Source organism: Brevibacterium sp. NPDC056726, from assembly GCF_042790515.1.
Taxonomy (GTDB): domain Bacteria; phylum Actinomycetota; class Actinomycetes; order Actinomycetales; family Brevibacteriaceae; genus Brevibacterium; species Brevibacterium sanguinis.
Window position 1 is genome coordinate 113312 of sequence record NZ_JBHTYZ010000005.1, and the last position, 57671, is coordinate 170982.

46 protein-coding genes and 2 tRNA genes (1 of these 48 cut by a window edge) are annotated in these 57671 nt (G+C 67.1%); 21 read left to right on the plus strand and 27 right to left on the minus strand.

The features are described from left to right. Positions 1-8: 8 nt before the first annotated feature. Positions 9-710, minus strand: coding sequence for a rhomboid family intramembrane serine protease (locus ACFQ91_RS11785; RefSeq protein ID WP_344259019.1), 702 nt, complete (start codon positions 708-710; stop codon positions 9-11). Positions 711-745: 35 nt separating this feature from the next. Next, the gene (locus tag ACFQ91_RS11790) at positions 746-1288 is read right to left on the minus strand and encodes a peptidylprolyl isomerase (protein ID WP_269780030.1); all 543 of its coding nucleotides are present in this window, start codon (positions 1286-1288) and stop codon (positions 746-748) included. A gap of 176 nt (positions 1289-1464) precedes the next feature. On the opposite strand from ACFQ91_RS11790, the gene ACFQ91_RS11795 reads away from it, so the two are divergent. Continuing rightward, positions 1465-2184: a hypothetical protein gene (locus tag ACFQ91_RS11795; RefSeq protein ID WP_232623786.1), complete on the plus strand. Its 720-nt coding sequence runs from the start codon at positions 1465-1467 to the stop codon at positions 2182-2184. Between the two features lie 78 nt (positions 2185-2262). Here ACFQ91_RS11795 and ACFQ91_RS11800 read toward each other — a convergent pair whose 3' ends face one another. From ACFQ91_RS11800 to argS, 3 genes are all read right to left on the minus strand, one after another. After that, positions 2263-3687 (minus strand): FAD-linked oxidase C-terminal domain-containing protein, encoded by a 1425-nt coding sequence (locus ACFQ91_RS11800; RefSeq protein ID WP_344249985.1) that lies wholly within the window; start codon positions 3685-3687, stop codon positions 2263-2265. A 140-nt stretch (positions 3688-3827) separates the two neighbouring features. Continuing rightward, complete coding sequence (locus ACFQ91_RS11805) at positions 3828-5090, minus strand: CynX/NimT family MFS transporter (protein ID WP_376870110.1); 1263 nt, start codon at positions 5088-5090, stop codon at positions 3828-3830. Between the two features lie 29 nt (positions 5091-5119). Then, positions 5120-6856, minus strand: coding sequence for an arginine--tRNA ligase (gene argS / locus ACFQ91_RS11810; protein ID WP_344249981.1), 1737 nt, complete (start codon positions 6854-6856; stop codon positions 5120-5122). A 78-nt stretch (positions 6857-6934) separates the two neighbouring features. Here argS and ACFQ91_RS11815 point away from each other — a divergent pair, with 78 nt between their 5' ends. Then, complete coding sequence (locus ACFQ91_RS11815; RefSeq protein WP_344249979.1) at positions 6935-10243, plus strand: S41 family peptidase; 3309 nt, start codon at positions 6935-6937, stop codon at positions 10241-10243. Between the two features lie 96 nt (positions 10244-10339). Here ACFQ91_RS11815 and ACFQ91_RS11820 read toward each other — a convergent pair whose 3' ends face one another. From ACFQ91_RS11820 to ACFQ91_RS11830, 3 genes are read right to left on the minus strand one after another with little or no spacing between them, the layout of a single operon-like run. Then, entirely contained in the window at positions 10340-10999 is a 660-nt protein-coding gene (locus ACFQ91_RS11820; protein ID WP_344249977.1) for a hypothetical protein, read from the minus strand. Continuing rightward, a complete protein-coding gene (locus ACFQ91_RS11825; protein WP_344249975.1) occupies positions 10996-11787 on the minus strand; it encodes a pyrimidine reductase family protein in 792 nt (263 codons plus the stop codon). Before ACFQ91_RS11825 ends, ACFQ91_RS11820 begins: the two co-directional genes overlap by 4 nt. Positions 11788-11826: 39 nt before the next feature. Continuing rightward, positions 11827-12858: a Dyp-type peroxidase gene (locus tag ACFQ91_RS11830; protein ID WP_344249973.1), complete on the minus strand. Its 1032-nt coding sequence runs from the start codon at positions 12856-12858 to the stop codon at positions 11827-11829. 252 nt (positions 12859-13110) lie between these two features. Here ACFQ91_RS11830 and ACFQ91_RS11835 point away from each other — a divergent pair, with 252 nt between their 5' ends. Then, the gene (locus ACFQ91_RS11835; RefSeq protein WP_344249971.1) at positions 13111-13488 is read left to right on the plus strand and encodes a DUF488 family protein; all 378 of its coding nucleotides are present in this window, start codon (positions 13111-13113) and stop codon (positions 13486-13488) included. 90 nt (positions 13489-13578) lie between these two features. Here ACFQ91_RS11835 and ACFQ91_RS11840 read toward each other — a convergent pair whose 3' ends face one another. Together ACFQ91_RS11840 and ACFQ91_RS11845 are read right to left on the minus strand one after the other, a co-directional pair. Further along, positions 13579-14307, minus strand: coding sequence for a 3-keto-5-aminohexanoate cleavage protein (locus ACFQ91_RS11840; RefSeq protein ID WP_344249969.1), 729 nt, complete (start codon positions 14305-14307; stop codon positions 13579-13581). A 90-nt stretch (positions 14308-14397) separates the two neighbouring features. Further along, on the minus strand, positions 14398-14607 hold the full coding sequence (locus tag ACFQ91_RS11845; RefSeq protein WP_344249967.1) for a DUF5808 domain-containing protein: 210 nt from the start codon (positions 14605-14607) through the stop codon (positions 14398-14400). A gap of 200 nt (positions 14608-14807) precedes the next feature. On the opposite strand from ACFQ91_RS11845, the gene ACFQ91_RS11850 reads away from it, so the two are divergent. The 3 genes from ACFQ91_RS11850 (at position 14808) to ACFQ91_RS11860 (ending at position 20353) form a co-directional block, all read left to right on the plus strand. Beyond that, positions 14808-15446, plus strand: coding sequence for a TetR/AcrR family transcriptional regulator (locus tag ACFQ91_RS11850; protein ID WP_344249965.1), 639 nt, complete (start codon positions 14808-14810; stop codon positions 15444-15446). A 282-nt stretch (positions 15447-15728) separates the two neighbouring features. After that, positions 15729-17375, plus strand: coding sequence for an MFS transporter (locus ACFQ91_RS11855; RefSeq protein ID WP_344249963.1), 1647 nt, complete (start codon positions 15729-15731; stop codon positions 17373-17375). 398 nt (positions 17376-17773) lie between these two features. Next, positions 17774-20353, plus strand: coding sequence for an HNH endonuclease (locus tag ACFQ91_RS11860; RefSeq protein ID WP_344249961.1), 2580 nt, complete (start codon positions 17774-17776; stop codon positions 20351-20353). A gap of 80 nt (positions 20354-20433) precedes the next feature. On the opposite strand, the gene ACFQ91_RS11865 is transcribed toward ACFQ91_RS11860, so the two are convergent. Beyond that, positions 20434-20835, minus strand: a complete 402-nt coding sequence (locus tag ACFQ91_RS11865; protein ID WP_211978507.1) for a VOC family protein — start codon at positions 20833-20835, stop codon at positions 20434-20436. Between the two features lie 195 nt (positions 20836-21030). On the opposite strand from ACFQ91_RS11865, the gene ACFQ91_RS11870 reads away from it, so the two are divergent. The 3 genes from ACFQ91_RS11870 to ACFQ91_RS11880 all read left to right on the plus strand — a co-directional run bounded on the left by ACFQ91_RS11870 (position 21031) and on the right by ACFQ91_RS11880 (position 25702). After that, positions 21031-22404, plus strand: coding sequence for an NAD-dependent succinate-semialdehyde dehydrogenase (locus tag ACFQ91_RS11870; RefSeq protein ID WP_211978508.1), 1374 nt, complete (start codon positions 21031-21033; stop codon positions 22402-22404). Positions 22405-22678: 274 nt separating this feature from the next. Further along, positions 22679-22939: a hypothetical protein gene (locus ACFQ91_RS11875; protein ID WP_198500101.1), complete on the plus strand. Its 261-nt coding sequence runs from the start codon at positions 22679-22681 to the stop codon at positions 22937-22939. A 180-nt stretch (positions 22940-23119) separates the two neighbouring features. After that, positions 23120-25702 carry an excinuclease ABC subunit UvrA gene (locus ACFQ91_RS11880; protein WP_211978509.1) on the plus strand — a complete coding sequence of 861 codons (2583 nt, stop codon included), beginning with the start codon at positions 23120-23122 and terminating at the stop codon, positions 25700-25702. Here ACFQ91_RS11880 and ACFQ91_RS11885 read toward each other — a convergent pair. Next, positions 25672-26127 (minus strand): MarR family winged helix-turn-helix transcriptional regulator, encoded by a 456-nt coding sequence (locus ACFQ91_RS11885; protein WP_137824615.1) that lies wholly within the window; start codon positions 26125-26127, stop codon positions 25672-25674. The two genes, ACFQ91_RS11880 and ACFQ91_RS11885, sit on opposite strands and share 31 nt — an antisense overlap. Before the next feature lie 152 nt (positions 26128-26279). On the opposite strand from ACFQ91_RS11885, the gene ACFQ91_RS11890 reads away from it, so the two are divergent. Further along, a complete protein-coding gene (locus tag ACFQ91_RS11890) occupies positions 26280-27503 on the plus strand; it encodes an MFS transporter (RefSeq protein WP_211978510.1) in 1224 nt (407 codons plus the stop codon). 7 nt (positions 27504-27510) lie between these two features. On the opposite strand, the gene ACFQ91_RS11895 is transcribed toward ACFQ91_RS11890, so the two are convergent. The 3 genes from ACFQ91_RS11895 to ACFQ91_RS11905 all read right to left on the minus strand — a co-directional run bounded on the left by ACFQ91_RS11895 (position 27511) and on the right by ACFQ91_RS11905 (position 31306). Continuing rightward, a complete protein-coding gene (locus tag ACFQ91_RS11895; protein WP_211978511.1) occupies positions 27511-28176 on the minus strand; it encodes a metal-dependent transcriptional regulator in 666 nt (221 codons plus the stop codon). Between the two features lie 25 nt (positions 28177-28201). Then, positions 28202-29479, minus strand: coding sequence for a sodium:proton exchanger (locus ACFQ91_RS11900; protein ID WP_249120964.1), 1278 nt, complete (start codon positions 29477-29479; stop codon positions 28202-28204). A gap of 387 nt (positions 29480-29866) precedes the next feature. Beyond that, positions 29867-31306 (minus strand): DHA2 family efflux MFS transporter permease subunit, encoded by a 1440-nt coding sequence (locus tag ACFQ91_RS11905; RefSeq protein ID WP_249121096.1) that lies wholly within the window; start codon positions 31304-31306, stop codon positions 29867-29869. A gap of 264 nt (positions 31307-31570) precedes the next feature. Here ACFQ91_RS11905 and ACFQ91_RS11910 point away from each other — a divergent pair, with 264 nt between their 5' ends. Beyond that, positions 31571-32641, plus strand: a complete 1071-nt coding sequence (locus ACFQ91_RS11910) for an Atu2307/SP_0267 family LLM class monooxygenase (protein ID WP_211978514.1) — start codon at positions 31571-31573, stop codon at positions 32639-32641. Positions 32642-32660: 19 nt separating this feature from the next. On the opposite strand, the gene ACFQ91_RS11915 is transcribed toward ACFQ91_RS11910, so the two are convergent. After that, entirely contained in the window at positions 32661-33164 is a 504-nt protein-coding gene (locus ACFQ91_RS11915) for a MarR family winged helix-turn-helix transcriptional regulator (RefSeq protein ID WP_211978515.1), read from the minus strand. 92 nt (positions 33165-33256) lie between these two features. On the opposite strand from ACFQ91_RS11915, the gene ACFQ91_RS11920 reads away from it, so the two are divergent. Further along, on the plus strand, positions 33257-34042 hold the full coding sequence (locus ACFQ91_RS11920; protein ID WP_211978516.1) for an SDR family NAD(P)-dependent oxidoreductase: 786 nt from the start codon (positions 33257-33259) through the stop codon (positions 34040-34042). A gap of 244 nt (positions 34043-34286) precedes the next feature. On the opposite strand, the gene ACFQ91_RS11925 is transcribed toward ACFQ91_RS11920, so the two are convergent. From ACFQ91_RS11925 to dnaA, 10 genes are all read right to left on the minus strand, one after another. After that, the gene (locus tag ACFQ91_RS11925; protein WP_211978517.1) at positions 34287-34685 is read right to left on the minus strand and encodes a VOC family protein; all 399 of its coding nucleotides are present in this window, start codon (positions 34683-34685) and stop codon (positions 34287-34289) included. 283 nt (positions 34686-34968) lie between these two features. Then, a tRNA-Ala gene (locus tag ACFQ91_RS11930) sits at positions 34969-35041 on the minus strand. Between the two features lie 151 nt (positions 35042-35192). Beyond that, positions 35193-35266: transfer RNA gene (locus ACFQ91_RS11935), tRNA-Ile, on the minus strand. Between the two features lie 146 nt (positions 35267-35412). After that, entirely contained in the window at positions 35413-36282 is an 870-nt protein-coding gene (locus tag ACFQ91_RS11940; protein ID WP_249120965.1) for a DUF3566 domain-containing protein, read from the minus strand. Then, positions 36279-38927 (minus strand): DNA gyrase subunit A, encoded by a 2649-nt coding sequence (gene gyrA / locus ACFQ91_RS11945; RefSeq protein ID WP_211978518.1) that lies wholly within the window; start codon positions 38925-38927, stop codon positions 36279-36281. Before gyrA ends, ACFQ91_RS11940 begins: the two co-directional genes overlap by 4 nt. Positions 38928-39105: 178 nt before the next feature. After that, the gene (gene gyrB, locus ACFQ91_RS11950; protein ID WP_198500092.1) at positions 39106-41103 is read right to left on the minus strand and encodes a DNA topoisomerase (ATP-hydrolyzing) subunit B; all 1998 of its coding nucleotides are present in this window, start codon (positions 41101-41103) and stop codon (positions 39106-39108) included. A gap of 190 nt (positions 41104-41293) precedes the next feature. After that, positions 41294-41806, minus strand: coding sequence for a DUF721 domain-containing protein (locus tag ACFQ91_RS11955; RefSeq protein WP_198500091.1), 513 nt, complete (start codon positions 41804-41806; stop codon positions 41294-41296). Then, a complete protein-coding gene (recF, locus tag ACFQ91_RS11960; RefSeq protein ID WP_198500090.1) occupies positions 41803-42957 on the minus strand; it encodes a DNA replication/repair protein RecF in 1155 nt (384 codons plus the stop codon). Before recF ends, ACFQ91_RS11955 begins: the two co-directional genes overlap by 4 nt. After that, positions 42958-44097, minus strand: a complete 1140-nt coding sequence (gene dnaN / locus ACFQ91_RS11965) for a DNA polymerase III subunit beta (protein ID WP_171006973.1) — start codon at positions 44095-44097, stop codon at positions 42958-42960. It abuts the gene before it with no gap. 527 nt (positions 44098-44624) lie between these two features. Further along, positions 44625-46283, minus strand: a complete 1659-nt coding sequence (gene dnaA, locus ACFQ91_RS11970) for a chromosomal replication initiator protein DnaA (protein ID WP_198500089.1) — start codon at positions 46281-46283, stop codon at positions 44625-44627. Between the two features lie 405 nt (positions 46284-46688). Here dnaA and rpmH point away from each other — a divergent pair, with 405 nt between their 5' ends. From rpmH to ACFQ91_RS12015, 9 genes are all read left to right on the plus strand, one after another. Continuing rightward, complete coding sequence (gene rpmH, locus ACFQ91_RS11975; protein ID WP_009376895.1) at positions 46689-46826, plus strand: 50S ribosomal protein L34; 138 nt, start codon at positions 46689-46691, stop codon at positions 46824-46826. Between the two features lie 3 nt (positions 46827-46829). Beyond that, the gene (rnpA, locus tag ACFQ91_RS11980) at positions 46830-47207 is read left to right on the plus strand and encodes a ribonuclease P protein component (protein ID WP_198500088.1); all 378 of its coding nucleotides are present in this window, start codon (positions 46830-46832) and stop codon (positions 47205-47207) included. Then, complete coding sequence (yidD, locus tag ACFQ91_RS11985) at positions 47179-47550, plus strand: membrane protein insertion efficiency factor YidD (protein ID WP_332839536.1); 372 nt, start codon at positions 47179-47181, stop codon at positions 47548-47550. The genes rnpA and yidD overlap by 29 nt, the downstream gene beginning before the upstream one ends. Positions 47551-47656: 106 nt before the next feature. Continuing rightward, positions 47657-48613, plus strand: coding sequence for a membrane protein insertase YidC (yidC, locus tag ACFQ91_RS11990; RefSeq protein ID WP_198500087.1), 957 nt, complete (start codon positions 47657-47659; stop codon positions 48611-48613). Between the two features lie 8 nt (positions 48614-48621). After that, a complete protein-coding gene (locus ACFQ91_RS11995; RefSeq protein ID WP_198500086.1) occupies positions 48622-49143 on the plus strand; it encodes a R3H domain-containing nucleic acid-binding protein in 522 nt (173 codons plus the stop codon). Further along, positions 49136-49774 carry a 16S rRNA (guanine(527)-N(7))-methyltransferase RsmG gene (gene rsmG / locus ACFQ91_RS12000; protein WP_198500085.1) on the plus strand — a complete coding sequence of 213 codons (639 nt, stop codon included), beginning with the start codon at positions 49136-49138 and terminating at the stop codon, positions 49772-49774. Before ACFQ91_RS11995 ends, rsmG begins: the two co-directional genes overlap by 8 nt. Positions 49775-49840: 66 nt before the next feature. After that, the gene (locus tag ACFQ91_RS12005; protein WP_140955427.1) at positions 49841-50737 is read left to right on the plus strand and encodes a ParA family protein; all 897 of its coding nucleotides are present in this window, start codon (positions 49841-49843) and stop codon (positions 50735-50737) included. Beyond that, positions 50730-52508, plus strand: a complete 1779-nt coding sequence (locus tag ACFQ91_RS12010; RefSeq protein ID WP_332839535.1) for a ParB/RepB/Spo0J family partition protein — start codon at positions 50730-50732, stop codon at positions 52506-52508. Before ACFQ91_RS12005 ends, ACFQ91_RS12010 begins: the two co-directional genes overlap by 8 nt. 363 nt (positions 52509-52871) lie before the next feature. Continuing rightward, positions 52872-53870, plus strand: coding sequence for an IS481 family transposase (locus ACFQ91_RS12015; protein WP_344250248.1), 999 nt, complete (start codon positions 52872-52874; stop codon positions 53868-53870). A 2701-nt stretch (positions 53871-56571) separates the two neighbouring features. On the opposite strand, the gene ACFQ91_RS12020 is transcribed toward ACFQ91_RS12015, so the two are convergent. After that, positions 56572-57671, minus strand: partial view of a peptidoglycan-binding protein gene (locus ACFQ91_RS12020; RefSeq protein ID WP_211978519.1) — the 3' portion only. The gene runs 37 nt beyond the window's last position; only the last 1100 of its 1137 coding nucleotides appear in the window; the start codon falls outside the window, past its right edge; it ends in the stop codon at positions 56572-56574.

Below are 57671 nucleotides of genomic sequence, written 5' to 3' on the forward strand. Positions count from 1 at the left end.
AATGCAGTTCAGGGCGCAGCGCCTGCGGTGGCTGTCTTCGCGATGACCACGACCGTCATGGCGAGGACGAGGGCTGCCGCGACGAGCCAGAACACGAGTCCCGAGCGCTTCCGCCCCACGAGCAGGGCACCGGCGCCGAGGACGAATCCGGTGACGAGACCGCCGAAGTGCGCCTGCCACGAGACTCCCGGCACGAGGAATCCGTAGCCGAAGTTGAGGACGACGAAGAGCACGACGCCGGTGATGTTGCGGTCGAGTCGCTTCGTCGGCACGAGGAGGACGCCGATGATCGCGAACACCGCGCCGGACGCGCCGATGTTGTTCGTCACCCAGTCCCGACTCCACGGTTCGGCGAGGAGGAGGACCATGACGGAGCCGCCGATCGCGCCGAGGACGTAGACGGCGAGGAACCTCCAGTGCCCGAGGGCGCGCTCGACGAACGAGCCGAAGAAGAAGAGGCCGAGCATGTTGGCGAGCAGATGGACCGGCGAGGGCTGTTCGTGGACGAGGGCCACGGTGAACAGACGCCAAGGCTGCTCGACGGTGAGCGCCGGCACGTAGCTCAACCGGTGGAGGAGATCGAGTCCGGGCAGCAGCTGGAGGAGGAACGAGAGGCCGGTGACGATCATGATCCCGGCCGTCACCGGGGGAAAGTGCACAGAGAGGGCCCGGCCGGTTTCCCGGGCCGGGCCCTGCTCTGGTGTGCTCATGCACCCATCGTAGGTCAGATCGTGTGAGGCGGTGCTCAGGCGTCCTTGATCTCGACGGATTCGATGACGACCGGCTCGACCGGCTTGTCCATCGCCCCGGTGCGCACGCCCTCGATCTCGTCGACGACCTTCTGGGAGGCATCGTCGGCGACCTCGCCGAAGATCGTGTGCTTGCCGTTGAGCCACGGGGTCTCAGCGGTCGTGATGAAGAACTGCGAGCCGTTGGTGCCGCGGCCCATCTGCTTGCCGGCGTTGGCCATCGCGAGCAGGTACTTGCGGTCGAACTGAAGCTCCGGGTGGATCTCGTCGTCGAAGACGTAGCCGGGACCGCCGGTGCCGGTGCCGAGCGGGTCGCCGCCCTGGATCATGAAGTCCGAGATGATCCGGTGGAAGCCGGTGCCGTCGTAGAAGGGGCCCTTCGTGGGCTGGCCGGTCTGGGGGTCGGTGTATTCGCGCTCACCGGTGGCGAGTTCGACGAAGTTCGCGACCGTCTTCGGGGCGTGGTTGCCGAAGAGGTTGATGGTGATGTCGCCGTGGTTGGTGTGCAGGACCGCTGTGTTCGTTGCAGATGTGGACATGCCCCTCATTCTTCCACGCCGGCCGCGAATCTGCTGATCCGTCAAGGAGGGTTTGCACAAACCTCCAGCAGATCCGCAGGCAAATTCCTCCCCCTCCGGTGGCCCCTCCCCCCGGGCCAGGCCGTAGACTGGGGAGTGATCAGTTGCCCCCGGACTTAAGAGGATTGGGAATGTTCATGTCGAAGAAGCCAGCTCGGGAACCGCTCGCGTCGAAGCTCGATTCCGCGAAGAAGACGTCGCTCCGCTTCCTGGCCGACGCCTCGGATGCCGCCGCTCCCAAACTGCGTGAGGCAGCCGACAAGGCCAACGGTCGCGTCGAGGCATTCACCGAGAAGGCCCGCCCCCAGGTCGAGGCGCTCGCCGAGAAGGCGAACCAGCAGGTCCACGACTGGGCAGACCGGATCGAGGCCTACCGGCCCGAGGCCACCGAGCGCGCCGGCAAGTTCGCCGGGACCGCCGCGACGTCGCTCGCGGCGATGGAGACCCCGCAGCTCATCGACAACCTCGCCGTGCGCCTCACCGGTGACAAGAAGGCGATGAAGAAGGCCCGCAAGGCCCTCGCCCAGGCCGGCAAGCGGATCCAGAAGGAGACCGCGCAGAAGTCCGGCGGCGGCAAGAAGGCCCTCGTGTGGACGCTCGTCATCGGCTCCGCCGCCGGCATCGGCTACTACGTGTGGAAGAAGGCCCAGCCGGTCGAGGACCCCTGGTCGACGCCGCTGCCGAACAACCGCCCGGCCGATGCCCGCCCCGTCGGATCGACCCCGGCCTCGCGCCAGGGCACGACCCCGAACGTCTCGCAGGCTCCGGTGCCCGACTCGAAGGCTCCCGCCACCCCGGCGACCCCGACCCCGAAGCCGGCCGTCGACCCGACCACGGACTCCAACGCGAAGCACTGAGCTGCCTTGGCAGCCCTGAGCTGCTCAGCACTGAGGCGGATCACCTTTCCGGTGGTCCGCCTCAGTCGTCTCTGCAGCTCAGTCGTTGGGGGTCGTGACCCGCCGTTCGGCCGCTTCCGCCCGACTGAATCCGTCGGCGTAGATCGCCCCGGGGTTGAGGATGTTGTCGGGATCGAGCGCGCGCTTGATCGTGTGGTTGAGCTCCATGACGTCGGCACCGAGGTACTCCGGCAGCCACGGCTTCTTCAGCCGGCCCACACCGTGCTCGCCGGTGATCGTGCCGCCGAGCGACGTCGCGAGATCCATGACCTCGCCGTAGGCGATGTCCGCCCGCTCCCGCTGGGCGGCATCGTTCGGGTCGACGACGAGCAGCGGGTGCGTGTTCCCGTCACCGGCATGGGCGATGACGGAGATGAGGACGTCGCGCTCGGCCGCGATCCGCTCGATCCCGGTGACAAGGTCGCCGAGGCGGGGCAGCGGCACCCCGACATCCTCGAGCAGGAGGGTGCCCTTCTTCTCCACCGCGGGAATCGCCATCCGCCGCGCGGTGACGAAGACCTCCCCTTCCTCGGCGTCATCGGTGGCATAGCATTCGGTCGCCCCGTTCTTCTCGCACAGCTCCTCGACGATGGCGATCTGACCGGCGGCGTACTCGCCGGGCTCGTCGGACTGGATGACGAGCATGCCTTCGGCCTCCCGGTCGAGACCCATCTTCAGCTCGTCCTCGACGGCGTTGATCGATGCGCGGTCCATGAACTCGAGCATCGACAGGCGCATCTGCGCGCAGATGTCGAGGACGGTCTGGGTCGCACCCTCGAGCGTCGGGAAGGTCGCCACCAGCGTCGTCGGGGGCAGCTGGGCGGGCACGAGCCGCAGGGTCACCTCGGTGATGATGCCGAGCGTTCCCTCGCTGCCGACGAAGAGCTTGAGCAGGGAGAGCCCCGCGACGTCCTTGATCCGCGGACCGCCGAGTTCGATCGCCCGGCCGTCGGCGAGGACGACGGTCATGCCGAGGACGTAGTCCGTCGTCACTCCGTACTTCACGCAGCATAGGCCGCCGGCGTTCGTCGCGACATTGCCGCCGATCGAGCAGAACTCGTACGACGAGGGATCCGGCGGGTACCACAGGCCGTGTTCGGCCGCGGCGGCCTTGACCTCGGCGTTGAAGGCCCCGGGCTGGACGACGGCCATGCGGGTCGCGGGGTCGACCGCGATGTCGCGCATCCGGTCGAGGCAGACGATGAGCCCGCCCTCGACGGCGGAGCTGCCGCCCGAGAGCCCCGAACCGGCGCCGCGGGGCACGACGGGGATCCGCGCGGCGGCCGCGACGCGCACCGCCGCCTGGACGTCGGCGGTCGAGGACGCGCGGACGATCGCCAGCGGCATCCCGGCACCGGGGTCGTTCGCCCGATCCCAGCGATAGGCGTCCATCGAGTCCGGATCGGTGATGAGGGCGTCGGCGGGCAGCGCGTCCCGCAGGGCAGTGAGGACTTCGGCCGTCATGGTTCTCCTCGGGTCCAAGCGATGCGGCGCCGCGATGCGCCGCTCGGATGTGTCGTGGGTCTCACTCTACTTGGTCGGCAAGCCGTCCTGTGCACCGGGTGGGCAGACCGCCGTGGGCAGACCCCCGTGAACGATGCTCCTCAGAGCACTTCGCGCCGGCCCGCGGGTCCCCCGGGTGTGAAGCGTCCGGCGAGGCGGGCGGCGAGGAGGCCAGCGACCGTGAACGCGAGCGTCGCGGCGAGCACGAGCAGCTGGGGTCCGACCCATCCGCCGGTCGTCGTCGCCAGCCAGCCGGCGAACGGCGGGGCGAGCGTCGCCGCGAGATAGCCCCCGCCCTGCACGCGCGCCGAGGCGGACGCGGTCTGGGCGTCGCTGCCCGCGGTGCGCGCGATGATCGAGAAGATCGCGGTGAATCCGCCGCCCTGCGCGATGCCGCCGGTGATCGCCCAGAGCACGTACTGATCCGGGGCGAGGAGGAGGCCGACGGGCAGGGACAGCCAGAGGACGGCGACGATCGCCACGGGCACCCACGGCCGGGCCCGCCCGGCGAGCAGCGGCACGCCGAAGGCGCCGAGGATCGCGGCGACCTGGAAGAGCGATGCCGTGCTGCCGGCCGCACCGGCGGCAAGTCCCTCGGTGTCGGCGAGCATCGACGGCAGCCACGTCGTCGTCGTGTAGTAGGAGATCGACTGGCCGCTGAAGGTGATGACGAGGAGGGCGACGATCGCCCGGAACTGCGGCGGCGCCTCCCGCCACGGACGCTTTCCCGGCTCGGGCGGGCGCTTGTCGGGCTCGGACGCAGCCGCGGTCGTATCGACCTCCGCGTCGAACTCAGCGTCGACCTCGGCCTCGGCACGTCTGCGCCGGCGGAGGACGAGCAGCCAGAACCCGAGGCCCGCGAGGGCGAGAATCCCCCACAGCCCGATCGCCCAGCGCCACCCGACGAGGGCGGCCAGCGGTCCGGTGCCGATGAGGGTGACCATCGAGCCGATGTTCATCGTCGCCGAATAGAGGCCGGTGACCATGGAGACCTGGTTCCACGGGACCTCGCGGCGGATGATGACGGGCACGACGATGTTGCCGAGGGTGATCGCGAGCCCGATGATCGCCGTGCCCGTGAGCACGAGCCACGTCGGCCCGACCGAGCGCAGCACGGTGCCGACGAGCACCCCGGTGAGACACGCGAGCACGGTGGCTTCGGCGCCGAGGCGGCGGATCGTCTTCGTCGCGAGCGGCGTGGCGAGGGCGAAGAGGAGGACGGGCAGACCCGTGAGGAGGCCGGCACCGGCCGCGCTCAGACCGGTGTCGGCGCGGATGTCGCCGAGCACCGCGGTCGGCGCGATGATCGGGGTGCGCAGGTTGAGGGCGAGGAGGACGATGCCCGCGACGATCCACGGCACCATCCCCGACACCGCAAGCCGGCCCGGCGTGTTCACATCCTCTCGGGCACGCGGATGCCGAGCACGCCGAGTCCGGCCTCGAGGACCTCGAGCACCGTCGCGCTCAGGCGCAGACGCGAGTTCCGCAGCTCAGGCGTGTCGGCGACGAGGACGGGGCACTGCTCGTAGAACGCGGTGAACGACTGGGCGAGGTCGAAGAGGTACGCGGCCATCCGGTGGGGCACGGACCCGGCGGCCACCTCGGCGACGACATCGGGGAACCCGAGGATCGCGAGCGCGAGATCGCGTTCGGCCGGCTCACCGAGGACGATCGGCGCGGTCGCGAACGCGCGGGTCCCGTCCTCGGCGTCAGCCCTGCGGAGGATCGAGCGGATCCGCGCCCCGGCGTACTGGAGGTAGGGGGCGGTGTTGCCGATCGGGGCGAGCATGCGGTCGAGGTCGAAGGTGTACGAGGTGTCGTGGGCGACGGAGAGGTCGGCGTACTTGACCGCGCCGATGCCGACGATGGCGGCGACCTCGTCCTCCTCACCGGGAGCGAAGTCGGCACTCGAGTCCTCGAGCGTGACCTTGGCTCGGGCCACGGCCTCCTCGAGGAGGGCGGCCAGGCGCAGCGGGGCGCCGGAGCGGGTGCGCAGGATCTTCCCGTCGGACCCGAGGACGTTGCCGATCTTCACGTGGTCCAGGGATGTGCCCTCGGGAATCCAGCCGGCGGCGCGGGCGGTCGCGAAGACCATCTCGAAGTGGAGGGCCTGCGGGGCGCCGACGACGTAGAGGACCCGGTCGGCGTGGAGGTCACGGGCGCGGCGGCGGACCGCGGCGAGGTCGGTCGTGGCATAGCCGTAGCCGCCGTCGGACTTGCGGATGATGAGCGGCAGGGGTTCGCCGTCGCGGCCCTTGTAGCCGTCCGGGAAGACGCAGAGGGCACCGTCGCTGATCCACGCGAGCCCCTTCGCCTCGAGTTCGTCGCAGACATCGGCGAGGTCGTCGTTGTACGTGCTCTCCCCCGCGAGGTCAGCATCGCGCAGCGTGACGTCGAGGAGGGAGTAGATGCTGTTGAAGTAGGTCTTCGAGTACCCGACGAGGGTGTCCCACAAGGCCAGCGTGTCGGCGTCCCCGCCCTGGAGGGCGACGACGCGGGCCCGAGCGCGGGTCGCAAAGTCCTCGTCGCCGTCGAACTTCACCCGCGCGGCCTGGTAGAAGGAGTTCGGGTCGGAGGCGATCTCGGCTTCCGTCGTCTCGCCGATGCCGACGTCGAGGAGGTGCTCGATGAGCATGCCGAACGGGGTGCCCCAGTCGCCGATGTGGTTCTGGCGGATGACGGTGTCCCCGAGGTATTCGTGCGTGCGGGCGAGCGCATCGCCGACGACGGTCGTGCGCAGGTGGCCGACGTGCATCTCCTTCGCGACGTTCGGCGCCGAGTAGTCGATGACGACCGTCTGCGGTGTCGTCGGGGCGTCGACGGCGGTGGCGTCCCCGGTCTCGAGCGCGGTGGCGAGGAACTCGGGCAGGAACGTGAGGTTGATGAATCCGGGCCCGGAGATCTCCGGGGGTGCGCAGACGCCGTCGAGGTCGAGGTTCTCGACGATCGCCTCGGCGATGTCGCGGGGCTTCGACGTCAGCTCCTTCGCCAGCGGCAGCGCGACGTTGGCCTGGAAGTCGGCGAACTGCGAGCTCCTGATGACGGGGTCGCGATCGGAGAAGTCCTCCCCGAAGGCGGCGGTGAGGGCCGCGGCGAACCGGTCGTTGAGAAGTGAAGTGAGCGTCGGCATGCCCCCCATTCTATTCGCGCCATGCCGATGCGGTTTCCTCAGGTCAGGGACTGGATTCACGGCTGTAATGTGGATCACGTGACTTATCTTCGCTACCCCCATGTCAGCGGCGATCTCATCGCCTTCACCGCCGACGACGACGTCTGGCTCGTCCCCGTCGAGGGAGGCCGCGCATGGCGCCTGACCTCGGATCATGCTCCCGTGCGCAGTCCCCGGATCTCCCCGGACGGGACCCATGTCGCGTTCGTGTCGTTCCGCGACGGCCATCCTGAGCTCATGCTCGCCGAGGCGGCCACCGGTGCCCTGCGCCGGCTCACCTGGTTGGGCGGCTCGGTGACGACGATGCTCGGCTGGGCCGACGACGAGCACATCCTCATCGGGTCGAACGCCGGTGAGGCCGAGGTCCGCGATCACGTCATCAAGTCCGTCAGCCTGACCGGGGAGGTCGAGCGCCTGACGTGGGGCCGGGCCTCGGGCTTCGCCCGCCACCACACCGGGGTGAGCGCGCTGTCGACCCCGTTCAGCCGGCCCCCCGCGCATTGGAAGCGCTATCGCGGCGGCACCGCGCCGCGGCTGTGGCTCGATCGGACCGCCGACGACACGGGCGCCGGGGCGCAGTGGGAGCGGCTGCTCCGTGACGAGGAAGCCTCGCTCACCGATCCCCTGTGGATCGGCGATTCCCTCGTCGTCACCTCGGATCGGGCGGCGACGTTCCCCGACAACGCGGGCGAGCAGGCGAACCTGTGGATCTGGGACGGACTGGCGACGCGGACTCCCGGCAGCCTCGGCGAGCCGCGCCAGCTCACCCACCAGACCGAGGCCGAGGGCTACGTCCGGGACGCCACGAGCGACGGGACGCGGATCGTGTGGCACTCCCGCGGCGAGATCAAGGTCCTCGACAGCCTCGACTCGGACGTCCGCACCCTCGACGTCGTGCTGCCGGGAACGCAGGTGCAGCCGCTCACGCTTGATCCCAGCACCGGAATCGGCGCCATCGCCCCTGATCACGGGGGCAACGCCGCGGTGGTCGAATGGCGGGGCAAGGCCTTCCACCTCGCCCATCGCGAAGGTCCGGCGCGGGCGCTCGCGGCGGACTCCTCGGTGCGGGTGCGCCTGCCCGTCGTCCTCGGCACCACCGGGCAGGCCGCGTACGTCACCGACGCCGAGGGCGAGGACGCGATCGAGATCCGCGATCTCGCGGGCGAGAAGGAACCGCGGCGGATCGGTGCGGGAGCGCTCGGCCGGGTGCTGTCGCTGGCGGCCGATCCCGCGGGCAAGGTGCTCGCGACGATCTCCCACGACGGGACCGTGCGCCTCATCGAGGTCTCCGGGGGTCGGACGCACGTCGTCGGTCACTCCGGGTCCGGGGAGGCGACGTCCCCGCGCTTCTCCCCCGACGGGAAGTACCTCGTGTGGGCGCAGCCGACGCAGGGCGAGGAGCAGCTCAACCGCCTGATGATCGCCGAGGTGAAGGCCGGTCGGGAGGGCGCGCCCCTGACGACGGGGAAGTACAACGACCACTCCCCTGCGTTCACGCGGGACGGGAAGTACGTCGTCTTCCTCTCGGACCGGACCTTCGATCCCGCGTACAACCAGCATTCCTTCGATCTCTCCTTCAACGGGGTGACCCGGCCGTGGCTGCTCCCGCTGTCAGCGACCGATCCGGCGCCCTTCGGTCCGAGCACGAGCGGCTGGGCGATCAGCGAACTCACCGACGATGACCGGAAGGCGAAGACCGAGCGGGACCAGGCGGTGACGACCGTCGACGTCGACCTCGAGGGCGCCGAGGAGCGGATCGTGCCGTTCCCCGTCTCCTCGGGCGTCTTCCGCGACCTCGAAGCCGCCGACGGCGGCGTGCTGTGGATGCGCGTCGGCGATGCCGAGGACGGGGAGATCGGGGACAAGCACTCCGGGGACACCGGGGAGAAGGCCGCCGAGGTCATCCAGTACTTCGACTTCGCCAAGCGGAAGCTCACGACCGTCGTCGACAAGGCCGATGACTACAGCGTGTCCGGCAACGGCAAGCTCATCGTCGTCCGCTCCGGCGACGACGTCACGGTGCGCCCGGCGAACCGGAAGGTCGAGGCCGATGACGACGAGAACGTCGCCGTCGACCTCGGCCGGCTGCGCTTCGAACTCGACCGGCGGGCCGAATGGCTGCAGATGTTCGAGGAGAACGCCCGGATCATGCGCGACCACTACTGGCGCTCGGACATGAACGGCGTCGACTGGGAGGGCGTGACCCTGCGGTGGCGCGGGGTCGCGGCGAAGGCGCTCACACACGACGACCTCGTCGACATCCTCTGGGAGACCGTCGGGGAGCTCAACACGTCCCACGCCTACGTCACCCCGCCGGCGCCGCTCGGCGATGAGGCGAAGAGGCTCGGCTTCCTCGGCGCGGATCTCACGCGGACGGACAAGGGCTGGGAGATCGCACGCATCCTCCCCGGTGAGACGAGCGAACCGGCGGCGAGGTCGCCGCTGCGCCAGGCCGGGGTCGGGGCAGCACCCGGGGATGTCATCGTCGCGGTGGGCGGTCAGAGCGTCGACCCGGACCTCGGGCCCGCGCCGCTGCTCGTCGGGGCGGCGGACACGATCGTCGAGCTCACCCTGCGGCGCGGGCGCAAGGAGCGCACCGTCGCCGTCGTGCCGATCGGCAGCGAGGAGAAGCTGCGCTACCAGGACTGGGTGCGCTCACGGCGGGAGTACGTGGCGGAGAAGTCAGGGGGCCGCGTCGGCTACGTCCACATCCCCGACATGATGGCCGGCGGCTGGGCGCAGCTCCACCGCGACATCCGCCAGGCGATGGCCGCCGAGGGCGTCGTCGCCGATGTCCGGTTCAACCGGGGCGGGCACACGAGCGCGCTCGTCGCCGAGCGCTTCGCCGACCGCGTCATCGCGTGGGGTGCGGTGCGCAGCTACGACGAGATGACCCCGGATCCGGAGAACACCCGGCGCGGTCCCGTCGTCTTCCTCGCCAACGAGTTCTCCGGCTCCGACGGCGACATCATCAACGCCCGCGTCCAGGCCAAGGGCATCGGCCCGGTCATCGGCGTGCGCACGTGGGGCGGGGTCGTCGGCATCGACGGCCGCTACGACCTCGTCGACGGCACCGGGATCACGCAGCCGCGGTACGCGTTCTGGCTCGAGGGCAAGGGCTGGGACGTCGAGAACTACGGCGTCGACCCGGACATCGAGGTCGAGCACGATCCCGGGCAGCTGTTCGCCGCCGAGGATCCGCAGCTCGATCGGGGCATCGCCGAGGTGCTCGCCGCCCTCGACGAGACACCGGCCGTCACCGCCCCCGACCTCCCCGCTCCGCGCGTGCGCAGCCCCCGCACGCCCGGCGGGGCCGCACCCGGGAACGCGCCGGGCGGGGACGCGTAGGTCCCTCACCGACGTCCGGACGCTGAGTGTCGATTCCACGGCGTCGGATCGACACTCCGCGTCCGGAAATTGCGGCCTCTGGCGGGAGCGTCGGCCTCAGGCGGGCTGCGCGTCGCGTGCGGCCGGCGCCGAGGCGGCGGGGGCGAGCGCCCAGAGTGCGAAGGCGAGCAGGACGAAGCCGGGAATGACTCCGGCGAGCACGGGAATGAATGCCGGGGCGGAGACGAAGAAGGCGATGAATCCGGCGACGCCGAGCAGCGTGACGACGGTGGCGAGGACGTGGAAGCGGCCGAGCTTGAAGACGTGCCCGAGCGCGTAGAAGTGCGTGCCGACGACGACGGCCACCCACGCGACACCGAGCTCCGGGTAGCCGAGTCCCGAGAGCAGCTTCGCTCCGCCGAAGAGAGCGAGCGCTTCGACGGCGACGATGATCCAGTAGCTGCGGGAGAACGGGTTCGCTCCCGCCGGTCGGGGCCGTCCCCGGCGGCGTCCGAGGCTGCGGAAGGCGAGGACCAGGATCCCTGCGAAGGCCGCGATGCCGAGGACGATGACGCCGATGCGGCCGACGGTCGAGAACCCGGCGCTGTTGACGATGAGGAAGACGAGGCCGAAGACGCCGCCGATGAGCGACCCAATCTCCGCGCCGTCGGCCGGTGGCGGCGCGGCGGCCGCCTCGGTGGGGGAATTCAGGGAATCACGGTGGTCGGAGACCTCGGGGTCGTGCGGGGGTTCGGGGGACTGTGGGGCCTGGGTCATGGTCGGCTCCTGAGAGAACGGCTGTCTGCGGGGAATCTGTAGAGGAGAAAGAGGTACCCGTCGTCGGTGGCGAGCACCGATGCGAGGTCGAGGGGAACCGGAGGGTCGAAGGTCGGTCCGTGGACGATGCGGGTGCCTGTCCCGCCGACGATCTCAGGGGAGCGAGTGAGGCAGAGTTCGTCGACGCATTCGGCGCGGATGAGTTCGGCGAAGACGCTCGGACCGCCCTCGCAGACGATCCGGTGGAAGCCGCGCTGACGCAGCTGATCGAGGGCGAGGCCGAAGTCGACGGCGTCGACGCCGGCGACGATCACCTCGGCGACCTCGGCGGCTCTCTCCCGTGCCGGCAGCGGGGAGGACTCACTCGTGAGGATGATCGTCCGGGCATCGGCCGGGGCGTCGGTGAACAGCGGTGCCGTGAAGTCGAGGGCAAGGCTCTCGGAGACGACGGCGAGCGGCGCGGTCGCACTGCGCCCGGCCCGCAGCGCACGCCACTGCGGGTCGTCCTCGGCGGGTCCGTACTCCTCGGTGCGGGCGGTTCCGGCACCGACGAGGATGACATCGGCGAGAGCGCGGTTGAGAGCGAAGACCGCCCGGTCCGTGGCGTTGCCGAGGCCACCGGCCCGCCCGGACACGGTCGCGGCGCCGTCGACGGAGGCGACGAACACCGCCCGCACCCAGGACTGCCCAGGGTCCGCGTGGTCCTGCGGGAAGGCGAAGGCCGCGGGCAGGCTCAGCTGCGCGGATTCTCCGGGGAGGATCCGGCGCACCGTCGGAGTCTCGCTCACCACTGGGCCCTCCTGCCGTTCAGCGCGGAGCTGTGCGGTTCAGTTCGGCGCTGTGCCGGCCCCGCCGCTGTGGTCGCTGCTCGAGCCCGAGGAGCTCGACTCCGTGGTCGAACCGAGGACCGAGGCGGGGTTGTCGAGGAAGTCGGCGGTGGGCACGAAGAAGAGGCAGCCGGTCAGCGCGGTCGAGAAGTCGAGGATCCGGTCATGGGTGGCGTCGCCGTCGCCCAAGAACATCCGTTCGAGCATCGTCTCCGTGACCGTCGGATCGGCGGCGTACCCGATGAAGTAGGTGCCGAACTCGCCGGACTCGACGGAGCCGAACACCATGTTGTCGCGCACGATCTTGCGCTCGGTGCCATCGGGTTCGGTGATGGTGTTGAGCACGATGTGGGAGTCGGGGGCCTTGTCCTTGTCGGGGAACTCCATGTCGGAGAGCTTGTGGCGGCCGAACGCCGCCTGCTGCTCCTCGACGGTGATCGAGTTCCACTTCGGCAGGTCGTGGATGTACTTCTGGACGATGACGTAGCTGCTGCCGGTGAAGTCCGGGTCCTCGTCGCCGACGAAGACGGTGTCGACGGCGAGCTGGTCCTCGGGGTTGGCGGTGCCGTCGACGAAGCCGAGGATGTCGCGCTGGTCGAAGTAGCGGAACGCGTGGACCTCGTCGACGACGTCGACGTAGCCCTCGAGCTTGCTCATCAGCTGGCGGGTGAGTTCGAAGCTCATATCCGTCCGGTCCGCGCGGATGTGGAAGAGGAGGTCGCCGGGCGTCGACGGGGCGACGTGCTTGCCGCCCTTGAGCTCCTTGAAGGGGTGGAGCTTCGCGGGGCGCTTCTGCGGGAAGAGACGATCCCAGAGGTCGGAGCCGATGCCGGTCACGCAGCTGAGGCCGGCCGCCTTGACGCGGAAGCCGACGGCGCGGATGACGCCGCCGATCTCGCCGAAGAAGTCGCGCACGTGGTCCTCGGCACCGGGTCTGACGGTGACGACGAGGAAGACGCCCGACTGCGACGGCGGCTCGAGGACGTGCTGCGGGTTCGTGCTGTCCGGAGGGTTTCCATACTGCGTTGTCACTGAATCGTCTCCTCTTCCGCGAGCCCCGACAGTGCGAGGTCGGACGACAATCGTCCTTGGTCGGTCAGTATACGCGGCGAAAGCCGCCGTGAGGTGGACTCGGGCCGACGAATCCGCGCCCCCTCACCGGCCCGGCCCAGGCCCCTCGACGGTCGGTGTTCTCCCAGGTCGGAGGGTCGATGACGAGGAGCGGCCGGGTGGCGCGGAGAGCTAAACTGGGTGGCCCAGCGACGATGGAAGGTGGAGAGCACGATGGCGAAGGGGCACCCTGTCCATGTCCGCCGCATCTATGACGATCCGAGCCCCGCTGACGGGGCGCGCATCCTCGTCGATCGCCTCTGGCCGCGCGGAGTGAGCAAGGAGCGCGCAGACCTCACCAAGTGGCTGAAGGACGTCGCCCCTTCGACGGGCCTGCGGAAGTGGTACTCCCACGATCCCGCGAAGTTCGCGGAGTTCTCCCGCCGTTACCGTGCGGAGCTCGCCGATGATGACCACGCCGAGGCGTTCGCGGCGCTGCGCGAGTATGCGGAGAAGGGTCCCGTCACCCTCCTCACCGCCTCGAAGCACGCCGAGATCAGCGAGGCCGCCGTCCTCGACCACGTCCTCCAGCACTCGCCCGACGAGGCGTAGGCGGCGGACCCGTTCGACCGGGCCCGTCCCCTTCTCCGCTCAGTGCCGGCTTCGATCCGTCTGCGTTGACAACCTCGCGGGAACGCACGTCTAGGCGAGTCGGCGCACCGCCTCGGCGACGAGCTCGCTGTTGCTCTCGGCCGGCAGGCCATCGGGAAGCACGAGCGTGTCCTCGAGCCCGATGCGGGTGGCATACCCCCAGGCGGCGGCGAGGTCGAGCACCGGCCACGCGGTCGTGCCCTCTCCGTGGAGGAGGATCGGGAGCTCGGGTTCGCGAGATTCCACGCCGCCGATGAGCCGCTCGGCGACGCTGTCGACCGGCAGCAGCTCGTCGGGCTGGATCTCGATGAGCGCTCTCAGGCACGACGACCGGTGAGGGGATGCGGCCCAGGCGGTCAGTCCCTGCTCATGCCAGATCCCGGCCTCGATCCCGATCCCATGCGCGAGGAGAGCTCCGGCCACCTCGTCGGCACCGTCTTCGTGCCAGTTCACGGACGCGAAGTCGGGAAGGACCCGCCACGAGGTGATCGCGGCGATCCGCTCGGACGCTTCGGGCGCGGCCCACGCTCCCGTGGTGACGCCGACGGGCACTCCCGGGCACGACGAGCGGATGGCGCTGAGGACTCGGCCGACATCGGTTCCGAGCAGACTGTCACGTCCGCCTGATGACTTGGCATGGACGTGAACCGCAGCGGCACCAGCGGCGATTCCCGCGGCTGCCTCGGCAGCGATGTCACCGGCATCCGACGACAGCCGTGGATGATCGGCAAGCGTCCGCGAACCGTTGACGCAGACCTTGAGCAGCCCGTCCCCTCTCATGCCGCCACCGTAGCCCACGGTGCTGACGCAGAGAGCGCCGAGGCGGCCCGGCTTCTCGACCTCTGCGCGCGGACCTCTGCGCGCGGCCGGTCAGAACGCGACGCCCCAGACGATGACGGCAACGATGACGATGAGCGCGATGAGCGTCCAGATGCTGCCGAAGTTGAGCGTCCAGCCGACGCCGAATCTCTTCGGGACGAGGAAGCCGGGATCACGCGGACAGAAATAGAGGAGGCCGAACGTCCAGTTCGCGTCGTCCTCCCGCATCGCCTGCTTCTCACCTGCGCTCAGCGAACTCATCGCGTGTCTCCTCTCGCCCGACTCGTGCCGTCCGATCTGGCCGTCACGTCTCCCCGCTCGCCGACCATCCTGCTAGGTCACAGGCCTGATCGGTCAACTCTGCCAACGATGACGACGACATCCGCTGTCAGGGTACACCCGCCTCGGCGCTGGGGAAATTTTATTGGACACCAATGTCCATAATGATCTACGCTCGACCCATGGGCAGGAAGAAGACGTTCGACGAACAGGCGGTCATCGATGCCGCGATCGCCGTGTTCAGCGAACACGGGTACACGGGAACGGACGTCGGACTCGTCTGCGAGCGCGCCGGGATCGGGCGGTCGAGCTTCTACAACACGTTCGAGAGCCTCGACGCCGTCTTCCTCCGCGCGCTCAGCGACTACACAGCCACGGGCATTCCGCTGCGCGAGCACCTTGGCGCGAGCGCGCTGCCGGTTCCGGTGCTCGTGGTCGAGCGCCTCGGCGGGGCTCTGGCGCAGCAGTGCGCCGATGAGAAGCGCACCGGGTGCCTCTCAGCGAACACCGCCGCCGAACTCGGCCGGGAGGTCGACGCCGTGTGCACGATCCTCGACCCCGACCGCGCCGCGTGGCTGACGACCTATCGCGCGCTTCTCGACCGCGGTCAGTCCGAGGGGCACATCCGCCCGGACCTCGATGCCGCCGTCACCGCCGAGCTCATCCACAGCGTGCTCGCCGGCCTCCGCGTCTCCGCCCGCGTCATGCCCGCCGACAACGTCCAGGCCCAGGCCAGGACCTTCGTCGAAAGCCTCTGCACCCCGGACGGCGTGACGGCCCTTGCCGCGGCGACCCCGGTGCCGCTGCCCTCGTCCACCTGACCCCACCGATAAGGCCTGACCCCACTGATAAGGGAGGTATGTCCGTGCTGCGTGATGTGCCCCGCCCCGTTGCCAACCGAACGACGCTCCACCGACTCCTGGACGCGCTGCCGACCGAACGACGCTCCACCGACTCCTGGACGCGCTGCCGACCGAACGACGCTCCACCGACTCCCGGACGCGCTGCCGACCGAACGACGCTCCACCGACCACAGGAGACTCCACCGGCCGCAAAGCGCGCCACTGACCGCACGACTCTCCGCCGACCGAAAGCAGGACAGCATGACGACCCCGGACCGCGCCTCCGCTGAGGTTGCCCCAGGCTCTGCCTCCGCCCCCGGACACGCCTCCGGGCCCTCCACCGCGCCCTCCGCCCCCGGGCCGAAACCGCGTGTTCCCGCCCAGGTCTACCTGCTCGCCGCGGTGATCTTCTGCCTCGGCACCTCGGAGTTCATGATCGCGGGCATCCTCGAGCCGATCAGCGCCGACCTCGCCATCTCGATCCCGCAGGCCGGGCTCCTCATCACGGGATTCGCCGTCGGCATGATCGTCGGGGCGCCCGCGATGGCCCTGCTCACCCTCAAGCTTCCGCGTCGGGCGACGATGATCATCACGATCGTCGCCTTCTCAGCGCTCCACATCCTCGGCGCTGTTGCCCCCGACTACACCGTTCTCATGATCAGCCGCGTCCTCTCCGCGATCGCGTGCGGTGGGTTCTGGGCGGTTGCCGCCGTGCACACGACGCGGATCTCGCCTCCCGCCGTGCACGGCCGGGCGCTCGCGAGCCTCGTCGGCGGACTCACTGTGGCGAACCTCGTCGGCGTCCCGATGGGCACGTGGATCGGCACGCAGTTCGGCTGGCGCGCGACCTTCTGGGCCGTCGCCGTCGTCACCGCGCTCGCCGCGATCCTCATCGCCTTCGCCACCCGCCCGCGAGCGACAGCGAACGGCATGAGCGGCCGCACGGCACACGGCGCCGGCGTTGCCGCAGCCGGCGCCGACGACCCCGCGACCGTCGAGGACCATCGCGCGGACATCCACCTCCCGACGCTCATCCGCGCCGAGCTCGTCGCGTTCCGGGGCCCGCGGATCTGGCTCGCACTCGGCACGACGGCCCTCTTCCAAGCCTCCGTGTTCGCCGCCTTCTCGTACTTCTCCCCGCTCCTCACCCAGGTCGCCGGACTCTCGCACGACCTCGTCCCCGGCGTGCTCGCGGCCTTCGGCGTCGGCGCGTTCATCGGGGTCGTCATCGGCGGCCGCCTCGCCGACCGCACCGTCTTCGGCAACATCGTCGGCAGCCTCACCGCGCTCGCGCTCAGCCTGTTCGCGCTATGGCTCGTCGCCGACGTGGGCTGGGCGGCGATCGTGGCGATGGTCCTCGTCGGGGCCAGCGGCTTCTCGATCGCCGGCGCCCTCAACGCCCGAGTGTTCCAGATCGCGACCGAAGCGCCGACCCTGGCGGCCAGCGTCAACACCTCGGCGTTCAATGTCGGCAATGCGCTCGGACCCGCCGCCGGGGCGGCGGTCATCGCCCTCGGCTGGGGATTCCGGGCACCGGTCATCGTCGCAATCCTCCTCGCCCTCACCGCCCTCCTCGTCGCCGGCATCGCGATCCGCGTCGAACGCCGCTGGCGTGCGGTTGGGCGGCAGCCCCTCGCCGAGGTGACCGCCCCCACGCCATCAATTGCTGAGTCCGCGTCCGGTGAGGGTGCGTGTTCCAGGGGTGCGACCGGTGAGGTTGAGTGCGCCGAGGCTGCATCCGGTGAGCCTGAGCGGCCTGCGTCCGCGACCGTTGGGGTTGAGTGCGCCCAGGCTGCGTCCGGTGACTCTGCGCGCCCCGGGATCGCGCCCGGTGGGACTACACGTTCGGAGGCTGAGCGCGCTGAGGCTGCGTGCGCCGCGAGGGGCGGCATCGACGAGGAGCGGTGAGCCGCCTCGCGGGTCATCTTTCCCTGCCCGCAGCCCTTCATCGGCCGGTCGTGGTCGCAGCGTCGGTCCCTTCCTGCGCGGCGACCGCCCGGGAACGCTCCGGGAACGTGAGAAAGCCCGCGGCGAGAGGGTGCATCGATGCCCTCGTTCGTCCACGGACCCCGAGTCAGATCTTTGCCGCGGTTCGAATCAGCGCACTCTCGTGTCAGTGCCGAATGCCATCATTGGAGGACAAAGAGGAAATCTGATGGGATTGAGATGAAAAATACTTCGAATGGATTTCGAATCGAGAGTTGACTTTGACTCTACTAATTCGTTACTATTGATGTACTAGTTCGTTCCATTGATTCGTGGCACCACTCTTCCCCGACACTGTTGTCTGAGGCAGGTGAAACACAATGCGCGGCACCACTGCTCCCCCGAGCAGTCACGATGATCCGATCCCCGCCGATGTCCCCGACATCGACGCACACTCACCTGCGCGCGCCACTGGATCGCCCGATTCTCTCACTGAGTCCCCCGTCTCCCCGTCGTCGGGCAATGACTCCCCGTCTTCGGGCAACTCCCGTTACACGCTGCGCGTCGGGTCGAGCATCACGGATTTCGCTCAGGCATCGGCGGCCGTCGATCGTGCTCAGATGACGGTCTTCGAGCTCACCGCCGGAATCATCCTCGGCGAGGCCGCTGCCGACCTCGACCTTCCCGCGCCAGGCGACGGCGAACCATACAGGTTCGCGTCACTCTCGGAATCGGTCTCGCGTGCCACCACGGGCGCAGGCGGCGAACCGGAGGGCGCCGATGGAGACGGAGACGAGACCCCCGCACTGCCCGACTTCCTCCACTTCTCGCTCGACACGACCTTCGCGGCGTGGGTGCACGACCATGTGCGCAGCGAACACGTCGCTGAGACATCGACGATCCTCGGCACGACCACCGCCCGCTCATATCGGCACTTCACCCAGTCGATGACCCTGATCTTCGGACTCCCGCGATTCACCGCTCGCGCCCTCGACGGCCAGTTCACCCACGCTCAGGTCGTCGCCGTCGCCGACCTCTGCCAGACCGTGGCCTTCAGGCATCTGCCTGAGCTCGACGACCATCTCGCAACCCGTCGAGCCGACATCACCTCCGACACCCTGCGCGCATCGCTGCGCAAGAAGATCAATCTGCTCCAGACACCGGCCGACCGCGCCGAGGTGGCCGCCGAACGGCGCCGCGTCAGCGTCGAAACATTCTCCGACGGTTCGGCCTGCCTCATGGTGAACGGACCCGCGGACGAGATCCATGCCTGCTTCGCCCGCGTCCAGGCGATGGCGAGGGCGATCCATGCCGGTCAGACGAACACCTTCGGGCTCCCATCGCGGATCGAGATCATCGATGAACGCGACATCAACGCCCTCATGTGCGACATCCTGCTCCGCCCCCAGCCGAAGCTGCGCATCCGGGTGCGAGAGCTCGACCCGGTGACGGGGATCGAAAGCGAACGGTCGGCCTCGATGCTCGATGACACCGGAGAGCCGCTGTTCTCCGCTGACGAGCGGAGCATCTCCGGCCTCACGGATCTTCTCGATCCCCCAGCGGCCCCAGATCGGAATACGACCGCTGACCCGACCGCCACGGGCGATAGACCCTCCGTCGCGGATCCGCGCACCGGCGGCGACAACAGTCCGCCCGCCCACACGTATGCGCCCGGCGATCCGCGCACCAGCACAAGCCCGGACACCAGCCGCGAGTCGCGCGACGGCACACCTGTGTCTTGCAGTCCGGGCAGCCCGGGTTCGGCCTTCTTCCCCGGTCCGCAGCCACATCCCGTGCCACGGGAGTATTTCATCGACGTCTCCATGCCGACGGGTCCGCACTGGATCCGCAATCAGGCAGGACTCGTCGTCACGCTTCCGCTCATGTCGCTCCTCGGAGACTCGAACCTTCCCGGCGTCCTGCCCGACGGCTCTCCGATCCCCGCGGAGACGGCGCGTCGCATCGCCGCCGGCTCACCCACGCTCACGCGCATCCTCACGGACCCGGCCACGGGCACTCCGATCAACGCCCAGGCGAAGACGTATGCGATTCCCCAGCAGGTGAGAAGGACGCTCATCTCCCAATGGATGATGTGCACCGTGCCAGGCTGTCGGAGAACAGCGGAGAAGTCTGAGATCGACCATGTCGACCCCTTCAATCACGACGACCCGAGCCACGGCGGGCTGACGCGATTCGGCAACCTCCATCCCCTGTGCAAGAAGGACCACGCGCTCAAGACCGCCCGGCGATACTCGGTGCGCATGGCGGACCGGGGGTCGGCGACCCCGGCCGTCGACTACCAATTCGGGCACGGCCTCATGACCACGGTGACAGCACCCGACCAGCCGATCAATGCGGCGCAGGCGATCGAACTCTGCGAACTCCTCCGGGAGAAGCCGCTGCGACGAGCCGTGCCGGACCATGCGGTGCCCGACGAGTCCGCGATCGTCGAGGTCATGCCCACCGAGGCGCAGATCGCCGAGTGGGAGGCCGAAAACAGTCGGGTCGCGGACGAGGCCGCTCGGCAGACGGCGATGAAGGACGCCATCGCCCGCTCCGAAGCCGCTCGGCGCAGACGCCGGCTCTGGCAGGCGCTCCATTGGAATGAGATCGACTGGAACGAGATCGGCCACCAGAAGAGCCTCCCGCCGGGATCCGATCTGCTCACGATGAAGGCACTGCCACCAGGCCCCACCGTTCGCAGACCCCGTCGCGACGAACCCGATCCCGGACAGCTGCAGGCGGAGCGGAGATGGCGAGCCCGATCGTCGACGCCGTGCGCCTACTTCGACACGAGGATCGCCGAGGCGGTGGCCGAGCATTTCCCGGGCAATGAGACGTTCACCGATGACGGCGTCATCGGCCCCGACGAGCCACTCGAATACCCTCAGACCTTCGGTGGAGGCTCAGATGAGAGGATCTGGGACCACGACCCGACATGCGATCCGCCCCCGTTCTGACCGGGACCGAAGCTCCGTGGGCCGTGCAGGAGCCCAGTGGGCTGTGCAGGCACTCGGCCAGGAGGAGTATCGCACCGTCATCAGAGCTTCTCCGAACTCTGCGGGAACTCCGCTCCCGGGGCAGGCTCCCACAGTTCGATCCGGTTGCCTTCGGGATCGGTCACCCACCCGAAGCGTCCGATGCCCTCCATCTCCTGGATCTCATCGACGACGTCCGCCTCGGCGGCCTGCAGCTGCTCGAGCATCGCATCGAGATCGTCCACTCGGAAGTTGAGCATCGTCTGCTGCCGATCGACACCATCGGGCCGTGACCCGAAGTAGTCGGTCTCGTCCTCGAACGCCGCGACCACCGTCGGTCCCGCCGCCTGACGCCACACCCCGTCCGTCATGTCGATGCCGAGCATGTCCTGATACCACGCGGACAACGCCTCGGGGTCACGGGCACGCATGAAGTATCCGCCGATTCCGGTCACTCTCTCCATGCCAGCCACCTTACGTTCGGCCTCGACCCACGGGAACCCCCACCGCTCGTCGGAACTCCCCGTGCACCCGGCCCCCACCTCGGCGCGCATCCCATCATTCGGGAATCTCAGGAATGGGACCCGCACACGATGCGTTCCGCTGACAGGTCTACGCTCGACACTGACCACGACTCCCACATGCGAAAGGACATCCCCATGAGCAGATTCGCTGTCACCAACGCCAACACCGGTGAGCTGGAGGAGGAATTCCCCTCGGTTCCCGTCGGGGAGATTCCCGGTTACATCGACCGCGGTCATGACGCCTTCACCGCGTGGAAGGACACCCCGCTCATCGAACGCTCGGCGATCCTCCGTCGGTTCGCCGACCTCGTCGACGCCAATGCCGACGAGATGACCGACATCATCGGTCGGGAGATGGGCAAACCGAAGCAGCAGGGCCTCGCCGAGGTCGACAAGGTCGCCCGCACCGCCCGCTGGTTCGCCGATCACGCCCACATGCACCTCAATCCCACGGAGCTGCCGTCTGCCGGAGCCGCCCGCAGCTACGTCCGCCACGACCCCCTCGGCGTGCTGCTCGGCATCATGCCGTGGAACTTCCCGTACAACCAGATCGCCCGCTTCGTCATCCCCAACCTCGTCGTCGGGAACGCGATCATCATGAAGCAGGCGTCGATCTGTCCGAAGTCCTCCCAGTACTTCGCCGACCTCCTCGTCGAGGCGGGCCTGCCGGTCGGCGTGTACCAGAACATCTACCTCGACAGCTCCCACGCCGAGGAGGTGCTCAAGGATCCGCGGGTCAAGGGCTTCTCGCTCACCGGCTCCGAGGCCGCCGGCGCCTCCGTCGCGGGAATCGCGGCGAAGTACCTCAAGCGCTCCGTCCTCGAGCTCGGCGGCAACGATCCCCTCGTCGTCCTCGACTCGACCGACGTCCCGGCGCTGGCGAAGAAGGTCGTCGGCATCCGCCTGACGAACGCGGGCCAGGTGTGCACCTCACCGAAGCGCTTCATCGTCGTCGACGAGCTCTACGACGAGTTCGTCGCCGAGGCGAAGAAGGCCGTCGAGGCGACGAAGGTCTCGACCTTCGATGATCCCGAGGTGGGCATGGGACCGCTGTCGTCGGAGAGCGCCCGCGATGAGATCGTCGAGCGGATCCAGAAGTCCGTCGAGGACGGCTCGACCCTGGTCACCGGAGGCCAGAAGCTCGACCGTCCCGGCTGGTTCATGTCGCCGGCCCTGCTCACCGACATCGACCCGGACTCCGATCTCGGCTGCAACGAGCTCTTCGGACCGGCGGTGATGATCTACCGGGCGAAGGACGAGGAGGACGCGCTGCGCATCGCCAACCACTCCGACTACGGGCTGATGAGCTCGGTGTGGACGGACGACCTCGAGAAGGGCGAGCGCTTCGCCGCCCGGATCAACGCCGGCATGAGCTTCGTCAACTCGCACATGGAATCCGGTCCGGAGTACCCGTTCGGCGGCATCAACCGCTCCGGCTACGGGCGCGAGAACGCCGAGTGGGCGCTGCGCGCGTTCACCAACGAGCACCTCATCCGCGTCCACCCCTGACCCCGCGGCGAGCCCGACCGTGCCGCGCTGACTGGTCTGCGGCGGGTCCCGACACCTGAGCGCCCACCGTCATGCGGACGGTGGGCGCTCGCGCAGTGATCGGCGGCGGTGTCCAGGGCGGGCCTGTCATCGGCGGCAATGCCAGCTGACAATGATGTTTGTCGCCATTCGGGGTGGACAGTCGTACCGGGCGGTGCCAGACTGAACTTCCATCCAACGGGGCCCGACCCATCGCGCCACGGGGTATCGCCCCACTGTCGAGAAAGGTCTGCACATGTCCGAGAACACCAACGAATCCGGTTCCGTCACCGCTTCCGAAGCCGCCCGCATCATGGACGACCCCAACTCCACCGAGGAGCAGCGTTCGGTCGCCGCCAGTGTGCTGCGCCAGTCCGGCGGCCGCGACGGTGAGACGAGCGCGTGGGTCGCCTCCGAAGCCGGAGACCTCACCCGCGAAGGTGACTCCGAGGAGGTTCGCTCCGTCGCCGCAAGCGATCTGTCCCAGGCGGACAAGGAACGCGACGAGAACTCCTGACCCCTGACGGCACTGCCCTTTGCGGCACCGCCTCAGGCCGGTGGCGATCCCGCCACCGGCCTGTCGCATGTCCGGGTCACCTCCGCCGATGGCATGATCGAGTGCCGATGGCATGATGGAAAGCCGCCGACACCGCCGCCGTGACGGCGACGGCGCGAATATGACGGAAAGGACGCTGACATGGACGAACGCGACGTCGTTCCCGGGCACATCGCGGTTCGCGGCGCCCACGAGCACAACCTCCGCGACATCGACATCGACATCCCCCGCGACACCGTCGTCGCCTTCACCGGCATCTCCGGTTCGGGCAAGTCCTCGCTGGCCTTCGGCACGATCTACACGCACTCGCGGCAGCGCTACCTCGAATCCGTCGCCCCTTACGCCCGGCGCCTCATCGACCAGGGTTCGCCCCCGCGGGTCCGCCTCATCACGGGTCTGCCGCCGGCCGTCGCCCTCCGACAGCAGCAGTCCGGCAGCACCCGCTCGACCGTGGGCACCGTCTCCCGGGTCTCCAACGTCCTCCGCATGCTCTACTCACGGTCCGGCACCTACCCCGAGGGCTACCGTCCTGCCGATCTCGCCGGCAAGTTCCCCCGGGACGCCGCACCGCTGGACTCCGACAGCTTCTCCCCGAACACCGCAGTCGGCGCATGCCGCACCTGCTCCGGCATGGGGCGTCTCCTCCAGGTCGACGAGGACCTCCTCGTCGGCGATCCCCACCTGAGCATCGACGACGGCGCGATCGTCGCGTGGCCGGGGGCCTTCGGCGGGAAGAACAACCGGCGCGTCCTCCGCGACCTCGGCATCGACATCACCGTCCCGTTCGACTCCCTGCCCGCCGACACCCGGGAGTGGGTGCTCACGACCAGCGACCGGCCCACCATCGTCGTCGAGGAGGGCTACAAGGGCACGTACATGAGCCCCAAGCGCTGGGTCGAGCACACCTTCGCCGACTCGCCGTCGGCGCGGATGCGGGCGAAGGCCGCGTCCTTCATGACCGACAAGCTCTGCCCGACCTGCCACGGCAAACGGCTCAACCCCGAAGCCCTCGCCGTGACGATCGCCGGCATCGACATCGCCGAGGCGGCCCGACTTCCCCTCACCGGTCTCGTCTCCTTCCTCGAAGCCGCCCGCACCCATCCGGCGACGACCGAGCTCTCCGTCGAACGCCACCAGGCCGCGCAGGCGCTCATCGACGCCCTGATCAGCCAGCTGGGCACGATGGTCGACCTCGGCCTCGGCTATCTCGAAGTCGCCCGCCCCACCTCGACGCTCTCGAGCGGTGAGCTCAAGCGCCTCCACCTGGCCACGCAGCTGCGCAGCGGCCTCTTCGGCGTCCTCTACGTGCTCGACGAACCCTCGGCCGGTCTCCATCCCGCCGACCTCGAGCTCCTGCTGACCGCCCTCACACGGCTCAAGGACGACGGCAACACCGTCTTCGTCGTCGAGCACAGCGCGCAGGTCGTCCGCGCCGCCGATTGGATCGTCGACCTCGGTCCCGGAGCCGGTCGGTACGGGGGTGAGGTGCTCTTCAACGGACCGTCGGCCGGTCTCGCCGAGGTGGCCGACTCGGTCACTGCCCGCTACCTCGGCGCTGCGCCTCCGCTTCCGCCAGGCGGGTCGGGGGCGCGGCAGCTCACCGATTGGGTCGAGCTCCGCGACGTCACCGGACACAACCTCACCGGCATCGACGTCCGGCTGCCGCTCCACGCGCTCTCGGCGATCACGGGAGTCTCGGGCTCCGGGAAGACCTCCGTGCTCACGGCCCTGGCCGATGCCATCCGGGCCCGCCTCGACTCGGCCGAGGTCGCAGCTGATGAGGAGCGCAATCCGGCCGCAGTCGAGATCGGGGACGAACTCGTCCACGGGGTGCCCGTCTGGGACCTCGGCAGCGATGAGCTGACGACGGGATCGACGTCCGGCCTCGAGGCCCTCGAGCGCATCATCGTCGTCGACCAGAAGCCGATCGGGCGGACCTCCCGGTCGACACCGGCCACCTACACCGGCCTCTTCGACGGCGTCCGCAGGCTCTTCGCGGCCCAGCCCGGGGCGAAGGAGCGCGGGTTCGGGGTCGGGCGGTTCTCGTTCAATCAGCCGGAGGGACGGTGCCCGGTCTGCCTCGGCGACGGAGTCGTGAGCATCGAGCTCCTCTTCATGCCGACGGAGACGGCGCCGTGTCCGGAATGCCACGGCAAGCGCTACAACCCCGAGACCCTCGAGGTCACCTACCGCGACCGGACGATCGCCGATGTGCTCGCGATGACCGTCGATGAGGCCGCGGACTTCCTCGCCGAGGTGCCGGTGGCGACGACGATCCTCACCCTGCTGCAGAACATCGGACTCGGCTATGTCAGCCTCGGGCAGAGCGCGCCGACCCTCTCCGGCGGAGAGGCGCAGCGGATCAAGCTCGTCTCCGAACTCCACCGGTCATCGCGGGGGCGCAGCCTCTACATCCTCGACGAGCCGACGACGGGTCTCCACCCGGCCGACATCGACATGCTCATCGGTCAGCTCCAGCGGCTCGTCGATGCCGGGAACACAGTCGTCATCGCCGATCACGATCTGCGCACGCTGCGCGTCGTCGACTGGATCGTCGACCTCGGACCCGGGGCCGGCACGGACGGCGGGTCGATCGTCGCGAAGGGAACCCCCACGGACCTCGCCGCCCAGGGCGCCGCTGCTGCCGGCTCCACGGCCAACGGTGCCGGCGCAGCGGCCGGCCTCACCGCCGCCTACCTCGCAGCGGCCGGGGCCTCTGCGTAGAGCGCGGTGACGAGCGGTTCGAGTTCGGGCATCTCGCGGGCTTCGGCGAGGGTCTCCTCGAGCACCCGGTCATGGGTCGGGTGCGCGGCGAGGAGCAGCTTCTCCCCCGCCGGTGTGAGCTCGGTGTAGATGCCGCGCCGGTCATCGGCGCAGAGGATGCGGGTGAGCAGCCCCCGATCCTCGAGGCGCGTGACGAGCCGCGTCGTCGCGCTGCTCGAGAGCGCCGCCGCTCGGGCGAGCTGACTCATCCGCATATGCCATCCGTCCTGCCTGCTCAGGGCGTCGAGCACGGTGAACTCGACGACGGAGAGCTCGTGTTCGCGTTGCAGGCTCTTCTCGAGCCGGGTGTCGATGAGGCCGTGGAGCGCGGCCAGGGTGCGCCAGCCGCGGGCGCGGATCTCCACGGCGTCGTCCCTGATGCCCATGTGTTCCTCCTCGCAATCTCGATCTCCCTATGATACACCACTTGCGCCGATAGACCGCGTGTGCAAGTATTTATTTCCATGCGTCTGCAACTACTGCACACGCCGCATATTGCACAAGCACCTCACAGACCACCGTTCCGGAAGGACACCTCATGCCACTCGCGCTCCTCGCACTCGCCATCGGCGGGTTCGGAATCGGACTCACGGAGTTCGTCATCATGGGCCTGCTGCCCGAGGTCGCCGCCGACTTCGCCGTCACGGAGACCGTCGCCGGCTACCTCATCTCCGGTTACGCCCTCGCCGTCGCGCTCGGCGCCATCCTCATCACCGTCGCCCTGACCAGGGTCAACCGCAAGACCGCGCTCGTCGGCCTCATGGTCCTCTTCATCATCGGCAACGCGCTCTCCGCCCTCGCCCCGACCTACGAGATGATGATGATCGGGCGCATCGTCGCCGCCCTCTGCCACGGCGCGTTCTTCGGCATCGGCTCGGTCGTCGCCGCCGGACTCGTCGCCCCGAATCGGCAGGCCGCCGCCATCTCGATGATGTTCGCGGGCCTCACCAGCGCCAACGTCCTCGGCGTTCCCCTCGGCACGTTCCTCGGCCAGGCCGCCGGCTGGCGCTCGACCTTCTGGGCGATCGCGATCATCGGCATCATCGCCCTCGTCGGCATCGTCACCCTCATCCCCAGGGACGCCGGACGCGCGACCGCGACCGGCAGTATCCTCGGCGAGTTCCGGATCTTCCGCACGCCGCAGGTGTGGGCCTCGATCCTGCTCACCGTCCTCGGCTACGGCGGCATGTTCGGCGCCTTCACCTACATGGCGTTCACCCTCACCGGCGTCTCCGGCTTCGCCGCCTCGACCGTGCCGTGGCTCCTCGTCCTCTTCGGCGTCGGACTCTTCATCGGCAACTTCCTCGGCGGGCGCGCCGCCGATCGGAGCCTCGGTGCCACTCTGCTCACCCTGCTCATCGGCCTCGTCGTCATCCTCGCCGTGTTCTCGCAGGTCGCAGGCTCGCAGCCGGCGACGATCATCGCGCTCTTCCTCATGGGCGGCTTCGGCTTCGCCACCGTGCCGGCGCTGCAGATGCGCATCATGAACCATTCGGGGACGGCGCAGACCCTCGGGTCGGGCGCGAACATCGCCGCGTTCAACGTCGGCAACGCCTTCGGCGCCTGGGTCGGCGGACTGACGATCGCCGCGGGCCTCGGCTACGCCTCCCCGCTCTGGGCCGGCGCGCTCGTCACCCTGGCCGGCCTCGTCGTCTTCGTCATCGCCGGACTCTCCCGCGGGGGAGAGCTGCGCCGAGGCGGTCCGGCCTCCCGGGACGAGTCGACGCGAGAGACCGCTGAGGCTCCGGCGACCGCGGGCTGAGGTCTGCTCACCATGCCACCCGGATCGCCTCGGCGGCGCTGAGGGCGAGTTCGACGGGCACTCCGTCGATGCTCACCCCGATCGCCGAGGCGGCCGGGTTGACGGCTGTCACCTGGAGAACCGTGCCGAGCACGATGCCGCGGGCCTTCAGGTAGCGCAGCAGTTCGGGGGAGCGATCGGAGACGCGGACGACGGTGACATCGCGACCGGGAGTCACCTCGGCGAGTGAGAGGTTCGGTGCCGCTTCGGTGCGACCGTCGGCATCGGGGATCGGGTCCCCGTGCGGATCCCGGGTGGGGCCGCCGAGCACGGCATCCATCCGCTCGAGCACGAGGTCGGAGACCGCATGCTCGAGGCGGTCGGCTTCATCGTGGACCTGATCCCAGCTCAGTCCGAGCTTCTCGACGAGGTAGGTCTCGACGATCCGGTGCCGACGGACGATCTCGACGGCGATCTCCCGCCCGGCCGGGGTGAGGGCGATCGCCCCATAGGGCTCGTAGTCGAGGTAGCCGTCCTTCGCGAGCTTCTTGAGGTTCGCCGAAACCGTCGAGGCGGTCACGCCCAGCTGTTCGGCGAGATCCGTCGTGGCGGGACGGCCTCCGGGCCATTCGTAGGCCTTCCAGATGAGGGTGACGTAGTCCTCGACCATGCGGGTGACTGCGGGACGTGGCACGTTGACCATTCTATGCATGGGGATCCTACGCGCGCGGTCCCGTCGTCGCCCCCGCCTCGGCGGGGTCCGTCCTCTCCGCCGCGGCCGCCGTCAGCTGCGTCGTGCGGCGGAACGGGGCGGCAAGGGTCGGAATGATGTCCCTGCGGTGGAGGATGAGGAAGATGATCGCGAGGACGACCTGGATCGCCGAGAGCACGTAGCGTCCGGTCGTGTCGGTGACGAAGAACTGGATGCCGAAGAGCGCGGCGAGTCCGACCGCGGGGATCCAGTGGAAGCGCAGGGCCAGGATGATGGCGACGCCGAGGATGGTCTGCGTGGCCGTGAGCGTGAACTCCTCGACCTGCCGGGCGTCGAGGGGCAGCATCGTGTCGCCGCCGCCGAGGAAGTGGGCGACGGGCAGGGAGCCGACGAGCAGGCTCCACTGGTTGACCTTCGAGGCGATGAGCGTGGCGATCGCCGCACCGCCGAGTCCGCGGAGGGCGAACATCGCGGCGATGATGAACTCCGGTGACTCCGAGGCGAGCGGGGCGAGCCACTGGACGAGGAAGTAGGAGTCGATGCCGAGCGTCGAGCCGGAGGCCACGAGCGCCTCGGCGAAGGGCTCAGCCGAGGTGAGGATGATCGCCGCGGAGACGATGAACATCGCCACGACGGTGACCCGGCGGGCCCGCGTCGGCATCGAGACGATGAGGGCTGCGGCGCCGACGAACTCCTCGTCGCTGGTGTCGGCGCCCTGGCCGGCCCGCCACAGGTAGAGCCCGAAGATGACGATGAGGCCGATGCCGAACCACAGCGGGATGCTGCCGATGAGCGGGATGATGAACGCGATGAGGGCGAGGATGACGAGGAAGCCGATGTCCATCCGGCTCTCGCCGCTCAGCTGCAGGGCGCGGTTGACCGGGCCGCCGGTGCGCTTCGAGACGCGGTAGGCGACGAGGAGGGCGATGATGACGACGAGCGGCCAGCCGAAGCCGAGGAGCAGGCGGTTCGACCCGGTCATGTTCGCGGCCGCGAAGTGGAGGTACTGCGGGTCCGAGCCCGACCGGTACGCGTAGTAGAGGTCGACGGCGTACTCGGGGAGGACGGCGATGAGGGCGAGGAGCGCGATCGCCAGCGCCCCGGCGATGTCCTTCTGGGCGGCCTCGGCGGCCCAGGCGAGGAGGAACGCGGCGGCGACGATCGCGGCGCCGAAGAGGACGAGCTCGATGACGGGGGCGATCTCGATGCCGGCGATGCGCACGACGACGGCGGGAGCGGCGACGAGCAGGCAGAGGATGATGCGGCGGATGAGTGCAGGGGGCACGTGGACTCCTTCAACGTGCCGCAGCCGGGGAGGACCTCGGACGCGACAAGCGGCCGAAGGTCTCGTTCGCCTCACGCGCCCCATCTCAGTCGATGAGGTCCCTGCGAGGTGCCGCGCCGGGCGGTCCTCGTGACCGCCAGTGTGTCGACAGGGCTCAAGCCGGTGGTCGCCGGCGAGGAACTACTCCCCTTCGCCCTCCAGGCTCGTCCACGCGGGTTCGGTGTGTCTACGCACACCTGAGACTTGGGCATCCCACACAATTGCCGCAGCCCTCGTCTACCCCGAGATCTCGGGGCAGACGAGGGCTGTCGCCGGTGTGCTAGTGGCTCAGATCACCGGAGCGGGGACGGTCGCGACGTCAGCGGCCGGCAGTCGGATGCCGCCGGCTCACGAGTTGTCGTCGACGAGCGGAGCCTCGTCGCGGGTGACCTCCCGCTGGTCCTCGGGCTTCTGGATGAAGAACGCGAGGACGACGGGGACGAGCCCGATGATCGACGCGAGCAGGAACGCATTGTGGGCGCCGGGGGCGCCGGCTTCGGCGACGCTCTCACCGGCGGCCTGTCCGGTGTGCAGCGCCGAGGAGTAGATCGAGATGAGCAGGGCGGTGCCCGCCGCACCGGCCACCTGCTGCAGCGTGTTGAGCGCCGCCGATCCGTGCGAGTAGAGGTGCCGTTCGAGGGATCCCAGCGACGCCGAGAAGAGCGGGGTGAACGATCCGGCGAGGCCGAGGGACATGCCGATCTGGATGATGACGAGGACCCACACCGGGGTGCCGATGCCGACGTTCGAGTACGCGAACATCGCCGAGGCGATGAGGATCGTGCCGGGGATGAGCAGCGTCCGCGGTCCCTTGGCGTCGTAGATCCGACCCATCACCGGGCCGAGGAGGCCCATGAGGATCGACCCCGGCAGCAGGACGAGGCCCGACTGGGTCGCACCGAGGCCGACGACGTTCTGCAGGTAGAGCGGCAGGAGGGAGAGCGTGCCGAACATCGAGAGCGCGACGACGGCCATGATGATGACCGAGAGGACGTAGTTGCGCGAGGTGAACACGCGCAGATCGAGCAGCGCCCGATCCGCTCTGATGAGGACGAGCTGCCGCCACACGAAGAGGCCGAGGAAGATGAGGCCGCCGGCGATCGCCGTCCACGCCAGGCCCGTGCCCGCCGAGGCGCCGGCACCGGATTCGCCGCCGCCGAACTGGCTGAGGCCGAAGACGATGCCGCCGAAGGCGAACGCCGAAAGGATGATCGAGACGGCGTCGATGGGGGCGTGGGTGGTCTCGCCGAGGTTGGTCATCCACTTCGCGCCGAGACCGAGGGCGATGAGGCCGATCGGCAGGACGATGCCGAAGAGCCAGCGCCAGCCGAGGGAGTCGAGGACGATGCCCGACATCGTCGGGCCGATGGCCGGAGCCAGGGAGATGACGAGGCTGACCCGTCCCATCATGCGGCCCCGCTGATGCGGCGGGACGACGTTCATCATCGTCGTCATCAGCAGCGGCATCATGATGCCCGTGCCGCCGGCCTGGACGACGCGTCCGAGCAGGAGCATCGGGAAGCCCTGCGAGAGCAGGCAGATGAGCGTGCCGAGACAGAAGAGGATCATCGCGGTGAGGAAGATCTGCCGCGTCGTGAAGCGCTGGAGGAGGAAGCCGGTCGTCGGGATGACGACGGCCATCGTGAGCATGAACGCGCTCGTCAGCCACTGGCCGAGTTCCGGCGGGATGTGGAGCGAGCGGTTGAGTTCGGGTATCGCGATCGCCATCGTCGTCTCGTTGAGGATCGCGACGAAGGCGGCGACGAGAAGCAGCCAGATGACCCGCATCCCCGCTGGATCGATGACGTCATCGCTCGAGGCTGAGGCAGGGGTGGTGTTCTTGTCGGTCGACAAGTCAGGACTCCGATCGGACGTGGTGGTCGGTCTCCGCAGATGAGGCGGGATCTCAGGCAGACACAGCACTCAACGGCGACGTCGTTGGGCTTATTCCGGCTGCAGGAAGAATTGTCGCACAGTTCTCCTCTCCGGCCTCCAGCGTCGCATGCGGTGCTGACACGGAATCTTTCGCACCGCCTCGGCGTTGGCAGGATCATGACGGACACTGAGGATACGACGCAGACAGACTCAGCAGGCAGGGACGTGGAGTTCGGGGTCGACACCTTCGGGGCGGTGACGATCAGCGGTGACGGTTCCCCGGTGACGCAGTCGCAGGCGATCCGCGACATCGTCGACGACGTGGTCCTCGCCGATGAGGTGGGTCTCGACTTCTTCGGGGTCGGGGAGCATCACCGGCCCGACTTCGCCGTCTCGAGTCCGGAGATGGTGCTCTCGGCGGCTGCGGCGCGGACGAAGTCGATCCATCTCGGATCGACGGTCACCGTGCTCAGCTCCGATGACCCGGTGCGAGTCTACGAGCGCTTCGCGACCCTCGATGCGGTCTCGCACGGACGGGCCGAGATCGTCGCGGGACGCGGCTCGTTCATCGAGTCGTTTCCGCTCTTCGGGTATGACCTCAGCGACTACGAGGTGCTCTTCGAGGAGAAGCTCGAGCTGCTCGCGAAGCTGCTGCGGGACCAGCCGGTGACGTGGCAGGGAACGACGCGGGCGCCGCTGTCGAACCAGTCCGCGTACCCGACCACGGAGAAGCCGATTCCCGCCTGGGTCGGGGTCGGCGGCAGCCCCGAATCGGTGGTGCGCACCGCGAAGTACGGGTTCAACCTGTTCCTCGCGATCATCGGCGGCGCACCCGAGCGGTTCGCCCCCTATGTCGACCTCTTCAAGCGCGCGCAGGACGAATACGGTGTGCCGCATCGGCCCGTGGCCATCCACTCGCCGGGCCTCGTCGCCGACACCGATGAGGCGGCGCGCGAGCTCGTCGCCGAGGGCTGGCTGCGGTCGCGGAAGAAGATCGGCCGCGAACGCGGCTGGCCCCCGCCGCAGCCGGGCGACTTCGAGGCGGAGATCGAGTCCGGCTCCCTCTACGTCGGCTCCCCGGAGACCGTGGCGAAGAAGATCGCGAGAACCGTGCGCGCCCTCGGCGTCAACCGCTTCGACCTCAAGTACGACCAGGCCGAGGTCACGCACGCCGCGCTGCAGACGTCGATCGGCCTCTATGGGGAATCGGTGGTCCCGCTCGTCAAGGACATCCTCTCCGGCAGCTGACCGCGGGCGGGAGCCGAACTCACTGTTTCGGACGCCAACCGGCACCCGCGTCGATGGCATCGGCGATTCTCAGGCTGGCGTCCCGGAGCGCCATCGCCTGATCGTCGCTGAGCGCATCGAAGACCAGACGACGGACCAGCTCGGCGTGGGCCGGAGACGCGTCGGAGACGATGTCGAGGCCGCTCTCAGTCAGTCGCGCAACGGTGACCCGACCGTCGTCGGGATCGGCGTTCCTGATTGCCAGCCCTCGCTTCTCAAGACGTGCGACTGCACGGGAGAGGCGAGAAAGAGTGCTGTTGGCAAACCGGGCCAAGGCACTCATTCGCAACGTGTGCCCGTCGGCTTCTGACAGGGCGAAGAGGATGCCGAACTCGAAGTGGCTGATCCCCCAGTTCTCCTGCAGCTGCGCATCGAGCACCGGCGGCAGCCATTCGAGCACTGTGGCCAGGGCCGACCAGGTCTCGAGCTGAGACCCCGAGAGGGGACCGCCGCGCTGCAGATCTGAGGATTCCTCGGAGGTCATCCGACCACAGTAGTCGATTACTTGACCAGGAAACCATTCGCGCTTAGTTTTTACTTGTCTGAGAAAGTAAATGAGCGGCAGGGAGTGCAACGATGAGTCTGCAGGGCAAAACTGTGTTCATCAGTGGGTCGACTCGTGGAATCGGCCATGCCATCGCTGTGGGGTGTGCGGCTGACGGCGCCGAGGTGATTGTGCACGGACGCACCGAACCGGCAGTCGACGCGGCCATCGATCGAATCCGTGCTGCGGTGCCCGGAGCGTCGATCAGCGGGTGTGCGGCCGATCTGGCCGTAAGCGTGGAGGTATCAGGGCTCCTCGACCGGCTCCGAGACCTCGGGGTCGACGTGCTCATCAACAACGCCGGGATCTTCGACGTCGCCGACTTCACGACGATCAACGATGATGAGTGGTCGCGGTATCTCACTGTCAACCTCATGGCCGGAGTGCGGCTGTCGAGGGCCCTCCTCGGCGGCATGCTCACGCGGAATTGGGGCCGAATCATCTTCATCGGAACCGAGTCGGCCGTCGATGTGCCCGCGGATATGATCCACTACGGAACGACCAAGGCCGCGGCGCTGGCACTGAGCAACGGACTCGCGAAACTCACCAAGGGCACTGCGGTGACCGTGAATACCGTTCTCGGTGGTCCGACCTATTCTGACGGGGTTTCCGCACGCATCGAGGAGATCGCGGCAGAACGGGAGATTTCGACCGAACAGCTGAAATCCGGCCTCGTGCGCCCGACGTCGCTGCTCGGACGCTTCATCGACCCGGAGGAAATCGCCGACGTGGTGGTCTTCCTCGCCGGTCGTCGTTCCTCAGCGATCAACGGAGCGGCGGTGCGAGTCGACGGCGGCGTCCTCACGACGCTGACGTGAGTGCACTCGCCATGCAACTCGTTCAACGCGCGGCGCAGGGAGCACCGTGTCCATCGCTGTCCGGATGCTCGATCAAGCGCTCGTGCGGATGAGTTGAGGCCGCACAGTGTGTCCGTCCCCGACGTGCGGCCTCCGCGGAGGCTGTATCCGGTACCGCCGGGCGGGGAAGCACCGAGGGAACAGACAGGAGCCGAGCAGCACCCGACGGTGAGCCTGTCGCGCGAACGCAACCTGGGCTGGGACCTCACTCCGGATCCGTCGCCACCCCGGATGCGTCGGCGCCAGCCGGTTCCCAGAGCTGGATGACGTTGTCTTCCGGGTCGGTGAGGATCGCGAACCTGCCGTTGGGATAGGTCTCCGGATCGACGTCCACCGCGATCCCGGCCTGCCGCAGCTGCGAAACCATCAGGTCGAGGTCGGCGACGCGGAAGTTCACCGACCAGGTCTTGGCCGGTCCACCGAAATGCTCCGAGTCCGCGGGCATGGCCGCGAACACGGTCGGGCCGGACTGCTGCCACCACGAGGGCGTGTCGTAGGTCTCGGGAGGTGCCTCGACTCCCAGATGCCGTTCGTACCAGGCGGTCAGCTCATCGGGCCGCTCAGCGCGAAAGAAGACCCCACCGATACCGGTCACACGTTCCATGCCCTCCTCGCTTCCGTCGTTGAGCTCTGGATGGTCCGCCGTTCGGGGCAGTCTGGTCTGGGCAGTCTAGTTCACTCCGGCTGTGTGTGACGCCCGAGACGGGTCGGAAGGAGACGAATCGTCTCTGCGGAACGGGATCCGGTATCGAGGATGACAGTCAGTATCGAGGACGGCAACAGTATCGAGAAGGGCTGGGGCAGCAGACACATCCCGGGCACGACGAAGGCCCCGAACCAGAGGTCCGGGGCCAACGCCTGCGAGTGCTGTCTCAATTGCTCTCGAGTGGAGGTAAGGGGACTCGAACCCCTAACCCTCTGCTTGCAAAGCAGATGCGCTACCAATTGCGCCATACCCCCAGGTGGGTTATCACCCTACACCGAGTCGGTGTGCTTTGACCATTCGGCCTGGGCACGCTGATTCGTGTGCCGCCACCGGAAGAACACCCCCAGCCCCACAAGGGTGAGACCGGAGAGAATCCACTTCTTCATGATCCTCCTCGAAAGGAAGTGGGCCTACCTGGACTTGAACCAGGGACCTCTTCGTTATCAGCGAAGCGCTCTAACCGCCTGAGCTATAGGCCCTTTTCGGGGTGAACCCGAAGTAAAAATATACCGAACGGCGCATCCCCTGCACAAATCCGCGCGCCGTGACACGCCTCACAGCGTGCCGGCGCGCGGATCCTGTGCTGCCGGACCGGTCAGTTCAGACCGGTCATTTGAGACTCAGCTCAGTCGTCGGTGAGCGTCAGGTGGAAGCCTCCGGCGATGAGGGAGCCGATGTTGTAGACGAAGGCCGCCAGCGTCGAGAGCGCAGTCATGAGGACGATGTTGATGACCGCGATGATGAAGCCCGCGGCGACGACCCGGCCGAAGCCGAAGATGCCGACGATCCGCTCAGCCGACTCCGCGCCGGCGAGCTCGGTCATCGTCGCCTCCAGGCCGCTCATCACGCCGGTGGCCTGGAGGACGATCCAGAGGACGACGAACGCGACGATCGTCGCGATGCCGATGGCCACGGACATGAGGAACGACATCTTCATGACCGACCACGGGTCGACGGCGGCGACGGTGAGGCGGACGGTCCGGGGACCCTTCCGCTTCTTCCCCTTGCCGTTGTCGACCATGTTCTTCACGCCCATCTTCACGCCGCCGGAGCTTGCGCGCACCGTGTTCGCGACGTTGCCCATCACCGAGGTGGCCGGACCGCTGCCGGTCCCGCCCGCGGTTTGGGAGGCGGTCGACTGGGAGTCAGCGGTCTGCGTGCTCGCCGAGGTGGCCGGGGCGGTGGGTGCCGATCCCGTCGACGGTGCGCGGCCGGGCTTGGGCGAGGCCTTCGGGGCCGGCGGAGCGACGACTGTGGCCTTCTCCGTCGCCGGGGCAGCGGACTTCTCCGCCTTCGCCGAGGTGCCGGTGCGCGGCGCAGAACCGCCGCGCCCGCTGTTCGACGATCCCGAGGAGCCCGAGCGGCCGGAACCGGAGGACCCGGACGAACCCGAGCTCGCAGCGGTCTCGCTCTTGCCGGAACCGGCGGTCAGACGGGTCGATCCGCTCGATGTGCGGATGATCTTGCCGGGTCCTGACTGCTTGTTGTCGCTCACTCTTCCACATCCTCGCTGCCGGTCTCGGGGTCCAGACCTTCAGGTTCTGCGCCGGCGGTGTCGGCACCATCGGTCGCAGCACCCTCGGGCTGGGCACCCTCGGTCTCGGGTGCCGCGGCCTGAGGAGCTGCGCCCTCGAGTGCCGGAACCTCGGCGTCGTCTTCGTCTTCCACTGCGGTTTCGGGTCCACGGGTTACTGCGATGATACGGTCATTCTTGCCCGGCTTCGCGAACACCACACCCATGGTGTTGCGTCCCTTCGCAGGAACCTCGTCGATATTCGATCGCACCACCTTACCGCGCTCCATGACGACGAGGACCTCTTCTCCCTCGTCGACGATGAGGCCTCCGACCAAGTCTCCGCGCTGCTCGGTGATCTTCGCAACTCGGATTCCCAGGCCGCCGCGGCCCTGGACGCGGTACTCGTCGACCGGGGTGCGCTTGGCGTAGCCGCCCTCGGTGACGACGAAGACGTACGTGCCCGGCTGGACGACGTCCATGGTGAGCAGCTCGTCGTCCTTGAACTTCATGCCGGTGACACCGCCGGTGACGCGGCCGAGCGGCCGGATCGAGTCGTCGTCGGCTGCGAAGCGGATCGACATGCCCTTGCGGGAGATCATGAGGAGGTGGTCCTCGGATCCGACGATGCGTGCGGAGACGAGTTCGTCCGGCTCCCCCTTGTATTCGCGCAGGTTGATGGCGATGACGCCGCCGGTGCGGTTCGAGTCGTACTCGCTCAGGCGGGTCTTCTTGACGACACCGGACTTCGTCGCGAGGACGAGGAACTCGGCTTCGTCGTAGTCGCGGATCGAGAGCACCTTCGCGATCGTCTCACCCGGCTGAAGTGCCAGGAGATTCGCAACGTGCTGTCCCTTGGAGTCCCGGGAACCCTCAGGGATCTCATAGGCTTTCGCGCGGTAGACGCGGCCGGTGTTCGTGAAGAAGAGGAGCCAGTTGTGCGTCGAGGTGACGAAGAACTGCTCGACGACGTCGTCGCCGCGCAGCTGAGCGCCCTTGATGCCCTTGCCCCCGCGATGCTGGGCGCGGTAGAGGGTCGACTGGGTGCGCTTGGCGTAGCCGCCGCGCGTGATCGTCACGACGACCTCCTCCTCGGGGATGAGGTCCTCCATCGACACGTCGCCGTCGAACCCGGCGAGGATCTTCGTGCGGCGGTCGTCGCCGAACCGGTCGACGACCTCGTCGAGCTCCTCGGAGACGATCTCACGCTGGCGCGCAGGCGTTTCGAGGATGTGGTTGTACTCGGCGATGAGGGCCTCGATCTTCTCCGACTCCTCCTGGATCTTCAGCCGCTCGAGGGCCGCGAGGCGACGCAGCTGGAGGTCGAGGATCGCGTTGGCCTGGAGTTCGTCGACCTCGAGGAGCTCCATCAGCCCGGTCCGCGCCTCGTCCGAGGACGGGGAGCGGCGGATCAGGGCGATGACCTCGTCGAGGGCGTCGAGGGCCTTGAGGTAGCCGCGCAGGATGTGGGCGCGCTCCTCGGCCTTGCGGAGGCGGAACTTCGTCCGGCGGACGATGACCTCGATCTGGTGCTTGACCCACAGGCGCAGGAACGAGTCGAGCGAGAGGGTGCGCGGCACGTTGTCGACGAGCGCGAGCATGTTCGCGGAGAAGTTCTCCTGCAGCGAGGTGTGCTTGTAGAGGTTGTTGAGCACGACCTTCGCGACGGCGTCGCGCTTGAGGACGATGACGAGGCGCTGGCCGGTGCGGCCCGAGGACTCGTCGCGGAGGTCGGCGATGCCGGCGACCTTGCCGTCCTTGACGTACGAGGCGATCTTCGCCGCGAGCGTGTCGGGGTTGACCATGTAGGGCAGCTCGGTGACGACGAGGCACGTGCGGCCCTGGATCTCCTCGACCTCGACGACGGCGCGCTGGGTGATCGATCCGCGGCCGGTCCGGTAGGCGTCCTCGATGCCCTTGTGGCCGAGGATCGTCGCCCCGAGCGGGAAGTCGGGACCCTTGACGATGCCGAGGAGGGCTTCGAGCGCCTCCTCCTTCGTCGCCTCGGGGTGGGAGAGGAGCCACTGGGCGCCGGCGGCGAGCTCGCGGAGGTTGTGCGGCGGGATGTTCGTCGCCATGCCCACCGCGATGCCCGCCGAGCCGTTGGCGAGCAGGTTGGGGAACCGGGAGGGCAGGACGACGGGCTCGAGGCTGCGGCCGTCGTAGTTCGGCTGGAAGTCGACGGTGTCCTCGTCGATGTCGCGGACCATCTCCATGGCCAGCGGCGCGAGCTTGCACTCCGTGTACCGCGGTGCTGCGGCCCCGTCGTCGCCGGGTGAGCCGAAATTGCCCTGTCCGGCGATGAGCGGGTAGCGCATCGTCCACGGCTGGACGAGGCGGACGAGGGCGTCGTAGATCGCGGAGTCGCCGTGCGGGTGGTACTGGCCCATGACGTCGCCGACGACGCGGGCGCACTTGGAGAAGTTGCGGTCGGGGCGGTACCCGCCGTCGTACATCGCGTAGAGGACGCGGCGGTGGACGGGCTTGAGTCCGTCGCTGACGTCGGGCAGCGCGCGCCCGACGATGACGCTCATCGCATAGTCGAGGTACGACTTCTGCATCTCGAGGTTGAGATCGACCTGTTCGACGCGGTTGATCTCGGTGGGGGTTTCAAAATCGTCAGCCAATGTGGGCTCTTCCCTTGTGTCGTGACCGTTCTTCTGGCCTCGGTGCCCTCTCCCTCAGCGGGAGCAGCGCTCCCGCCCGTGAAGGCGCGGGGTCCGTGGCGAACGGCGGCGGATGGAATGTGCGTGGCAGGAGTGCGGATCCGGCGCCGAGGTGGGGCATCCGGATCCGCATGCCGGCTCAGATGTCGAGGAAGCGGACGTCCTTCGCGTTCTCCTGGATGAAGCGGCGACGTGAGTCGACGTCGTCGCCCATGAGGACGGTGAAGATCTCGTCGGCGACGATCCCGTCGTCGAGGGTGACCTGCCGGAGCAGACGCGTGTCGGGATCCATCGTCGTCTCCCACAGCTCTTCGTAGTTCATCTCGCCGAGGCCCTTGTAGCGCTGGATCGCCTGTTCCTTGGGCAGCCGCTTGCCCTCGGCCTTGCCGGTGGCCAGCAGCGCGTCGCGCTCCTTGTCCGTGTAGGCGAACTGGTAGGGCGCGTTCGACCACTTGATCTTGTAGAGCGGCGGCATCGCGAGGTAGACGTAGCCGTGTTCGATGAGCGGCTTCATGTACCGGAAGATCAGGGTGAGCAGCAGCGTCGTGATGTGCTGGCCGTCGACGTCGGCGTCGGCCATGAGGATGATCTTGTGGTACCGGAGCTTGTCGAGGTCGAACTCCTCGCCGATGCCGGTGCCGAAGGCGGTGATCATCGCCTGGACCTCGTTGTTGCCGAGTGCCCGGTCGAGCCTGGCCTTCTCGACGTTGAGGATCTTGCCGCGCAGCGGCAGGATCGCCTGCGTGAACGGGTTGCGTCCCTGCACGGCCGAACCGCCGGCAGAGTCGCCCTCGACGATGAAGACCTCGGAGATGTTCGGGTCCTTCGACTGGCAGTCCTTGAGCTTGCCGGGCATGCCCGAGGACTCGAGGAGGCCCTTGCGCCGGGTCGCCTCACGGGCCTTGCGCGCGGCGAGTCGGGCCTGCGAGGCCTGCAGCGCCTTGCGCACGACGTCCTTGGCCTGGGCGGGGTTCGACTCGAGCCAGTGTCCGAGCTCGTCGCGGACGACGCGCTGGACGAAGCCCTTGACCTCGGAGTTGCCGAGCTTCGTCTTCGTCTGTCCCTCGAACTGCGGGTCGCCGACCTTGACGGAGATCACGGCGGTGAGGCCTTCGCGGATGTCATCGCCGGTGAGGTTGGGGTCCTTCTCCCGCAGCAGCTTCTGCTCGCGGGCGTAGCCGTTGATGAGCGAGGTCAGCGCGGTGCGGAAGCCCTCCTCGTGGGTGCCGCCCTCATGCGTGTTGATGACGTTGGCATACGTGTGGACCGACTCGCTGAAGGCCGTCGTCCACTGCATCGCGATCTCCAGGGAGAGCGTCTCGGAGGTCTCCTCGGCTTCGAAGACGATGATGTCGGGGTTGATGAGATCGACCTTCTTCGCCGAGTTGAGGTATTCGACGTAGTCGAGCAGCCCGTGATCGTACTGGTACGTGACCTCGCGCGGCTTTGCGTCGGCCTCTTCGTCCTCGTCGATCTGGACATTGTCGTCGTCGACCTGGGCGTGGCGCTCGTCGATGAGCCTGATCTTCAGACCCTTGTTGAGGAAGGCCATCTGCTGGAACCGCGCGCGCAGGTACTCGTAGGAGAAGTCGGTGGTCTCGAAGATCTCCGCATCGGGCCAGAAGGTGACGATCGTGCCGGTCCTGTCCGTCGGCTCCCCGCGCTGCAGCTCACCGGTGGGCACGCCCCGGCGGAAGTCCATCGTCCAGTGGTAGCCGTCGCGGAGGACCTCGACGTCGAGGCGCTCGGAGAGCGCGTTGACGACGGTCGAGCCGACGCCGTGGAGGCCGCCGGCGACCGCGTAGCCGCCACCGCCGAACTTGCCGCCGGCGTGGAGGATCGTGAGGATGACCTCGACGGTGGGCTTGTGCTCGGTCGGGTGCATCGCCACCGGCATTCCGCGGCCGTTGTCGGCCACGCGCACTCCGCCGTCGGCGAGGATCGTCACGTCGATGTCGTCGGCGTATCCGGCCATCGCCTCGTCGACGGAGTTGTCGACGATCTCCTGCACGAGGTGGTGGAGTCCGCGCTCCGAGGTCGACCCGATGTACATGCCAGGGCGTTTGCGGACCGCTTCGAGACCTTCAAGTACCGTGATGTCCCCGGCGTCGTAATGGGGCTGTTCCTCGGTCGTCATGTGACTCCTCGTGCAAATGGACGTTATCAGCTCACTATTCTACCGCGCACGGCTGACAAATGCCCGCAAGCGGCACAGAAACGTCCATATCGGGATTTTCGACCCGGCAGACGTACCCCCGGACGCAGACGGGTCCGATTATCGCCGCTACAGGCCTTCTGCTGATTCTGCCGACATCGCCGATCTCCCTCTATCCGAAGGTGTCGCGCGGACCGCGTCCGCGCACGCTGCGGCGGCCCTTCTTGAAGGTCCGCCCGGCCGGCCCGCGGATCTCGAGTTCGGTGATCGTCGAGGATCCCAGTCCCGCCTCGAGGGCCCGAAGGATCGTCGGACGCAGCACCCGCAGCTGCGTGGCCCAGGTCGTCGAGTCCGCGGCGATGACGAGCAGCGGCGGAGAGAAGTCGACGGGAGTGCAGTGGCGGGCGACCTGTTCGCCGACGAGGTCGGGCCAGCGCCCGAGCACCTTGCCGATGTCGATCGACGACGACCAGCCGCGGGAACTGATGAGTCCGCCGAGGACCGAGGAGATCGCCGTGGGATCGCGTCGGTCCTTGCCCGCCGAGGTGTACGTGACCTCCGCGCGGATGCGGGAGCGGCGGCGACTGCGGACGAATCGCGCCTCGGTCGCCTCCATCCGCCGCACCCGGTCGAGGGCTTCGAGGGCGGCGACCGGGGTCGCCTCGTCGCGTTGAATGCCGCTCATGAGGCGGGCTCCTCATCCGGGCCGTCGGTCCGGAGCATTGTCGACTGATCGATCCGCGCGCCATCGAGACCCGCGGGCAGGTCGGCGTCGACGGCGGCGGTGACGAGGACCTGCTCGGCCGCGGTGATCCGTGCCGCCAGCCGGTTGCGTCGCCCGGTGTCGAGTTCGGCGAAGACGTCGTCGAGGACGAGGATCGGCTGTTCGGCGGTCGATCCCGCGTCCGCGCTGAGGAGATCCCAGCCGGCGAGCTGCATCGCCAGGGCGAGCGACCACGTCTCACCGTGGGAGGCGTACCCTTTCGCCGGGTGCGAGCCGATCATCAGGGAGAGGTCGTCGCGTCCGGGGCCGTGGAGGGTGACTCCGCGGTCGATCTCCGTCGTCCGGCGCCGCTCGAGGGCGCCGAGGAGGAGTTCGCGGGCCTCGCTCGCCGAGGTGGTCTGCGAGTAGTCGATGCGCGAGTCGTAGGTCGCGCTCACTCCCTGCCTCTCCAGGCGGGCGTCGGCGGCGATGTAGGCGAAGTTCTCCTTGAGCGGGTCGACGATGTCGGCGAGCACCCTCTGCCGGCCGAAGACGAGTTCGGCGGCCGCCTCGGCGTAGGCCATGTTCCAGATGTCGAGGGTCGCCTCGAGTCCGGGATCGCGGTCCTCGCGGAGGCGCTTGAGGAGGGCGTTGCGCTGCTTGAGGGCACGCTCGAAGTCCGTGATCACCGAGGCGAAGCGCGGATTGCGGGCGACGACGAGGGTGTCGATCCACGACCGCCGCTCGGCCGGTTCGCCGCGCACGAGGGCGAGGTCCTCGGGAGCGAAGACGACGGCGGAGACGAGTCCGAGGATCTCCCTGATCCTCACGGGTGAGCGGTTGACCCGGGCGCGGTTGGCGCCTTTGGCCTGGATGGAGACTTCGACGGCGGCATGCCGCGTCCCGCGGTTGACGAGGGCGGAGACGGTGGCCGAGCTCGCCTCCTCGTGGACGAGTGGGGCGTCGAACGCCACCCGGTGGGAGCGCAGATGCGCGAGATACCCGATCGCCTCGACGATGTTCGTCTTGCCGGTGCCGTTGTCGGCGACGAAGGTGGTGACTCCGGGCCCGAACTCGAGGTCGAGCTCGGGATACGACCGGTAGTTACGCAGCGAGAGTCGGGATATCCACATTCAGATGCGCGTGGGCATGAGCAGGTAGCGATACGACTCATCGGCCGACGAGTCGAGGTCCTTCTGCCCGGAGATGATGACGGGCTTCATCGGCTGGGTGAAGGAGAAGTTGACGTAGGGGCTCTCGATCGCCGCGAGTCCCTCGGCGATGTAGTGCGGGTTGAAGCCCACGGTGATCGGCTCGCCCTGGAGCACGGCTTCGACGGCCTCGGAGGCCTGTGCGTCGTCGCCGGTGCCGGCGTGGAGGGTGAGCATGCCGTCACTGACCTCGAAGCGCAGCGGAGTGTTGCGCTCGGCGACGAGGGAGACGCGACGCACGGCTTCGCGCAGCACCGCGGTCTCGACGATCGCGTGGATCGGCACGGAGTCGGGGAAGAGCGAGCGGACCTTCGGGTACTCGCCCTCGACGAGCAGCGAGGTCGTCACCCGTCCCGCCGAGGTGAAGGAGATGAGGTCCTTGCCGGCATCCGTGCTCAGGCCGATCGTGACATCCCCGCCGAGGGACTTCGAGACATCGGAGAGCGTGCGGCCGCGCAGCAGGGCGACCGCGGAGACGTCGGGGCGACCCGGGTTCCACGTGAATTCGCGGACGGCGAGGCGGTAGCGGTCGGTGGCCAGCAGGGTGACCTTCTCGCCTTCGATCTCGACGCGGACGCTGGTGAGGATCGGCAGGGTGTCGTCCTTCGACGTGGCGATCGTGACCTGCGAGACGGCGTTCTGGAACTCCCCGGCGGAGACGGTGCCCGAATCGTCGGGGACCTGCGGCAGCGACGGGTATTCGGCCACGGGCATCGTCATCAGCGAGAAGCGCGAGGAACCGCACGTGACGTCGACCTTCGACCCGACCTGTTCGAGGGTGACCTCCTGGTTGGGCAGCGCCTTGGAGATGTCGGCGAGGAGTCGACCGGAGACGAGCACGGTGCCCGGGGAGACGACGTCGGCGGAGATCTCGACCCGGGAGGAGACTTCGTAGTCGAAGACGGCCAGGCGCACCGTGCCGCCGGTCTCGGCGGTGATGAGGATGCCGGTGAGGACGGGAGCGGAGGGCCGATTGGGGAGGGTCTTGGTCGCCCAGGTCACGGCGTCGGCGAGGACGTCACGATTGACTTTGAACTTCAGAGGGGTTGCTTCGGCGTTCACTTCACTCCTTCGGGAAATCACCCGATGTGCTCGCGACTGTGGCTTGACGGTGCTCGGAAAACTGTACACAGCCTAACCGATGATCCGATACCCGAGCGTGGTCGTCACGGCTGCCCGGACGATCGCCGAGGCGGTGCTCACCACCGCGGATCTCGGATCCGAGAATCATCGCCGAGGCGATGTTCGAATAGTCCTCAGCCTCCGGAGTGACCGCACGGTAGCCGAGCCGTCCGCCGAGCGCAGTCGATGGCGTCCGCCCTCCTATCCCCTTGAGTTGATACAGCAGAAGTATCAGCACCTGTGGAATCTGTGGACGACGGTCGGGGAGGTGCCGGAGATCAGGGGATCGCCGCCTCGGCGAGGGTGTGGATCGCCTGTGCACCGCAGGATGACCGGACGGGGAGGCCTGGGTAAGCACAGGCGTGTAGTTCACAGCGGTCCACGTGCTCGACGGCCTTCGTCCCCAGGGTTATCCCCATTGTGATCGGATTGTCCCCAGACTTATCCACAGGTGTGCATAGCGTCTTCTATAGGCGGTGCTGTTGTTTGATGCGGTTTGTGAGTTCGGTGACCTGGGTGTAGACGGCCCGTCGCTCGGCCATCTGCGTTCGAATCTTCTTGTTCGCATGCATGACCGTCGTGTGGTCGCGGCCGCCGAAGGCCTGGCCGATCTTCGGCAGCGACAGATCCGTGAGCTCCCGGCACAGGTACATCGCGATCTGCCGCGCCGTCGTCAGCGTCCGGGAGCGCGAGGTGCCGCAGAGGTCGTCGAGGGTGAGGCTGAAGTAGGCGGCCGTCTGGCCCATGATGTCGGCAGCGGTGATCGCCGGGGTGTCGTCCTGGGTGATGAAGTCCTTGAGCACCGTTTCGGCGAGCGAGACGTCGACCTGCTGATCATTGAGGTTGGCGAAGGCGGTGACGCGGATGAGGGCGCCCTCGAGTTCGCGGATGTTCGACGAGACCCGGGAGGCGATGTACTCGAGCACCTCGTCGGGGACGTCGAGCTGCTCGCCGGCGGCCTTGCGCCGCAGGATCGCGAAGCGGGTCTCCATGTCCGGGGGCTGGACGTCGGTGAGCAGGCCCCATTCGAAGCGAGAGCGCAGCCGCTCCTCGAAGCCCTTGAGCATCTTCGGCGGCTGGTCGGAGGTGATGACGACCTGCTTGGCCTCGTTGTGCAGGGCGTTGAAGGTGTGGAAGAACTCCTCGACGGTGGCGTCCTTGCCCTGGAGGAACTGGATGTCGTCGATCATGAGGATGTCGACCTCGCGGTACCGCCGCTGGAAGGCGGGACGGAGCGCGTTCGACGTCCGTGATGAGCCGATCGTGTTGATGAAGTCGTTGACGAACTCTTCGCTCGACACGTACTTGACGCGGATCTCGGGGAAGAGCTGCGTCGCGTAGAACCCGATCGCGTGGAGGAGATGGGTCTTGCCGAGTCCCGAGTCCCCGTAGATGAAGAGCGGGTTGTACGCCTTCGCCGGTGCCTCGGCGACGGCGAAGGCGGCGGCGTGGGCGAAGCGGTTCGAGGCGCCGATGACGAAGGTGTCGAACGTGTACTTCGGGTTGAGCTGGGCGACGCCGGGAACGTCGACGGGCGGAGCCGGGGCAGCGGTCGCCTCGGCGATCTCCGCTTCCCGCATCCCCGTCACGCCCGGCGCCGCCTCGGGGAGAGGGGCCGCGGTCTCCGGGCGGGGGGTGGCGGTCTCGGGTCGGTCCGCCGGGGTCGGGGCGGGCTCGGCCACCGGAGTCTCCACCGGGGCCGGGGCGGAGTGCTCGTGAGCAGGAGCCGTGGCGGTCTGGCCGGCGGGTGCCGAGGCGGTCGTCGATCCCTGGCCGGCCGGCGTCGTGCCGGTGGTCGGCGCGGAGGCGACGTAGTCGGTCTCGTCGATGAGCTCCTCGAAGCGGATCGGGACGTCGAGTTCGGGATCGACGACGAACCCGAAGGTCACGTCGAAGCCGATGACCCGAGAGAATTCCCTGGTCAGAGGTTCTCGGAGGCGGGTCTCGATGGTGCGTCGGGAATGCTCGTCGCGGACGGCGAGGAGGACGAGGGCATTGTCGACGATCGCCTTGGGCAGCGCGAGGTAGAGGAAGCTCTTCTGATGCTTCGTGAGGTCGGCGTCCTGATCCAGGTTGGAGACCACCGTTCGCCATTGGCTGATGAGCTCGTTCTTGGAATTCGACACCGTCGATCCTCTCTGTTGTCGTTCGCGGTCGTCCCACAGTCCACACCTGTGCATGACTTCCACACAGTTTTCCACAGTTTGTGGAGGACTGACGAGTCGACCGGGCAATCCTCCACACGGGTGGATAAGCGTGTGGAAAACTACATGATTGTGACTTGTGGAAGACGGCAGTCGACGCGGAGATGAACGTGAGTGAATGGGCCGAGACGGTGACGTGAAACATGATCGGCCGGTTTGACCGGCCTCTCCGGCCTTGGCTAAGATGGAGTGTCCTGTGTACCGGGCTGCATCCGATTCTGTTCTAGCTCTTATGCACAGGAGTGCTCGGCGGTCGAGACTCGCACCGCCGTTTTTTGTGAGAACGCGTCAGGCGTTCACCCGCAACCCAGAAATCGGAGACCTCAAGTGAGCAAGCGTACTTTCCAGCCGAACAACCGCAAGCGTGCCAAGAAGCACGGCTTCCGCCTGCGCATGCGGACCCGTGCCGGTCGCGCCATCCTGGCTTCGCGTCGTCGCAAGGGACGTTCCGAAGTCTCGGCCTGACCTTTGATCCCGGATGCGCACCGGCTCCGGCGCGGCGAGGACTTCAGACGAGTCTTCAGAGCCGGCGTTCGGGTGCGCTCGGACCACCTCATGGCGCACAGCCTGTCAGAGGCAGATGATTCCCACGCCCCGCGCGTGGGTTTCATCGTATCCAAGGCCGTCGGCAACGCGGTCAAGCGCAACAAGGTGAAGCGCCGGCTGCGGGAGATCATGCACCCGAGGCTGGCGGAGATGGAGACCGGCAGCCTGTTCGTCATCCGAGCACTGCCCAATGCCACCGAGGCGGCCTTCGCCGACCTCGAGACCGAAGTGGGCGTGCTCATCGAGAAGGCCCGGAAGAAGCAGCAGAATCGTGGACGCCGAACACGACCTCAGACATGAGTCGGAGGTGCCGCGCCGCCCGGCCGGATTCTGGCCGGGGGTGTGGTGGTTCCTGCGCATCGCGCCCCGGATGCCCTTCGTCTGGTTCATCCGGGCGTATCGGATCGTCGTCTCCCCGCTCTACGGACAAGTCTGCCGGTACTATCCGAGCTGCTCGATGTACGGGCTCGAGGCCTTCGAGATACACGGAGTTCTCAAGGGAATGGTGTTAACTGGATGGCGGATACTGCGGTGCAATCCGTTCTCCCACGGCGGGGTCGATCACGTTCCCGGCTCCGCTCGCGAAGCTCGGTCTGCGGCGATGAGGACCACCGGCTCCGGACACGGGCAGGAGCGCTCGTGATCGCCCGTCCCGCGCGGGACGCACCGGTCCGCGCCCATGTCGCGACCGACTGACAACAATGGCACAATGAACGACGCGCACGAGTCGTTGTAACGAGGAGAACTGAATGGACTGGATCGACAGCTTGCTCTACCCCCTGCAGTGGGTAGTGGCATGGATCCTCGCGATCTTCCACGACATCTTCACCGCACTCGGACTCCCCGCCGCGAACGGCTGGACGTGGGTCCTCTCGATCGCCGGCCTCACCGTCGTCATCCGTGCTCTCCTCATTCCGCTCTTCGTCTACCAGATCCGCGCCCAGCGCAAGATGCAGCTCCTCCAGCCCGAGATCCAGCGGCTGCAGGCGAAGTACAAGGGCAAGAAGGACCAGTACTCCCGCCAGGCCATGGCCGAAGAGCAGATGAGCCTCTTCCGCGACAACAAGACGAGCCCGTGGGCGTCGTGTCTGCCGCTGCTCGTGCAGATGCCGATCTTCTTCTCGCTCTTCCGCGTCATCCACAACATGCAGGCCGTGGCCGAAGGCCGCATCGACGCGATCGGCGGTCTCACCCAGGAGCTCGCACAGCAGGCCGAGGAGTCCTCCGTCTTCGGCGTCTCGCTGTCGGCGACCTTCATGGATCCGGGCATCACCGTCAAGGTGCTCACCGCGGTCCTCATCATCATCATGGCTGCGACGATGTTCATCACGCAGAAGCAGATGATGGCGAAGAACATGTCGGAGGCCGCGATGGCCAACCCGATGATGCAGTCGCAGAAGATGCTCCTCTACATCATGCCGGTGGTCTTCGGCATCGGCGGCATCTACTTCCCGCTCGGTGTGCTCTTCTACTGGCTCGTGTCGAACACGTGGACGATGGTCCAGCAGCACATGGTCATCAGGAACATGCCCGCACCGGGGTCGAAGGCGGAGAAGGAGATGCTCGAGCGCAAGGCGCGCAAGGGCAAGACCGTTCCGCAGGCAGAGGTCAAAGGCGCCGCTGTCCCTGCCGAGGAGGCTCCGAAGTCGTCCGGGCAGCGTCAGCAGCCTGTGAGTAAGAACCGCAAGAAGAACAAGAAGCGCTGAGGTAGGACATGTCAGAAGAAGTCATCGACGACAAGGCTGCGAAGCCCACCCGTGCCGAGCTCCTCGAGGAAGAGGGCGAGATCGCGGCGGATTATCTCGAAGAGCTCATGGACATCGCCGACATCGACGGTGACATCGACATCGATGTCGCCGACGGGCGTGCGCAGCTGTCCATCGTGTGCGAGGACGAGGACGACTCGAACCTGCGCACTCTCGTGGGTCGCGACGGCAAGACGCTCGGCGCTCTGCAGGAGCTCTGCCGACTCGCTGTGCAGACGAGCACGGGTCAGCGTTCATGGCTCATGCTCGACATCGACGGCTACCGGTCGAACCGCCGTGATGAGCTCATCGACAAGGCCGAGGCCGCGATCGAACAGGTCAAGGAGTCCGGCGAGGAGTTCGCGTTCAAGGCGATGAACAGCTTCGAGCGCAAGATCATCCACGACCAGGTCGCCAAGGCCGGTCTGGTGTCGGAATCCGAAGGCGAAGGCGAGGGCCGCCACGTCGTCGTCCGCCCCGCAGATGACTGATCTCTCCGCGCTCGAGGTTCCCCCGGCGGGAACCGAGGAGTACTTCGGTGAGGCGTTCCCGCTGGCCCAGCGCTACGCGGAGCATCTGGCGACCACGGGCATCGAGTGGGGTCTCATCGGACCGCGGGAGATCGACCGACTGTGGACGCGGCACATCCTCAACTGTGCGGTCGTCGCTGAATTCGTGTCCTCCGACGACGTCGTCGGGGATGTGGGCAGCGGAGCCGGACTGCCCGGGATTCCGATCGCGCTCATGCGCCCGGAGGCGAAGGTCGTGCTCATCGAGCCCATGGAGCGCCGAGTCGAGTGGCTGAAGATGGTCGTCGACGATCTCGGTCTGAGCAACGTCCGGATCGTCAGGGCCCGAGTCGAGGACCTCGTCGACGAGGAGATGTTCAGCGTCGTCACTGCGCGGGCCGTCAAGGCGATGACGACACTCGTCGAGTGGACGCACGACGTCATCGGGCCCGAGGGCCGGATCCTCGCGCTTAAGGGTGAGTCGGTCGAGGGTGAGCTCGTCAAAGCGAAGAAGCTGCTCAAGCGCTACCGCTTCGGGCAGCCGACGATCCACGTCGTGGACGGCGGAATCCTCGAGGTTCCCAGTCGTGTCGTGGAAATAGCGAAGAAATAGAACGAACCAAATGTGGTCTAGGCTGTCAGTAGCTTTGTGAACCCGATGGATGATGGAGTGCGCCGAATGCCGATCATGGACGAGTCGTCTCCGATAGGTGCCGCGATCGCTCGCGACAATCGTCGTGCCGACCGCCTTGCGCAGGTCAGTTTTCCCAAGCCGGATTCCACTCGCATCTTCACGATCGCCAATCAGAAGGGCGGTGTGGGGAAGACGACGACGGCGGTGAATATCGCCGGAGCGCTCGCGAAGCAGAACCTCAACGTCCTCGTCATCGACATCGATCCGCAGGGCAACGCGAGCACGGCGCTCGGCATCGATCACTACTCCGATGTCACGAGCATCTACGATGTGCTCATCGATGATGTGCCGATGCGCGACGCCGTCGCGCAGGCGCCGGACTTCGACACTCTCGTCTGTGTGCCGGCGACGATCGATCTCGCCGGCGCGGAGATCGAACTCGTGTCCCTCGTCGCCCGTGAGCAGCGTCTGCAGCGTTCGCTCGGTCTCTACCTCGAGGAGCGGGCGGCTGCCGGTGATCGGGTCGACTACGTCATCATCGACTGCCCGCCGAGCCTCGGACTGCTCACCGTCAATGCCTTCGTCTCGGCCCGTGAGGTTCTCATCCCCATCCAGTGCGAGTACTACGCGCTCGAGGGGCTGAGCCAGCTGCTCAAGAACATCCAGCTCATCCAGAAGCATCTCAATCCGCAGCTGTCGGTCTCGACGATCCTGTTGACGATGTACGACGGTCGCACGAACCTCAGCGCCCAGGTGGCCGAGGATGTGCGGACCCACTTCCCGGAGCAGGTGCTCGGCACGGCGATTCCGCGGTCTGTGCGGATCTCTGAGGCACCGAGCTACGGTCAGACTGTCATCACCTATGATCCCCATTCCAGCGGCGCTCTGTCCTACCTGGAAGCTGCTGAAGAGATCGCGAACCGAGGAGTGGAACGTGGCTGAACGCAAGAAGCGCGGGTTGGGACGGGGTCTCGGCGCGCTCATCCCCGACGCTGCGACGAGTGATCGTCCCGTCGATGTCTTCTTCTCCGGCGGCAGTGCCGAGGAGCAGTCGCGCGGTTCAGCCCCGGCCGAGGACTCGAAGTCGACCCGGACCCGGCGGACCGACCCTGCGGCGTCGATGCAGTCGTCACGTCGTCGCAAGCCGAAGGCGGACGCCACGGAGACCTCTTCCGCGGGTGGATCCCGGAAGGGCGGCACCAAGGCGTCTGCGGCCACAACGAGCGCGGCGAAGGGCGCTGCGAAAGCTGGGACTGCGGCCGAATCGGGCACGGGCGCCACGGTCGGCACCTCTGCGAAATCAGGTGCAGCGAAGTCGGCGTCGAAGTCGAGCGGTGCGAAGACGGGCGGAGCGAAGACCGAGTCGACGGCGAAGTCCTCTTCGGCCAAGTCGTCGACCCGAAAGGCGTCGACAGCGAAATCATCGGGCGCCAAGACCGGCACTGCGAAGACTGCCACTCCGAAGACCGCGACCAGCAAGGTGCCGGCGTCCGCGGACAAGCGGACCGCGGTCAAGCCTGCTCCTGTCTCCGACTCCGCAAACGATGAATCGGCTGTAGTCGACGAGCAGACGACTGTACCGTCGGTCGCGCCTGACGATGTTGCCGGTTCGAGCGCGAGTTCTGCGTCGGTTGAGAGCTCTGCGTCCATCGGCGATTCTCGGTCGATCGACGACGTTGAGACGGCTGATGATGTCCGTGAGCAGCACCCCGGGGTCTACACCTCGAAGGGCGGTTCGCTCGACGATGACGACGCCGATGTGGACGCCACCGAACCGGTGGATGAGACCATTGACCAGAGTGAGAAGCAGGTCGAAGCCACTGACACTACTGAAGTAGTGAACTCCACGGGTGGCTCCTCGAACGACGGCCCCGAGTTCGACGACGGACCCGGTATGGATTCGATCCCCGACACCGCGTTCGGCGAGATCGAGGTTGAACTCATCGACCCGAACCCTCGTCAGCCGAGGACGGTCTTCGATGAGGATCAACTCGCTGAACTCGTTCACAGCATCCGTGAGATCGGCGTTCTCCAGCCGGTTGTCGTCCGACGCAAGCCGGGCGCTGACGAGCGTTACGAGCTCATCATGGGTGAGCGTCGCCTGCGAGCGACGAAGGAAGCCGGCCTCGCCACGATTCCCGCGATCGTCCGTTTCGTCGATGACACCGATCTGCTCCGTGATGCCCTGCTTGAGAACCTCCATCGCGCTGAACTCAATCCGCTTGAAGAGGCTGCAGCTTATGGACAGCTGCTCGAGGACTTCAACTGCACCCAGGAGGAGCTGTCGGAGCGTATCGGTCGGTCGCGTCCGCAGATCTCCAACACCCTGCGTCTGCTTCGTCTGCCCCCGCTCGTTCAGCGTCGCGTGGCGGCCGGCGTGATCTCCGCCGGCCACGCTCGGGCGATTCTCGGGCTCAAGGATCCCGAGCAGATGGAAGTCCTCGCGCAGCGCATCGTCGCAGAGGGACTGTCCGTTCGGGCGTCCGAGGAAGCCGTCGTCCTCCTCAATCGTGGGGACTCCGTGAATGTTTCACGTGCAACGTCACGAGTCGCGCCTGAGTTCATCGAGGTCGCCGAACGACTCGGCGACCGTCTCGACACGAAGGTCAACATCACGGTCGGCAAGCGCAAGGGCAAGCTGAGCGTCGAGTTCGCCAACCAGGAGGATCTCGATCGAATCCTGTCGCTGCTTGGCGTGAAGTCCACCGAGTAGTCGCCCGTTCTCTTCTCCGCTGACCTTCTCGTTGCCCCCTCCGCTGGTTGTGGGCATGCGATCGTGCATCCGCCCTGTTGTGAACGAGTCACATCAGTCGGAGCACCCAGAGCTGACTGAGTTGAGCTGATTTCCCCGTGTGGATAGGCGAATCCTTCGCAAGCTGGACGGTTTGAATGGCGCCATTCCCGCTGGTTTCACGTGAAACATCAGCAAGCAGAGGTCGATTGGCCCGCTAGCTGTACTGCCCAGGCAGGTTGGTTGAATTCTTGCGACGACACGATCTGAATTGATGGGATGACGAAGGCCCCCTGATGTGGAGTGGAGCTGTCTAAGAAACCGCTTCACAAACAGGAGGCCTTCGTGTCCCACGCTAATGCAGCATTGACCCCAAAAGCACGTCTGAAGATTGCCCGTCTCATCGTCGACGAGGGCTGGAGTGTCTCCACCGCGGCGAAGCAGTACATGGTCTCCTGGCCCACGGCCAAACGATGGGCGGACCGTTACCGCGCCCACGGTGAGGACGGCATGGCCGACAAGCCCAGCCGGCCACGCTCGAGCCCGAACCGCACCCCGCAGGCCATGGTGAAGAAGATCGTGGCCTTGCGCTGGCGCAAGCGCATGGGCCCGGTCCAGATCGCCTTCCACCTGGGCCTGGCCGCCTCGACGGTGCATGCGGTGCTGGTGCGGTGCCGGATCAACCGGCTGCGCTACATCGACAGGATCACCGGCGAGCCGATCCGCCGCTATGAACACTCGTATCCCGGGGCGATGATCCACGTGGACGTCACCAAGTTCGGCAATGTCCCCGATGGCGGCGGACATCGGTTCCTGGGCCGGCAGGCCGGGGAACAGAACTCACGGGCGACGGCGAACCGCACCGGCCAGCGCACTTCCAGCGGGCATCCGAGGCTGGGTACCGCGTTCGTGCACACCGTGATCGATGACCACTCAAGGATCGCCTACGCGGAGATCCACAACGACGAGAAGGCCCTCACGGCCATCGCCGTGCTCGAGCGGGCCGTGGCCTGGTTCGCGGCCCGGGACGTGGAGGTGGAGCGCGTTTTGAGCGATAACGGCTCCGCCTATCGCTCGCACGCCTGGCGTGATGCCTGCACCGACCTGGGCATCAAGCACAAGCGGACCCGGCCCTACCGGCCCCAGACCAACGGCAAAATCGAGCGCTTCCACCGGACCTTGAACGACGGATGGGCCTACGCCAGGCTCTATGGCAGCGAGACCGCGCGCCGCGAGGCCCTACCGGCATGGATCCATGAGTACAATCATCATCGGCCCCACACCGCCATCGGGAACCAGCCACCCATCAGCCGCTTAACCAACGTCGCTGGGCAGTACAGCTAGCGGGGCCTTGGTGCGATTCGTGAGTGAAACGATACTGTTCAATCAATGAGTTCGTGTTCGGTTGCCGTCAGTTCGGGGTTGAAGTCGTCGTCGGGTATATCCAGAAGCTCTCCTTCGCCCGTTCGTCGAATGTGTCTGAACCGTTGCTGGTACGACGTCCCCAGACGATTCCGTTCGTCGTGGCTGCGGTCTGCAGGCTCGGTGGAATGGCTGAACTCCATGGAACGGCTGATCTCCGTGGGTGATCGGCCCTTATTTGATGGGTTTCACGTGAAACGGAACGGCACCCGGCTTCTCGGCAGGTGTCTTTGCCGCACCCGGGGGACAGTCACCTCTATCGCGCCTTCTGAGTACCGCGTCCCCGTTGCACCCGTTGTTCAGCGGCCGCGCTGCCGGACAGTTCAGATAGCGTCAGGCCAACAATCGTTAGGTGAACGGTTGTGCAGTCTGCGATTCGACGGTGCTCCAGCATCATTTCCCCGTGACAGCGCCGTTTCGTTGTCGCTGCCGTCGCGTGATTCGCCAAGTTGCATGACCGTTGAAGGAATGGACAACTAGGGCTCCCCGCAATGCCGATCACAGATCGCTCGCAGAACGACTATCGGCTGGCCCCTACGCAAGCACAGACCGGCTCGAGCCAAGTTCGGCGCGGCGCCGTCTCTTGTCCATTCGCAGACCGGCCAATCGCACTTCAGGGGATGAGTATGTTTCACGCGAAACCAGGAAATTCTGGAACTTTCGCACGGTAGTTAGCGACGGACACCTACTGTTGCGATGACGTGCGTTCTGAGAATGACCATCCGGTGAGAATTCGTTGGAACGAAATGCCTGTGGTTTCATGTGAAACACCATCATCAGATTCAGCCAATCGGTGCTGAGAATCGTAGTCGGAGCGTCAGATTTGACCTCGCCCTGCAGCCACAATCTGGTCCGCGAGGATGGTTTCACATGAAACGGACGCGGTGGCGTTGGGATTCTCGTGATTCTAACGTGGAGGTTCGTGGTTCGTCGTGGTTACAGCCAGCCACACGCTGGCTGCTAAGTACGGTTTCACGTGAAACGGACGCGGTGGCGTAGGGATTCTCGTAGTTCCCACCTGCAAGCTCGTCGTTCGTCGTGGTTTTACAAGCTACGAGCCGGTTGGCGGGTATTGTTTCACGTGAAACAGACGTTTTAGCGAAACGATTAGATTACCCTCAACCGGCACAGCTGCGGTTCGTCGTGGTCCGTATAGCGTAGACAGTGGTTGAGCATGTGCTTCTGTCTGATGTCCCGGGGCTGCCCTCCTCCTGTGCCCCCCTCGCGATCGTCCATAATGGTTGGGTTCTGTTCACTTCCTGGGGTTCGTGGCTATGTGGACGAATCAGATGGCGCGTCTGTGTCTTCGTGTTGCCGAGCGTCTGGAGCAGAATCGATCGTAGCGCTTGATCTGCTATCTCCGACAGCACTGGATCGATGAAGTCGAATCCGGGAGAGAGATGCCAGGGTGCGCCTGATTCACAGAATATTACCCCGCAGTTCGATAGAGCTCGGCGTTTCACGTGAAACAGGGCCACTCGGAGACCATTATTGCCGACGCAGCCGAGTCCCGTGTGAGGCATTGCCAGCATGGTTGAGAATGCGTAGGTGTTTCACGTGAAACGGCCTGCCCGGTCCTTCAAGGTTCAAGATGCAGTGTTGCAGGCGCTGTTGTCGACAGTCGTACTAGCCTCCCCAAAGGACCGTAGAGCATGACCTTCTGCCTCGCGTCGTCGCAGAATGGTCGATAGTGCATTGCGGATACAGCTATTCGGGGCGCTTGTCCGTCTGTTTAGCTGCCGGGCGTCAAATCTTCTTGCCTTCCCTCTGCATCGGGTGTTTCACGTGGAACACAGACGTGGGTGGTTCACGTGGAACGGTGAGTCGGTTGTTTCACGTGGAACGGATCGGGCGTTTGCTACCGTGACTACAGTGGATCGGCGCCTGAACAATCAAACTTCTCCGCGCCGCCTCATGAAGGCTCGGTCATTGCATCGTATTGAGGTTTCGGCCTTTCTGTAAAACGCGTAGGCCGTCGTCGCCGAGGCGAATTCATCCGTCAGTCGCCTGAAACTGGGCACTTTGCATGGTGGCCGCGGCGCTGGAAAAGCGTTCAATAGCGAGCCGATTCAAGTCGCGTCTCTCAATCTCGGAAGTCCCCGCCCGAAGGCGTCTCGACATGTTCCGAGTGAAGCGGTCGGTGTGTTTCACGGGGAACGGCTTTTCCGCGAATGAGTGACGGGCGAGCGTGCTAGTTCCCTTCTGCTAACCGCGCAATCGAGGGTTCGTCATTGTTTCACGTGAAACCTCAGCCAACGTCGTTATGCCGGTCCATCGCAGCGATCGCCGTACAGTCATTGGTGTCAGCGCTGGACGGTTGTGTATCCGCACTCAGTGGACGACCTCGTCGGCGAGCGGACCGTAAACCGTAAGGACTGAGCGCAGTATGTTTCGCGGCCGGTTTGGCAATTGGATAACTTGGGTCCGTCCCACGAGAATTCCAACTCAAAAGGCCGGTCGGTCTGATGAAGATCCTCGCCGGTCCTAACTTTTTCTGGCGAAGAATCGATGAGAGCTCTCAGGACCCGTCTCGGTAGCGGTTGTGCCAGCGAGTGAATGCATGCGCCAGCGTGTGTACGCATCGGCGTCGGCCGTAGGCTTTGATTGAGTGTGCGCCTCGGCGTCAGCCGTAGGCTTTGATCTCGGCGAGACTGAGCGTGCCGGTTGCCGGGTCGGCATCCTCTTTCACGTAAAGGCGCTGCAATGCCGCCGCGATGCCGTCGGCGATGGCGTCGCGCACCGCGGGGTCCTCGAGGTTGCGGCGATCGTCGGCGTTGGTGAGGTACCCCGTGACGACATGGACTTTGGGTGTCCGGAGTCGCTTGAGTGACGACCACGTGCGTCCGTGCGAGCGGCAGTCGAGCATACCCGTGCGCGCGGTGATCTCGCTCTGGATGAGAGAGGCCAGTCGCTTCCCGACAGGCGAGTTGAGATCCGGGTGCTCCTCATGCCCGAAGTAGAACGTCGCCAGACCGTTCGCCCCGGGCGAGCGGCTGACGTCGGCGGTGACGGTGATGACCGCTGAGGCACCGAGCTGATCTGCGGCGTTGATCTCTGCCGCGTCGCCGTCGAGCACGATGGCTCCGGCCCCGACCGCTTCGAGACGGCCGGCCAAACGTCCGGCTACATCTGTAGTGACATCGCGTTCGAGCTTCTTCTGCCACTCGTTCATCGGCAGCGTGACGAAATCGGTGGTCGTGGTGGCCGCTTCGATGACGAAGGTCCGACCGGCCAACGAGGTCCCGGATGCTGCGACGCGTGCCGTCTCCTCGAGCGCGTAGAGGTTCCCCGTCGTGTGCTTGCGGTCGACGGCGTCGAGTCCACGGAGAGTCTGCGGGCCGGCGATGCCGTCGACCTTCGCTCCCAGACCCATCTGCAGCTCCTTGACGGCCGCCTCGGTGGCAGCGCCGTACTCGGCGTCGATTCGGCCGGCATAGAAACCGAGACCCGAGAGACTGCGCTGGAGGGTGAGCACATCATCGCCTGTGAGGACCTTGACGGGGTCGAAACGGAGTACACGGTCACCGAGCTGGAAACGGGCACGATCAAGCTCTGTGAACGTCTCAGAGCCGAGCACACCGTCGCAGAGGATCCCCCGGGTCTGCTGGAACTGCCGAACGGCGAGTTCGAACGGCCGATCGAAGTCCTCGCCGCGGGGATCTCCGACATTGAGACCCAGACGCGCCATCTGCGATTTGATCGCCGGCAGGACCTCTGAAGCGT

Coding starts and splice junctions, on each gene's coding strand:
- ACFQ91_RS11885 (WP_137824615.1), bottom strand. CDS start 26,127: ATGGGCATCAGGGACGACGCCGTGGAGATCCGCGCCCGCGGCTGGCGC.
- ACFQ91_RS11955 (WP_198500091.1), bottom strand. CDS start 41,806: ATGAGCGGCATTCAACGCGACGAGGCGACCCCGGTCGCCGCCCTCGAA.
- ACFQ91_RS11795 (WP_232623786.1), top strand. CDS start 1,465: ATGTCGAAGAAGCCAGCTCGGGAACCGCTCGCGTCGAAGCTCGATTCC.
- ACFQ91_RS11870 (WP_211978508.1), top strand. CDS start 21,031: ATGAGCAGATTCGCTGTCACCAACGCCAACACCGGTGAGCTGGAGGAG.
- ACFQ91_RS11905 (WP_249121096.1), bottom strand. CDS start 31,306: ATGCGGGTCATCTGGCTGCTTCTCGTCGCCGCCTTCGTCGCGATCCTC.
- ACFQ91_RS11805 (WP_376870110.1), bottom strand. CDS start 5,090: ATGGTGCCGTGGATCGTCGCGGGCATCGTCCTCCTCGCCCTCAACCTG.
- ACFQ91_RS12005 (WP_140955427.1), top strand. CDS start 49,841: ATGCCGATCATGGACGAGTCGTCTCCGATAGGTGCCGCGATCGCTCGC.
- ACFQ91_RS11910 (WP_211978514.1), top strand. CDS start 31,571: ATGACGGACACTGAGGATACGACGCAGACAGACTCAGCAGGCAGGGAC.
- yidC (WP_198500087.1), top strand. CDS start 47,657: ATGGACTGGATCGACAGCTTGCTCTACCCCCTGCAGTGGGTAGTGGCA.
- recF (WP_198500090.1), bottom strand. CDS start 42,957: ATGTGGATATCCCGACTCTCGCTGCGTAACTACCGGTCGTATCCCGAG.
- argS (WP_344249981.1), bottom strand. CDS start 6,856: ATGCCGACGCTCACTTCACTTCTCAACGACCGGTTCGCCGCGGCCCTC.
- ACFQ91_RS11890 (WP_211978510.1), top strand. CDS start 26,280: ATGCCACTCGCGCTCCTCGCACTCGCCATCGGCGGGTTCGGAATCGGA.
- ACFQ91_RS11845 (WP_344249967.1), bottom strand. CDS start 14,607: ATGAGTTCGCTGAGCGCAGGTGAGAAGCAGGCGATGCGGGAGGACGAC.
- ACFQ91_RS11920 (WP_211978516.1), top strand. CDS start 33,257: ATGAGTCTGCAGGGCAAAACTGTGTTCATCAGTGGGTCGACTCGTGGA.
- ACFQ91_RS11860 (WP_344249961.1), top strand. CDS start 17,774: ATGCGCGGCACCACTGCTCCCCCGAGCAGTCACGATGATCCGATCCCC.
- ACFQ91_RS11880 (WP_211978509.1), top strand. CDS start 23,120: ATGGACGAACGCGACGTCGTTCCCGGGCACATCGCGGTTCGCGGCGCC.
- ACFQ91_RS11835 (WP_344249971.1), top strand. CDS start 13,111: ATGGCGAAGGGGCACCCTGTCCATGTCCGCCGCATCTATGACGATCCG.
- ACFQ91_RS11840 (WP_344249969.1), bottom strand. CDS start 14,307: ATGAGAGGGGACGGGCTGCTCAAGGTCTGCGTCAACGGTTCGCGGACG.
- ACFQ91_RS11925 (WP_211978517.1), bottom strand. CDS start 34,685: ATGGAACGTGTGACCGGTATCGGTGGGGTCTTCTTTCGCGCTGAGCGG.
- rsmG (WP_198500085.1), top strand. CDS start 49,136: ATGACTGATCTCTCCGCGCTCGAGGTTCCCCCGGCGGGAACCGAGGAG.
- ACFQ91_RS11855 (WP_344249963.1), top strand. CDS start 15,729: ATGACGACCCCGGACCGCGCCTCCGCTGAGGTTGCCCCAGGCTCTGCC.
- ACFQ91_RS11865 (WP_211978507.1), bottom strand. CDS start 20,835: ATGGAGAGAGTGACCGGAATCGGCGGATACTTCATGCGTGCCCGTGAC.
- ACFQ91_RS11790 (WP_269780030.1), bottom strand. CDS start 1,288: ATGTCCACATCTGCAACGAACACAGCGGTCCTGCACACCAACCACGGC.
- ACFQ91_RS11820 (WP_344249977.1), bottom strand. CDS start 10,999: ATGACCCAGGCCCCACAGTCCCCCGAACCCCCGCACGACCCCGAGGTC.
- ACFQ91_RS11995 (WP_198500086.1), top strand. CDS start 48,622: ATGTCAGAAGAAGTCATCGACGACAAGGCTGCGAAGCCCACCCGTGCC.
- ACFQ91_RS11915 (WP_211978515.1), bottom strand. CDS start 33,164: ATGACCTCCGAGGAATCCTCAGATCTGCAGCGCGGCGGTCCCCTCTCG.
- ACFQ91_RS11785 (WP_344259019.1), bottom strand. CDS start 710: ATGAGCACACCAGAGCAGGGCCCGGCCCGGGAAACCGGCCGGGCCCTC.
- ACFQ91_RS11850 (WP_344249965.1), top strand. CDS start 14,808: ATGGGCAGGAAGAAGACGTTCGACGAACAGGCGGTCATCGATGCCGCG.
- gyrB (WP_198500092.1), bottom strand. CDS start 41,103: ATGACGACCGAGGAACAGCCCCATTACGACGCCGGGGACATCACGGTA.
- ACFQ91_RS11800 (WP_344249985.1), bottom strand. CDS start 3,687: ATGACGGCCGAAGTCCTCACTGCCCTGCGGGACGCGCTGCCCGCCGAC.
- ACFQ91_RS11875 (WP_198500101.1), top strand. CDS start 22,679: ATGTCCGAGAACACCAACGAATCCGGTTCCGTCACCGCTTCCGAAGCC.